Origin of the sequence: Myxococcus sp. AB056, from assembly GCF_006547365.1 — a bacterium.
GTDB classification, from domain to species: Bacteria; Myxococcota; Myxococcia; order Myxococcales; family Myxococcaceae; genus Myxococcus; species Myxococcus virescens.
In genome coordinates this window covers 1-41,732 of sequence record NZ_VHLB01000076.1, presented here as the reverse complement: position 1 = coordinate 41,732, position 41,732 = coordinate 1, and the positions used below count along the sequence as shown (strand labels likewise).

The 41,732-nt window shown below is 69.8% G+C and carries 30 protein-coding genes and 1 pseudogene; 7 read left to right on the top strand and 24 right to left on the bottom strand.

Annotation, left to right across the window (positions count from 1 at the left end; all coding sequences use genetic code 11):
• The 4 genes from FMP39_RS27450 to FMP39_RS27435 all read left to right on the top strand — a co-directional run.
• Positions 1–472: HEAT repeat domain-containing protein (locus FMP39_RS27450; protein WP_228558379.1), on the top strand; the 472-nt coding region annotated here is incomplete at its 5' end.
• A gap of 105 nt (positions 473–577) precedes the next feature.
• Positions 578–1,105 carry a DivIVA domain-containing protein gene (locus tag FMP39_RS27445; RefSeq protein WP_011553162.1) on the top strand — a complete coding sequence of 176 codons (528 nt, stop codon included), beginning with the start codon at positions 578–580 and terminating at the stop codon, positions 1,103–1,105.
• A gap of 77 nt (positions 1,106–1,182) precedes the next feature.
• Positions 1,183–2,382 carry a peptidase MA family metallohydrolase gene (locus FMP39_RS27440; protein ID WP_194858590.1) on the top strand — a complete coding sequence of 400 codons (1,200 nt, stop codon included), beginning with the start codon at positions 1,183–1,185 and terminating at the stop codon, positions 2,380–2,382.
• Between the two features lie 163 nt (positions 2,383–2,545).
• The gene (locus tag FMP39_RS27435) at positions 2,546–3,088 is read left to right on the top strand and encodes a hypothetical protein (RefSeq protein WP_090494907.1); all 543 of its coding nucleotides are present in this window, start codon (positions 2,546–2,548) and stop codon (positions 3,086–3,088) included.
• A 331-nt stretch (positions 3,089–3,419) separates the two neighbouring features.
• On the opposite strand, the gene polA is transcribed toward FMP39_RS27435, so the two are convergent.
• The 11 genes from polA to FMP39_RS27380 all read right to left on the bottom strand — a co-directional run bounded on the left by polA (position 3,420) and on the right by FMP39_RS27380 (position 22,569).
• On the bottom strand, positions 3,420–6,146 hold the full coding sequence (gene polA / locus FMP39_RS27430; protein ID WP_141593099.1) for a DNA polymerase I: 2,727 nt from the start codon (positions 6,144–6,146) through the stop codon (positions 3,420–3,422).
• Positions 6,147–6,191: 45 nt separating this feature from the next.
• Positions 6,192–8,423, bottom strand: coding sequence for an FHA domain-containing protein (locus FMP39_RS27425; RefSeq protein WP_141593098.1), 2,232 nt, complete (start codon positions 8,421–8,423; stop codon positions 6,192–6,194).
• A 7-nt stretch (positions 8,424–8,430) separates the two neighbouring features.
• A complete protein-coding gene (locus tag FMP39_RS27420; RefSeq protein ID WP_090494912.1) occupies positions 8,431–10,218 on the bottom strand; it encodes an ATPase, T2SS/T4P/T4SS family in 1,788 nt (595 codons plus the stop codon).
• A gap of 163 nt (positions 10,219–10,381) precedes the next feature.
• Positions 10,382–11,830, bottom strand: a complete 1,449-nt coding sequence (locus tag FMP39_RS27415) for a type II and III secretion system protein family protein (protein ID WP_090494915.1) — start codon at positions 11,828–11,830, stop codon at positions 10,382–10,384.
• A 35-nt stretch (positions 11,831–11,865) separates the two neighbouring features.
• Positions 11,866–12,405, bottom strand: a complete 540-nt coding sequence (locus FMP39_RS27410; protein ID WP_020478566.1) for a prepilin peptidase — start codon at positions 12,403–12,405, stop codon at positions 11,866–11,868.
• A 107-nt stretch (positions 12,406–12,512) separates the two neighbouring features.
• Positions 12,513–13,379, bottom strand: coding sequence for an FHA domain-containing protein (locus FMP39_RS27405; protein ID WP_141593097.1), 867 nt, complete (start codon positions 13,377–13,379; stop codon positions 12,513–12,515).
• Positions 13,380–13,442: 63 nt separating this feature from the next.
• Positions 13,443–15,509: a hypothetical protein gene (locus tag FMP39_RS27400; protein WP_228558378.1), complete on the bottom strand. Its 2,067-nt coding sequence runs from the start codon at positions 15,507–15,509 to the stop codon at positions 13,443–13,445.
• Positions 15,506–16,984: a YncE family protein gene (locus FMP39_RS27395; RefSeq protein WP_228558377.1), complete on the bottom strand. Its 1,479-nt coding sequence runs from the start codon at positions 16,982–16,984 to the stop codon at positions 15,506–15,508. Before FMP39_RS27395 ends, FMP39_RS27400 begins: the two co-directional genes overlap by 4 nt.
• 137 nt (positions 16,985–17,121) lie before the next feature.
• Positions 17,122–19,233: a glycine--tRNA ligase subunit beta gene (glyS, locus tag FMP39_RS27390; protein ID WP_141593094.1), complete on the bottom strand. Its 2,112-nt coding sequence runs from the start codon at positions 19,231–19,233 to the stop codon at positions 17,122–17,124.
• Entirely contained in the window at positions 19,223–20,215 is a 993-nt protein-coding gene (gene glyQ, locus FMP39_RS27385; protein WP_141593093.1) for a glycine--tRNA ligase subunit alpha, read from the bottom strand. Before glyQ ends, glyS begins: the two co-directional genes overlap by 11 nt.
• 47 nt (positions 20,216–20,262) lie before the next feature.
• Positions 20,263–22,569, bottom strand: coding sequence for a serine/threonine-protein kinase (locus FMP39_RS27380; protein ID WP_141593102.1), 2,307 nt, complete (start codon positions 22,567–22,569; stop codon positions 20,263–20,265).
• Positions 22,570–22,792: 223 nt separating this feature from the next.
• Here FMP39_RS27380 and FMP39_RS27375 point away from each other — a divergent pair, with 223 nt between their 5' ends.
• A complete protein-coding gene (locus FMP39_RS27375; RefSeq protein WP_141593092.1) occupies positions 22,793–23,965 on the top strand; it encodes a PAS domain-containing sensor histidine kinase in 1,173 nt (390 codons plus the stop codon).
• Positions 23,966–23,988: 23 nt separating this feature from the next.
• Here FMP39_RS27375 and FMP39_RS27370 read toward each other — a convergent pair whose 3' ends face one another.
• Positions 23,989–25,188 carry a cyclic nucleotide-binding domain-containing protein gene (locus FMP39_RS27370; protein ID WP_141593091.1) on the bottom strand — a complete coding sequence of 400 codons (1,200 nt, stop codon included), beginning with the start codon at positions 25,186–25,188 and terminating at the stop codon, positions 23,989–23,991.
• A 140-nt stretch (positions 25,189–25,328) separates the two neighbouring features.
• Positions 25,329–25,724 carry an MmcQ/YjbR family DNA-binding protein gene (locus tag FMP39_RS27365; RefSeq protein ID WP_228558376.1) on the bottom strand — a complete coding sequence of 132 codons (396 nt, stop codon included), beginning with the start codon at positions 25,722–25,724 and terminating at the stop codon, positions 25,329–25,331.
• Between the two features lie 379 nt (positions 25,725–26,103).
• On the opposite strand from FMP39_RS27365, the gene FMP39_RS27360 reads away from it, so the two are divergent.
• Positions 26,104–27,522: a sigma 54-interacting transcriptional regulator gene (locus FMP39_RS27360; RefSeq protein ID WP_141593090.1), complete on the top strand. Its 1,419-nt coding sequence runs from the start codon at positions 26,104–26,106 to the stop codon at positions 27,520–27,522.
• A gap of 3 nt (positions 27,523–27,525) precedes the next feature.
• Here FMP39_RS27360 and FMP39_RS27355 read toward each other — a convergent pair whose 3' ends face one another.
• The 5 genes from FMP39_RS27355 to FMP39_RS27335 form a co-directional block, all read right to left on the bottom strand.
• Positions 27,526–28,899 carry a serine/threonine-protein kinase gene (locus FMP39_RS27355; RefSeq protein ID WP_141593089.1) on the bottom strand — a complete coding sequence of 458 codons (1,374 nt, stop codon included), beginning with the start codon at positions 28,897–28,899 and terminating at the stop codon, positions 27,526–27,528.
• 12 nt (positions 28,900–28,911) lie between these two features.
• On the bottom strand, positions 28,912–30,456 hold the full coding sequence (locus FMP39_RS27350) for a hypothetical protein (protein WP_141593088.1): 1,545 nt from the start codon (positions 30,454–30,456) through the stop codon (positions 28,912–28,914).
• Between the two features lie 161 nt (positions 30,457–30,617).
• Positions 30,618–34,442 (bottom strand): serine/threonine-protein kinase, encoded by a 3,825-nt coding sequence (locus FMP39_RS27345; RefSeq protein WP_141593087.1) that lies wholly within the window; start codon positions 34,440–34,442, stop codon positions 30,618–30,620.
• Positions 34,443–34,457: 15 nt separating this feature from the next.
• The gene (locus tag FMP39_RS27340; RefSeq protein ID WP_194858589.1) at positions 34,458–36,314 is read right to left on the bottom strand and encodes an OPT family oligopeptide transporter; all 1,857 of its coding nucleotides are present in this window, start codon (positions 36,312–36,314) and stop codon (positions 34,458–34,460) included.
• A gap of 16 nt (positions 36,315–36,330) precedes the next feature.
• Entirely contained in the window at positions 36,331–37,134 is an 804-nt protein-coding gene (locus FMP39_RS27335; RefSeq protein ID WP_141593085.1) for a MerR family transcriptional regulator, read from the bottom strand.
• A gap of 54 nt (positions 37,135–37,188) precedes the next feature.
• Here FMP39_RS27335 and FMP39_RS27330 point away from each other — a divergent pair, with 54 nt between their 5' ends.
• On the top strand, positions 37,189–37,677 hold the full coding sequence (locus FMP39_RS27330; RefSeq protein WP_141593084.1) for a GyrI-like domain-containing protein: 489 nt from the start codon (positions 37,189–37,191) through the stop codon (positions 37,675–37,677).
• 125 nt (positions 37,678–37,802) lie between these two features.
• Here the strand turns inward: FMP39_RS27330 and FMP39_RS27325 are convergent, their stop codons facing one another.
• From FMP39_RS27325 to FMP39_RS27300, 6 genes and pseudogenes are all read right to left on the bottom strand, one after another.
• Complete coding sequence (locus FMP39_RS27325; RefSeq protein ID WP_141593083.1) at positions 37,803–38,825, bottom strand: carbohydrate kinase; 1,023 nt, start codon at positions 38,823–38,825, stop codon at positions 37,803–37,805.
• Complete coding sequence (gene recO / locus FMP39_RS27320) at positions 38,822–39,556, bottom strand: DNA repair protein RecO (RefSeq protein WP_141593082.1); 735 nt, start codon at positions 39,554–39,556, stop codon at positions 38,822–38,824. Before recO ends, FMP39_RS27325 begins: the two co-directional genes overlap by 4 nt.
• Positions 39,557–39,565: 9 nt before the next feature.
• Positions 39,566–39,952: a RodZ family helix-turn-helix domain-containing protein gene (locus tag FMP39_RS27315; protein ID WP_011553135.1), complete on the bottom strand. Its 387-nt coding sequence runs from the start codon at positions 39,950–39,952 to the stop codon at positions 39,566–39,568.
• A 22-nt stretch (positions 39,953–39,974) separates the two neighbouring features.
• Complete coding sequence (tgl, locus tag FMP39_RS27310) at positions 39,975–40,736, bottom strand: social motility TPR repeat lipoprotein Tgl (protein ID WP_141593081.1); 762 nt, start codon at positions 40,734–40,736, stop codon at positions 39,975–39,977.
• A 37-nt stretch (positions 40,737–40,773) separates the two neighbouring features.
• On the bottom strand, positions 40,774–41,241 hold the full coding sequence (locus FMP39_RS27305; RefSeq protein WP_141593080.1) for a social motility and stimulation tgl protein: 468 nt from the start codon (positions 41,239–41,241) through the stop codon (positions 40,774–40,776).
• A gap of 32 nt (positions 41,242–41,273) precedes the next feature.
• Positions 41,274–41,732 (bottom strand): annotated as a pseudogene (locus tag FMP39_RS27300) (hypothetical protein); the annotation flags it as partial.

The window sequence follows — 41,732 nt, the reverse complement described above, 5'->3', positions numbered from 1 at the left end:
TGCCCAAGCCTCGCCCCCTCCGGGTCCAGCGCCCACGCCCCCGGTGGAGGCCGCCCCGGCGCCCGCGACGGACGACGCCGCCCTCCTGCGGGGCCTTCTGGAGGCGGTGCGGCCCGCGCCAGAGGAGATTCGGGCCATCGCCATCGAAGACCTGGCGCTGCTGGGAGATGCCCGCGCCCTGGACGCGCTGGCCACGCTCCTGTGGGACCCCAACCCCCGCATCCAGCAGGCGGCGTTGAGGGCCGTCACGCTGTTCCAGCACGCCCGCGCGGAGGAGATTCTCGCCAATGTGGTGCGCCACCCCCGGCTGCCGGACGCGCTGAAAATCCAGGCGCTCAACGGGCTCGTCTTCCAGCGAACGCCCACCGCGCGCCGGGCCGTCCAGGACGCCGCGGTCGACTCGCGGCTCACCGCAGGGGTGCAGAACGCCGCGCGCGCCGTCGTGTCCCAGTGGGACGCGACGCGACGCTGACGCCCGCCCGCCGGGCAACCCTGCAAGCACCACCCGCCAGCGCCGGCGCCCAGGTCAAGGGCCGATTCCTGGAGATGTGACGCCCCTGCGCTACACTGCGGCGTCATGAAAATCACTCCGCTCGACATCCGGCAGAAGCGGTTCGAAACGGCCCTGCGCGGCTTCTCTCGCCGTGAGGTGGAGGCCTACCTCGAACTCATCGCCGGTGAATTCGAGGAGGTGGTGAAGGAGAACATCGCGCTCAAGGAGGAAGTGAAGCGCACCCAGTTCAAGGTGGAGCAGCACCAGGAACGGGAGCGCACCCTCCAGGAGACCATGGTCACCGCCCAGCGCATCAGCGAGGACCTGAAGGACGCCGCGAAGAAGGAAGCGGAAATCATCATCGCGGACGCCGAGCATCAGGCGGAGAAGATTGTCCACGGCGCCCACCAGCGGCTGGTGCAGGTGGTGGAGGACATCAACGAGCTGAAGCGCCAGCGCACCCAGTTCGAGTCGCAGGTCCGCTCCGTGTTGGATGCCCACCAGAAGCTGCTGGAAACCTTCAAGAGCCCCACGTTCGCGGACCGCGACTATGCGCGCGTCGAGGACAACGTGGCGTATCTGTCCCAGAAGAAAGCCAACGGCGACTCCTGACGCACCGCGCCGCGCGGTGAGGTTGCTGCAACCTGGGGCGAGGCTGTTATGTCAGTGGGAACGTGAGGCCGCCGCACATGCGCCACCTGCTTGTCCTGCTCCTGCTGCTCGCCGCCCCCGGGGCCTGGGCCCAGGAACCGGGCGGCCCTCATGGCACCCACGCCCATGACGTCGTGACGGACGCCGCCCTGGTGCCCCTGACCCGTCCGCCCCAGGTCAGCGGGGACGTGACGACGAAGCGCTTCCGCATCCTCCACACCGCCGCCGCCACCGCGGCCGCGCACGAGCTGTCCCGGCAGATTGAAGATGTCCGAGACAGGTTCGGCACCATCCTGGGCAAGGACTGGCCGGGCGTCACCGAGATTCGCCTGGGCGTGGGCCGCAAGGAGTTCGAGGCCCTGGCGCTGCCCGGCGGAAAGCCCCCGGGGTGGGCCGTGGCGCTGGCCTACCCCGCCCATCAAATCATCCTGCTGGACGCGCTCAGCCTCCATGAACCGGAGGGCCAGCAGACGCTCCGGCACGAGCTGGCGCACGTGGCCCTGGGGCAGCTGGCCCCGTCGTGGCCCCGCTGGTTCCAGGAAGGCGTCGCGCAGTACGTCACCGGGGAGCGCTACTCCCTGACGCACTACTCCGCCCTCTTCCGAGCCGTCACCCAGGAGCGCGTGTTCCACTTCGAGCACCTCGACCGGGCCTGGCCGGACGTGCCGTCGGACGTGGAAATCGCCTACGCGCAGAGCGCCGCCTTCGTCGCGCACCTGTCGGCGAAGTTCGGCCCCCAGGCCATGGCCGCGCTCGTGGACGGCGTGGCGCGCGGCGAGCCCTTCGAGACGGCCTTCGGCAAGGCCTTCCGCACCTCGCTGCTGGTGGAGGAGACCGACTGGCGTGAAGGCCTGGCCGCGCGCTACGGCTGGCTCCCACTCACCACCAGCTCCGCGCTCGTCTGGCTGAGCGCGTCCTTCCTCTGCGTGGCCGCCTATGCCCGCCGCCGTCAGCAGCGCGCCGCGAAGCTGGCGGAGATGGCCGCCCAGGATGCCGCGGAGGACGCCGCGCTGCGGCTGCTGGCCGCCCAGGCCGCGCAGGCCCAGGCGCAGGGCACCGCCGTGAGTGCCGGGGACTCCACCTGGCCGGACTGGCCCGCGGGCTCGCAGGGCACGGAAGCACACCTGGAGGCTCAGGATGGCGAGGCGCCCGCGGACAGCGCCATCGGCGACCTCCCGGGTGAACTGGACGACGAAGACGGCCTGAATGGCCGGCCGCCGAAGCCCACCCTCCACTGAACGCCGCCCTTCCCGTCCTGCCATGACTACAGGGCGGGGCCTGTAGTTTCTACGGGCGCGCTGCTCCTCTGCCTGCCCATCCCTTCAAGGCAAATGGCTGATTTCACTGGGAAGACTCATCCCAGGGGTGTTGGCCGATGGATTGCTTTGGCTTCCGTACGCGATGCGGAAGGCACTGGACATGAGCGAGCGTGGACGTAAGGCAGCCGTGCTGGCGCGGTTCTTCCGTCAGCAGCCGGATCGAATCTCCGCGCTGTGGCGACGGATGGTGCTGGCGGCGCCCGATTCGGACGCGTCGCGGGGCGCACCCACCCAGTTGGACAACCTGGTGGAGCCCTTCATCCGCGAGCTGGGCCGGACGCTCGCGGGCGAGGAGTCCAGCCCTTGGAGCCGCACGCGCGCGGTGCTGCGCTTGTCGGCGCACCGGGGTGCCCGCTCGCTCTATGACGAATTCGCGGCGCTGCGGCGCTGCCTGGTGGATGCCTCCGAGGTGCTCGGTGGCGGGGATTGGGAGCGCGAGCGCATCAACCGCGCCGTGGACGAAGCCGTGGACTCCGCGGTGGCGCTCCTCCAACGGATGAAGGACCCGCGTGCGGATGGCCCGCGGGTGCCCTTCGGTGGGCTGGTCGTCGAGTACTTCGAGCGTCCTTCCCGGACGCGGCGCGTGTCCCCGGACACGGGAGATGGACGTACGGCAATGCACTGAGGGCGTGTTGGGGTTGGCCGGCCCGTTCGACTTGACGTGCCCGGAAACGGGCGCGTCCGAGACCGGCGGGAGGGAGTGTGCCTGGGTGGGGGCCCATGGCGCGCTTTGTGGGAAGGCGTGCTCCCGCTGGGGAGTGGTGAGCGCGCACCGCGAGCCGCTGGCAAGACGCGTGGATGGGGGTCCACGCGACTCGCCGGTCGGACGGGTCGGCGCATTTGTCGCAGTGTGCAGCAGCGGCTGTGGGGGCCGCGGGTGGAGCATGCGGGAGGGGCGCCTACGGGGGTGGGCGCTCCTCCCGTATTTTTTCGCGCCGCCCCGCCCTGCCCGCGCGTCAGTGCGCGTCCGCCCAACTGCGCCCCGCGCCCACCTCTACCTTGAGCGGCACCTTCAGGTCGGCCACCGAGGACATGGCCTTCACCGCCAGCGCCTTCACCTGCTCCACTTCCGCGTCGGGCGCCTCGAAGAGGAGTTCGTCGTGGACCTGCAGCAGCATCCGCGTGCGCAGCTTCTGGGCCGTCAACGCCTCGTCCACCGCCAGCATGGCCTTCTTGATGAGGTCCGCGGCGGTGCCTTGAATCGGCATGTTGATGGCGGCGCGCTCGGCGGCCTGGGCCACGCCGCGGTTCTTAGAGTTCAGGTCCGCCATGTAGCGGCGGCGGCCGTAGAGCGTCTCCACGTAGCCCGTCTTGCGCGCCCTATCGACAGTCTCCTCCAGGTAGCGCCGGATGCCGGCGTAGCGCGTGAAGTACCGCTCGATGATGTCGCGGGCCACGTCCTGGGCAATGCCCAGCCGCGCCCCCAGGCCGTGCGGTGACAGGCCGTAGGCGATGCCGAAGTTCACCATCTTCGCGACGCGGCGCTGCTCGCGGTCCACCTGCTCCTTGGCCACGCCGAACACCTCGGCCGCGGTGCGGGTGTGGATGTCCTCGTCATGGAGGAAGGCCTCGATGAGCACGGGGTCGTCCGCGATGTGCGCCAGCAGCCGCAGCTCCACCTGGCTGTAGTCCGCGCTCACCAGCTGGTGCCCTTCCGCGGCCACGAAGGCGCGGCGAATCTCCCGGCCCAGGTCGGTGCGGACGGGGATGTTCTGGAGGTTCGGGTCGGTGGAGGACAGGCGCCCGGTGGCGGTGGCCGCCTGGTGGTAGGTGGTGTGAATGCGCCCGTCGGCGGCCACCAGTGTGGGCAGCGTGTCCAGGTAGGTGCTCTTCAGCTTGGACAGGCTGCGGTACTCGATGATGGCGCCCGGCAGCGGGTGCTCCTCGGACAGTTTCTCCAGCACCTCCTGGTCCGCGGACGGGCCCGTCTTGCCCCGCTTGATGATGGGCAGCTTCAGCTCCGTGAAGAGCACCTCCACCAGCTGCGGATTGGAGCCGATGTTGAACTCGCGGCCCGCGTGCCGGTAGACCTCCTTCACCTGCGCCTCGACGGCGGCGTCCACCTTCACGGAGGTGCGCGACAGCTCGGCGGTGTCCAGCAGCACGCCCCTGCGCTCCATCTGCGCCAGCAGCGGCAACAGCGGCAGCTCCATGTCGCGAGCCAGCGTCGCCAGCTTCGCCGCCTCCAGCTCCTTCCACAGCTCGGGCGCCAGCCGGCGCGCGGCCTCGGCGCGGATGGCGAAGCCGGTGGCCACCTCCTCCACCGTGTGGTCCGCCAGCGCGCGGTCCTTCTTGCCGCGCTTGCCCTCCGCGGCGGGCGGCAGCGGCGGCAGCTCCGTGTTCAGCCGCTCGCGCGACAGGTCCACCAGCGCGTGCTCGCGGCGGGACGGGTTGAGCAGGTAGCTGAGCAGCTCCACGTCGTCGTGCGCGCCGTGCAGGGTGATGCCGTCGTTGGCCAGCACCAGGCTGAGCGCCTTGAGGTCATGCCCGCCCTTCTTCACCGCCGCGTCCTCCAGCACCTCGCGGAAGGCCGCGGTGAAGGCCTCCGGCCGCACCTGGGTGACGCCGAGCTGCGCGTGCCGCAGCGGCACATACGCCGTCTGCCCGTCCGGCAGCGCCACGCCCAGGCCCACCAGCTTCGCGCCGAAAGGTGAGCCCTCGTAGGCGGGAATCAGGGTGACGGCGCCCGCCTCGCGCACGGCGCCAGCCAACTGGGCGAGCTCCGCGTCCGCGCCCACCAGCCGCGGCGTCACCGCCAGCGGCGCGGGCTTCTCCTTCACCTCCTCGGGCGCCCCGGCGACACCGTCCTGCTGGGGCAGCTCCTTGAGGAGGGCGAAGAACTCCAGCTCGGTGAACAGCTCGCGCGAGCGCTGCGCGTCCACCGGCCGGCGGGCCAGGTCCGCCATGCGCACGTCCAGCGGCAGGTCCGTCTTGAAGGTGACGAGCACCTTGGCGCGCAGGAGGCTCTCGCGGTGCGAGGCGATGTTCTCCCGGATCTTCGGCTTCTTCACCTCATCCAGGCGCGAGAGCAGCGTCTCCACGTCGCCAAACTGCTGGATGAGCTCGGTGGCCGTCTTCGGGCCAATGCCCGGCACCTTGGGGACGTTGTCCACCGCGTCGCCGATGAGGGCCAGGTAGTCCCGCATCTGCCCCGGCTCGATGCCCAGCCGCGCCTTCACGTCCGCGGGCAGCGTGTGCACGTCCTTCATCGGGTCGTACAGGCGCACGTCGTCGTCGACAATCTGCACGAAGTCCTTGTCGCCGGTGACGACCTGGACACAGAAGCCCTCCTGCTTCGCCTTCACGGCCAGCGTGCCGATGACGTCGTCGGCTTCCCAGCCAGCCACCTCCAGCACGGGCACGTTGATGGCTTCCACCACGCGGCGGATGAGGGCGAACTGGGGAACCAGGTCCTCCGGGGGGCCCTCGCGGTTCGCCTTGTACGTCGGATCAATCTTCTGGCGCTCGGTGCGGCTCTCCTTGTCGAAGGCGAGCGCCACGTGTGTGGGCTTCAGCTCACGCAGGGCCTTGAGCACCATGCGCGTGAAGCCCAGCACGGCGTTGGTCTGCACCCCCTTGCTCGTCGTGAGCGGAGGGATGGCGTGGTAGGCGCGGAAGATGAAGCCGGACGCGTCGATGAGGACCAGGGTGGGCGCTGAGCGCGAAGGGCTGGTGTCGTCCATGCCCCCGTGCCTAGCGCGCCCGCCCGGCCCTGTCCACGACGCGTGCTACTTGCAGCCCAGCTCCGCCTGCTTCGCGACGACCATCTCCTCCACACCGTCGCCCTTGACGGCGTAGTCCAGCGCCACCGCCATGTCGCCGCAGCCAGACGCCGCACGGAAGGCCTCCAAGGCCCTCGAGGAGCAGAAGGCCGCCGCCTTGTTCAGGTTCGGATTGCCCGCGTAGAAGCTGAACCCCAGCTTCCACACGCGGCAGGCGCGGCGGCGGTCCTCGCGGTCGGCCCAGTGCTTGCCGCGCTGGTACGACTTCTCCGCGATGTCCTGGAGGATGTTGCGCCGGTAGAAGGACGGCTTGGACTCCGCCAGCTCCAGCATCACCGCCTTGTCCGTGGCCAGCGCCTCGCGGAAGGGCTCCGCGGCCTTCTCCGGATCCTCTGCGGCCAAGTAGCTCTGGCCCACCTTGAAGAGCTGATCCACGGTGGACATGATCTTCATCAGCTCGTCCGCCTCGGCGTGGTACTGCGCGGCCTCGTAGTTGGCGCGCAGCTTCTGCATGGTGGCCAGCGCCTCGCTGCCACGGCCACCCCAGTAGTCCAGGAGCGCGGCCTGCATCAGCTTGTTGGGGAAGCGCTTCTTCGCCGCCTCCATGACGAAGGTGCGCGGGTCCACGACCCGCTCGTCACCGGCCAGCACCTCCGCCACCGGGCACTCCCACGGCGCCGCGTTGGCGTCCATCTTCTGCCGCGCGATGAGGAACTTCACGAACATCGGATCCTTCGGCCGCCACTCGTCGCGGCGCAGGCGGCCCTCCAGCTTCAGCGTGAAGCCCAGGGGCGGCTGCAGGTCCTCGCGCGGCTTCGACTGGCACCACACCGCCATGTACACCTCGCAGCGTGACACGGCGGCGCTCCACTGCGAGTCACGCAGGTACAGCTTGCAGTCCTCCTGTGCGCGCTTCGTCACCGCCTCGGCGGCCTCGCGCGCCTTGGCACGGGCGCGGCGGAAGTACTCGCTCTCCTTCTGGATCTTCCGGAACGACTCCAGGGCCTCTTCCGGCTTGAGGCGCTGCAGGAGCCGCTCGCCCTGCGAGTAGTACTCGAAGGACTCCTTCTCCAGCTTGATGCGCCGGATGAGCGTGTTCGCCTCCGGGTGGATGGGGTCCAGGTCCAACGCCTGGGTGCAGACCTCGTGGGCCTTCTCCCAGTTGGGGGCGCCCAGCTCGCTGGAGGCGTAGGAGCGGCACTCGCTCAGCAGCTCCTGGATCTTCTGCGTCGGATCCATCTGCGCGGCCCCACCCGGGCCCTGAACGTCCACCGGCTTGGGGTTCAGGATGGAGGACACCATCCCCACCATCAGCAGCACGCCCACCAGCCCGGCCGCCACCATGATGAGCTTCTTGCGCTTGGCGGCGGGATCCTCGTCCGAGCCCCCACGCGCCGCGCCCGCCGCGCCCCGGCGCACGGGCACCGCGGACGGCTCGGGCTCGAAGGTCATCTCCACCACGCCGAACTGGAGCTGATCCCCCGGCTCGAGCGGGACCGGCGTCTGGTCCAACGGCTCGCCGTTGAGCAGCGTCCCGTTGGCGCTGCCTAGGTCCCGCACCGTCACGCCCGCGCTGGTCGCTTCCAACTCCGCGTGGCGGCGGCTCACGGAGTCGTCATCCAGCATGATGCCGGCGGGCGGCTGCCGCCCCACGAGCACCTTGCCCTTGAGCGGATACGTCTGGCCGGCCCAGGGACCGACCATGCCGCGAAGCACCGGGCCACCCGCCGGCGCCGGACGTGCGCCGCCACCGGGGGCGGGACGTGCCGGACGCGCGGGCCGCTTCGCCAGCGCCGCGCCGGGCTCGCCCTTCGCCGCGCCGGAGCCCTTCTTGATGCTCGGCATGGCCCGGGTGGCGCGTACACCGCCGCCCTCGTCGCCCACCGGCATGGGCTCATCGCCCCCCGCCGGGGGCCTGGCCGCCGCGCGCCGGGCCCCAGAACCCCGCACCGCGGCCGCCTTGAGACGCAGCACGTAGTCCCCGAGGAGGACCTCCGACTGCGGCGTCAGGGCCGTGGGCTCCATGATGCGCTGGCCGTCGACGAACGTGCCGTTGGCGCTGCCCACGTCCTCGATGAAGACGGTGCCGCCTTCGTCGAAGACGCGCGCGTGCGTCCGCGACACGCCCCCTTCGGTGATGAGGATGTCACTGCCTTGCTGGCGGCCAATCTTCAGCTCGCCCGTGATGGCGAATTCGTTCTCAGTGCCGTCAGGGTGACGGACGACCAGGGTGGCCATGGGCGCGTCAGTCCTCGCGGAAGATGCTCATGTTGACGGGGATGCCCTTACGCTGCAGCTCGTCGTAGAACTTCGGCACGAAGCCGGAGGCGACGTAGCGGCCACGGACCTTGTGGTCCTCCGTGAAGCCATCCTGCTTGAAATAGAAGATGTCCTGGAGGGTCACGATGTCGACCTCCATGCCGGACACCTCGGTGATGTAGCAGATCTTCCGCGTGCCGTCGGAGAAGCGCGTCTGCTGCACGATCATGTGCACCGCGCTGGCGATCTGCTCACGGATGGCCTTCACCGGCAGGTCCATGCCGGACATGAGCACCATCGTCTCCAAGCGGGCAATGGCGTCTCGCGGCGTATTCGCATGGAGCGTGGTGAGCGAACCGTCGTGGCCGGTGTTCATGGCCTGGAGCATGTCCAGCGTCTCACCGGAGCGGCACTCACCCACGACGATGCGGTCGGGCCGCATGCGCAGGCAGTTCTTCACCAGCTCGCGGATGGTGATGGCGCCCTTGCCTTCCAGGTTGGGCGGCCGGCTCTCCAGCTGCACCCAGTGGTCCTGCGGCAGCTGCAGCTCGGCGGCGTCCTCCACGGTGATGATGCGCTCACCCTCCGGGATGAAGGAGCTGATGATGTTCAGCGTCGTCGTCTTCCCGGAGCCGGTGCCGCCGGAGATGACGATGTTGCGCCGGGCCTTGACGCACATCTCCAGGAACTCGGCCATCTGCGCCGTGACGGTCTTGTACTTGATGAGGTCCGCGATCTTCAGCGAGTCCTTCTTGAACTTGCGGATGGTGATGCAGGGACCCTTCAGCGCCAGCGGAGGGATGATGGCGTTGACGCGGCTGCCGTCCTTGAGGCGCGCGTCCACCAGCGGGCTGGACTCGTCGATGCGGCGGCCGATGGGCGCCACGATGCGCTCGATGACGCCGAGCACCGCCTGGTTGGAGGAGAACGTCTTCTCCGACAGGGTCAGCTTGCCCTTGCGCTCGATGTAGATCTGGTTGGCGTGGTTCACCATGATCTCGCTGATGTCATCCGACGCGAGGAACGCCTCGAGGGGCCCGAGCCCCAGCGCCTCGTTGATGACGTCAGTGAGCAGCTCCTCGCGGTCCACGTCCTCCGGAAGCTCTCCGTCCGCTTCCATCTGGTCGATGATGTCGCGGATGGCCTTCTCGGTGCGGCGCCACAGCTCGTCGTCGCCGAGCCGGTCCATGTCCATGCGGCGCAGATCGAGGTACTCGATGAGCCGGTCATGGATTTCCTTCTGGAGCCGGGTGTAGCGCTCCTGACGCGGATCCACCTTGCGCTTGTTCTTCGCCAGGGCGGACGCCAGCGACGCCGGCATGCCTTTGGGAGCGGGCGCGGGAGGCGGCGCTTCTTCTTCCTCCTCCTCGTAGGGCTCTTCGTCTTCGTAAGCCCCTTCCTCGTCCTCGTAGGGCTCCTCGCCCTGCTCGTCGTAGTACTCCTCTTCGGCCTGACCCGCGCGGGTCATCACCGGGCCCTCGTCCTCGAGCGCCTCGACGTTGAGGATGTAGTCGCCGATGTAGACCTGGTCGGTCGGCTTGAGAACCTGGGGCGCGGCAATCTTCTTGCCGTTCACGAACGTGCCATTCGTGGACTTCATGTCCACGATGATGAACTTCCCGTCCTTGGCAACGATTCGCGAGTGGTACTTGGAGACGTTGCCCTTCGCGAGGATGATGTCATTGCCCGGCAGACGGCCGATGGTGACTTCATTCTTGTGATACTCGCGCTGCTCGGTCCCGCCGCCCTTTTCCGCGAGGGTGATGAGAAACATGGGGACGGATGCTAGCAAGCCCCCCTTCGTCCTCAAAGCGTGAGAACCGGGTTGAATGCTTGCCCGCAAGGCGACGGGCCGGCAACCGCCCCCGGAAGGGAAGAAGCCGGCCCGTGCCGTGGGCCCGGAAGGCCCGTCTGAAACAGCGCCCGGGGCGCCCGCCTCAGTCGAAGATGTTGAAGTTCACCTCGGACCGGGCCTGCTTGTAGCGGCTCTTCACGTCCTCGATGATGGTGCGGACCTTGTCGGAGTCCGGGTTGACGATGCGCGGGGTGACGAAGATGACCAGCTCGCGCTTGGTGGAGTCGAAACCGCGGCTCTTGAAGAGCTCACCGATGATCGGGATGTGACCGAGGCCGGGGAGCTTCGACACGGACTTCTGCTCGTCGTGGCTGAACACGCCGGACAGGACGATGGTCTCACCATGGCGCACGGTGACGTTCGTCTTCACCTTGCGGGTCCGGAAGCCGGGGATGGAGGACGAACCACCGAAGGACACCGCCACGGAGGTGTCGATTTCGGAGGCCTCCGCCTCGATCTCCGTCTGGATGTTGCCGTTGCGGTCCGCGGTGGGGCGCAGGTTCAGGATGACGCCGTACTTCTTGAACTCCACCGTGAACTGGTTGTTCGTGATGAGCGGGATGGGAACCTCGCCACCGGCGAGGAACTCCGCCTTCTCACCGCTGGCGCACACCAGCTTGGGCTGCGCGAGCAGACGGCCGTAACCGTCGTTGCCCTGGAAGCCGAAGGAGAAGTCCGAGTTCGCGTTGAGCGTGAGCGTGGACACGCCCGAGCCGAAGGTGCCCGGGAAGAGCTCCTGGGAGATGCTGGCGATGGCCGTCGCCGTACCCGTGATGTCCGTCGGGTAGCGGATGCCGTAGCGGTCGCGGCTGTTGCGGCGGATTTCGACGAACTGGACCTCGGAGAGGATCATCCGCTTGATGCCGACGACGAGGAGGTTCTCCACCTTCTCACCGATGGCCTTGGTGATGAGCTCCGCCTTCTGGAGGTCCTGCTGGCTCTCCACGGAGCCCTCCAGGAAGATGGTGGCGCCCACCACGTTGGCCTGGACGTTCTTCAGGCCCGCCTTCTGGAAGGCCGCGTTGAGGTTCTGGGCCACCAGCTTCTTGGCGTTGGGGGCAATCTTCACGAACGACTTCACGTTCGGGTAGAGGCCCACCACCTGCTCGATGCGGTCGGCGTCCTGCGTGGTGTAGGCCTGACCGTCCAGGTAGATGCGATCACCCACCATGCGGACGGAGACGCCTTCAATCTCACCCAGCAGGCGCTTGATTTCGGAGATGACCTCGTTGGGGTCCTGCTTGCGAACCGCCACCAGGTAGCTGACGCGCTGGCCCGAGGACTTCCAGACGAGCAGCGTCGTCTTGCCTTCAGCCTGACCGGTGATGAGCAGCTGGCCGGAGCCGAGCGTCTTCACCTCGGCGACGCTCGGATCACCGAGCGCCACGCGGCTGAGACCAGGGATGGTGATCACCTTCTGGGAACCCACGCCGAGGCTGACGGTGGTGCCATCCTGCGCCAGGGCGCTGCCGCCCGCCACCAGTGCGATGAGGGCGCCTAGCGCCGCGGCATGCGTGATGCGTGTGAACATCGTCCGTGTCCCCTCTTCTCTTCCAGAAGTCCGAGCTAACCCAACGTTCCGTGCTGCCACCACAGCGCCCAGACGGTGCCGAGCGCGATGGCCACTCCATAGGGAATGTGGCGCTGGGGCGCCGGCTGCGCGTCCGCGCTGGCCAAACGCACCCACACCGCCCACCGGCGCACCACTGCCGCCAGCGTGTCCCAAACCGCGCCCTGCCAGAGCAGTGTCACCACCGCTTGAAGCGCGCCCACCAGTGAGATGAAGGCCGCGGCCGCGAGCACCGCCGGGAAGCCCAGCACGGCTCCGACCCCGCCCATCAACTTCACGTCGCCCCACCCCATCCGCCCGCGAAGCGCCGCTGGCAGCAGCATCAACGCGAGCCCTACCCCCGATACCACACCACTGATGAGCCCATGCTCCAGGTCCCCCACCCCTTCGGTGGCCAGGCGCACGCCCAGGCCCACCGCCATCAGCGGGTAGGTGACCGCGTCGAGGATCTCGCGGCGAAGCACATCCGTCACCACGGAGATCACGAGGGCCACTCCAAGAACCGTCCACAACGCGATTTGAACAGGCGTCATCATCGCCTGTCCTCTTCGCGGCAGGCGTCCGTTATCAAACCAGGGACGCCTGGAGCCCGTCAATTGGCGAACAACCAGAAGCCCCGCGGGACGGGGCCTGGGTCACCTCATTATCGGACCAGGAGACGGATTTTCTCGCTGCAGATGAAATACTCGTCCCCGTCCTCGACCTTGCGGCGCTTGATGCGCTGCTTGTTGAACCAGGTGCCGTTGGACGAGCCCAGGTCTTCGATGATCCAGTCATCGCCCTCGTGGACGATGACCGCGTGCTCACGGGAGACCTTGCCGGAGTTGATGACGAAGTCGCAGTGCTTGCCGCGGCCGATGACGAAGCGGTCCTTGACGATCTGCTCCTGATCACCGGACTCGGTCACCAGGTACAGCGCGCCGACCTCCTCCTCCTCGGCGAGGTCGTCGGCGGGCTCTTCCTCGGCCTCATCGGGGGGCGGCTCCTCGTTCATGAGGCCCGGATCCTCGGCCTCGGGCAGCGGCTCCTCGTCCTCCTCCACCATGTCGTCGGCGGGAGGGGGCGGCTCGCTGTTCTTGCCCTTGATGAGGCGCTCCAGCTCCGCGGCGGTCTCCAGGACGCGCTCGGCCACCTCGCGGCGCACCGGGTCATTGTCCAGGCCATTGGCGGAGGCCCGATCTTCCGGCGTGGCGCGCACGGGAGGACGGGCGGGCGCGGGCGTGGTCTCTGGCCGAGGCGCGGGCGCCAACACCGGCGGCGCGGACGGACGCGGCGGCGCGGCGGCAGCGGCCTGCACGGGCTTCACCGGCGCGGCGGCCACGGGTGCCACGGCGGCCTCGGAGCGGGACTTCACCTCGAGGAAGCCGTTCAGGCGCGCGAACATGAAGAGCGCCTGGTTGATCAGGGCATCGCGATCCGAGCCCATCTGCTGGGCCATGTCTTCGAACGCCTCCCACAGGTGGTCGGCGATGCCTACCTTGCGGGCAGGACGGGAGTTCTGATCGATCATCGGTCTTGACTCGCGTGAACCAGGAAGCCCCGGACGATAGCAGAGGCCTCCACTCCCGCCCAGTTACTCGAAGGGAACCAGTGCCAATGACTGCGCCCGGTTGTCGGTGAGCCCCTTAAAGCCGACCTGGAGAATGCCATCCGCCGACGGGTAGGCGATGTAGGCGAACATCGCGCTGCGGTCCTGGGCGGCCACCACGGGCCCAGGCAGCGTGTAGAAGGCCAGCTCCGTCCCCGCCCTGACGTCCGGCGTGAAGATGTAGTTGCGGATGCCGGAAATCACCGTCACCGCGTAGCGGTCTCCCCGACGCACCTCGCGGCCCACGGCCGCCACGCGGATGCGCAGCGGCGGCGGCGGCTGCGGGAACTTGGACAGGTTCGGCACCGGCGGCGTCTGAGGGTTGGAGTCGTCGTCGAAGTAGAAGGTGTCGGGGTGGAAGAAGTACTCCGTGGGGATGCTGTAGCTCGAGCCCCCCGTCACATCGCGGGACAGGAAGGTGCCCGCCTCGTCGAAGAGGACGAAGGGCTGGTCTCCACCCGCACGGACGGTGAAGCGCGTCAGGCTGGCGCAGTCCGCCGGAATCTCCTGCGAGTCCGCGATGGCGAACCGCACCCGGGTGGTCCCCGCCACAGGCTCCACCGACGCGATGGGCAGGTCAACGGCGCACACGACATCCGTGCCCTCCAGGACGATGATGTCCCCGGCCCGCGCCGAAGCGGCCGCGGTGGCCTCGGCCTCGAAGAGCCGCGGGGTGGAGGGCTCCCGAGGCAGGCCGCTCAGCCCTGGCAACGCGCCCTGGTAGATGATCCGGTAGAAGCCGTTCGGAACGGAGCCCTCGTAGAGCACCGTCGACTGGAGCGTCTGGTCCTGGGTCACCGTCACCAGGTCCGTCGTCTCGATGACGAGCGGCAACTCGTTGCTATCCAGCAGCGCCACCGTGGAGCGTGCGCTCGCCCCCGACAGGTCGAACTGGCGGAGGTCGCTCGCGGAGAACAACGAGATGTAGCCGTTGGAGGACGGCATGATGCCCAGGAGCGGCACCGTGAGAGGGGGCGTCGAGCCATCGTCGAGCACGATGCGAAGCGGCGCGTCCGGAATCAGGGCCAGTCCCGTCGGCAAGCCGCCCGCGGGGAAGATGGGCAGCATCGGCGCACCGCTGAGGTCCCGCGCCGTCTGGCCGGGGGGGGATGACTCGGTGTCCACCGCGAGCACTCCGGAGCACTCGCGCGCGGCGGAGCAAGAGGCCTCGTCACGGACGCCGAAGATGTAGCGCCCCGCGTTGATGGCCTCGACGTTGGGGATGGAGATCCGGGGGTGACTCACCAGGAGCCGCACCGGCACGTTGCCGAAGCCCTCGGACAAATCCACGGTGGGCGCGGAAGGCTGAAGGCAGTCCGCGACCGGCCCTGAATCGGTGACGAGCAGCGTGCGGCCCGACCGGCCCGACGCCTGCCGTGTGGCCACCGCGAACTGGCCCTGGCCCGCCAGCATCGTCATGGACAGGATGGACTCACCGGGCTGGAGGCAGAACACCGTCACCGGTTCGGGAATCGGCGCGGGCTCCGCGGCCTGCAGTGCGTCTGGCCCCGGAATCTCCTGCCGCATCACCCGGGCGCCACCGGTGTCCGCGCCGAAGATGCCGTCGGGGTCCTGGATGGCGTAGTACAGCGTGCTGGGTCCGCCGCTGCCCTCGGCGGGCGAGCGCGCCGCGAAGGCCGTGACGATGCTCGGCGCCTGGAGCCGGGCGACCTGCCGGAGCTGGTCGCGCGCGGACGCCACCACCGAAACCTCCGACGAGCCCGAGCTGCGCGCGTAGATGTACGGCCCCGGGACGTCGTTGCCTTCCGCGTTGTACGCCACGTCGCGCGTGAGCGCGTCCGGCCGGTCCAGCACGGGGATGGACAGCGCCTCCAGCGGGTTGGGCGCGGGGACGAAAGTGCGGGGGTTCGATTCCAGGTCGAGCACGCGCAGTTCGTCCCGGTCCGACGACGTGACGAAGACGAGGTTGTTGGCCAGCGTCACGTCGAAGGTGCCGGACAGGCCAGCGAAGCCCGTCGTCACGTTGGTGGAGGAGCAACTGCCGGACAGGCCGGCGCTCGCGAGGAGCAGAGCAAGGGTACCGCGCTTCACGGTGAGGTCTCCTGGCACAGGCTGGTGCCCTGGCGCGGGTCTCTTCCCTGCCGGGCGCCGAGCCGCGCCACCAACCGGGCGTTCTGCGGCCGGTCGAGGTCGGGAATGTCGATGATGGCCACGCGGCCGTCGCCAAAGGTGCTGGTGAAGATGCGAGCGCTGTTGCCGCGGACGTCCGCGGCCAGGCCAAAGGGCTGGCTGGGCTGGTTCGGGTCGTTGTCGCCCACCTGCACCTGGGCGACGAGCTGCCCCACTTCTTCGTCGAAGATGGCCACGGCTTCGTCGCCGCTGCCCGTCACCGCCACCAGATTGCCGCGACCCGGGCCGCGAGGAATGACCTCCAACTCGCTGGCGCCCGCGGGCACCGGCAGCGCCGACACGATGCGCACGCTGGGGGCCGTCCCCGCGTCAGGCGCCGTGCCCGCCGCGTTCAGGACGTCCAGGATGAGCAACGTGTCCGGACCGCGCGCCAGCAGGTAGACGCGCTCGTCCACGATGGTGAGCTCGGGCGACGCCGGGTCGGGCACGCGCGTGGCCGAGGGAACCACCGCCACGCCGCGCGCCTCACGCACCGAGTACGACAGCTCCAGGTCGGTCTCCAGCACGCGGCCCGCGACGGTCCGGTCCACCAGCCGCAGGATGAAGCGCGCCGGCAGCGCCCCCAACTGCGCGGAGGAAGAGTTGCGCCCCGAGACATACACATACCGGCTGCCAATGGCCGTCGCGTGCGCGACGCCGGAGAGCCGGTCATTGGTCCCCAGCGCCACGAATTCGCTGGTGTTCAGCGCGTCGCGCGTGGGGTTCGCCGCGGGGAGGTGGAGCACGTAGCCCCCCAGGTCCGCTTCGGTAAAGGTCGTCGGCGGCCCGGCCAGCTCCGTGTGCGTCACCCAGACGCGAGCGTCCTCACCGTTGCCGGCGACGCTGACACCCAGCGGCCCCGGAGCCGAAGGCAATCCGTTGGAGGCGCCTGGGACATCCAGCAGCGACAGCGCATTGACGCGGCAGTCGCGCTCGCCGCCCTGCACGCAGCTCAGGCTGAGGCCGTCATCGCCCACGTCGATGGCGTGAAGCAGGCTGCCCTCGGCCCGCGCCGGGACGAACAGCCGCGGTGGCCGCCCCGGAGGGCTCCACATGGCCATCTCCCCGGCGAAGCTCTGAATCTGCACGTAGGACTGGGCGCCGATGCCCAGCGACGTGACGTCGTTGGGCAGCGACTCCCCGGGGTCGAAGTCCGTGCCGAAGGGCCGCACCCCCACGGCGTCCAGATCCAGCGCGACGACCGAACCCGAGTCGTAGCACTTGTCGAAGTTGGCGCTCGCCACGTAGAGGTATCCGTTGGTGGACGGACCCGCTTCGGGGCGCCAGAAGGCAAGACCGCTCGGGTACACGAGCCGGGTGGACGGAGGGGGCTTGCTCTCGGTGCCGACGTTGCAGGACACGAGGAGCAGCGCGGAGGTAAGAAGGTAGGCGCGCATCGGAGGGGGGCGGAGTCTAGGAAGGGGTCTCCCCCCGGGCAACCGGAAACGCGGCGGGCCATTCCCATGCGCCTTGCTCCCGACGCAGCCGTGCCCCCCGGGGTGCTTCATTCCCCGGAGGGCAGGCAGGCCACGCATCAGGCCGCGGCGGCCGTTTCAGCCTGAATCTTCGAGAAGTCGGCCACCTGGTTGAACAGGGCGCCAATCTCCACGAGCAGGCGGATGCGGTTTTCCCTCAGGGCCTTGTCCTCGGCCATGACCATCACCTTGTCGAAGAAGGTGTCCACGGCGGGCTTCAGACCCGTGATTTCCCGGAGAGCACCGGAGAAGTCATCCGCGCGCACCAACCCCGACACCGTGCTCCGGGCCTGGGTGAAGGCGGTGTGGAGGTTCCGCTCCGGCTCGTCCACCAGCTTCTGGGGGTTGGTCTCCCCTCCCTGCACGTCGCGGCCCTGCTTCTCCACGATGTTGACCACGCGCTTGAAGGCCACGGCCAGGGGCTGGAAGTCCGCCCGGCCCACGATGAGGCTCAGGGCCTCCAGGCGCTTCTGCGCGGCCACCAGGTCGTCGAAGCCGGCGGACAGCACCGCCTCCACGACGTCCGTGCGGTGCTGCTCACCCCACAGCGCCTTGAGGCGGCCGCGGAAGAACTCCAGCACCTGCTCACGCGGCGCGGGCTCGCCGGCCTTGCGCTTGGCGTTGGCAATCTTCGGAGCCAGCAACCGGAGCGACTCGTCCACCGCGGCCGACAGGCTGAAGCGGTAGCCCCGCCCCAGCACCAGCCGGATGATGGCGATGCACGCGCGCCGCAGGGCGAACGGGTCCGCCGCCCCCGTAGGCGCCTTGCCGATGGCGAAGATGCCGCACAGCGAGTCCAGCCTGTCCGCGATGCCGATGAGCGCGCCCGGGTCCTGCGTGGGCAGCGCGTCCTCGGCGCCACGCGGCAGGTAGTGCTCCGCGATGGCCAGGGCCACGGCGTCCGGCTCACCGCCCGCGCGGGCGTACTCCCGGCCCATGATGCCCTGGAGCTCGGGGAACTCGCCCACCATGCCGGTGACGAGGTCGGCCTTGGCCAGGGTGGCGGCGCGCTCAATGGTGGCCGCCTCCCCTACCCGCCCCGCCTGCTGGCCCAGCCACACCGCCAGCGTGCGGAAGCGCTCCACCTTCTCCAGGTAGCTCCCCAGCTGCCCCTGCCACACCACGCGGCCCAGCTTCTCCACGCGGTCGATGAGCGGCGTCTTCCGGTCCTCGTCGAAGAAGAAGCGGCCGTCCGCCAGTCGCGCGCGCAGCACGCGCTGGTAGCCGCGCAGGCTGAGCTGCTCGTCGCGCACCGGCGTGTTGGACACGGCGATGAACTTCGGCTGCAGCTTGCCCTCGCTGTCCACCAGCGAGAAGTAGCGCTGGTGGCTCTTCATCTCCTGCACCAGCACCTCTGGGGGCAGGTCCAGGTGGCGCTCCTCGAAGGTGCCCACCACCGGGCTGGGCAGCTCGACCAGGTTCGTCACCTGGTCCACCAGCGACTCGTCCTCCAGCAGTTGGGCGCCGGCCTTGCTCGCGGCCGCCCTCACCTTCTCCACCAGCTGCGCGCGGCGCTTCGTGATGTCCGCCACCACGTGCGCCTTCTCCAGCGCCACCTCATACTCCGCCGGGGCCTTCAGCTCGATGGCGGCGGGCGACAGGAAGCGGTGCCCCCGCGTGGTCCGGCCGCTCGTCACGTCACCGAACACCACGGGCAACACATCGCTCCCCAGCAGCGCCACCAGCCACTGCACCGGGCGCGCGAAGGACGTGTCCACGTCACCCCAGCGCATGGACTTGCGGAAGTTGATGCCGTGCACCGCCGCGTGCAGCGTGTCCTTCAGGATGTCCGCCGCCGGGCGGCCCTTCTCCTCCACGCGCGCGGACAGGTACTCGCCCTTGGCGGTGGTGGCGCGGCCCAGTTGGTCCACCGCGAGCTTGAGGCTCTCGGCGAACTTCTCCGCCGCCTTGGTGGGCTTGCCCTGCGCGTCGAAGGCCGCCTTGGCGCTGGGGCCAAGCACCTCCTTGATGATGTCCTCGCCCGCGTCCGCCACGTCCTTCACCCACACCGCGAGCCGCCGCGGCGTGCCGAAGGTCCGCACCTCGCCGTGCTTCAGGCGAGCGTCCGCCATGCGCTCGGTGATGACGCGCTTCAGGTCGTCCAGCGCGGGGCCGATGAAGGACGCCGGAATCTCTTCCGCGCCCACTTCCAGGAGCAGGTCACGCGCCATGGGCCACCTCCGCCTTCTGCTTCTTCTCCACGGGCTTGTTGAGGACGACCGTCTTCCAGTAGTCGCTGGCCGGCTTGCCCTCCAGCACCGGGGGCTGCTCACCCACCGTCCACGGCGACTTGAGCAGCGGGTAGCCCAGCCGCTCACGCATCTGGAGGTAGCCCTCCGCGCACAGCCTGGCGTTGTCGCGCACGCGCTTGATGAAGTTGGCGCGCTCCGTGACGGAGATGGCGCCGCGCGCGTCCAGCAGGTTGAACGCGTGCGAGCACTTCAGCGCGAAGTCGTACGCGGGCAGCGGCAACTGGCGCTCGATGAGGCGCTTGCACTCCTTCTCGTACGCGTCGAAGAGCGCGAAGAGCATCTGCGCGTCCGACTCCTGGAGCGCGTACTTGCTCATCTCCACCTCGTTGGGGTGGAACACCTCGCGGTACTTCACGCCCTTGACCCACTCGATGTCGAAGACGTTCTCCACGTTCTGCAGGAACATGCAGATGCGCTCCAACCCGTAGGTGAGCTCCGCGGAGACGGGCTTGCAGTCGAAGCCGCCGCACTGCTGGAAGTAGGTGAACTGCGTCACCTCCATTCCGTCACACCACACTTCCCAGCCCAGGCCCCAGGCGCCGAGCGTGGGCGACTCCCAGTCGTCCTCGACGAACCGGATGTCGTGCTCCAACGGGTCGATGCCAATCTTCCGCAGCGACTCCAGGTACAGCTCCTGGACGTTCTTCGGCGCCGGCTTGAGGACGACCTGGAGCTGGTGGTGCTGGAACAGGCGGTTGGGATTCTCTCCGAACCGGCCGTCCGCGGGACGCCGCGAGGGCTGCACATACGCCACGTTCCAGGGTTCCGGGCCCAGGGCACGCAGGAAGGTATACGGGGCCATCGTGCCCGCGCCGACCTCGACATCGTAGGGCTGCGTGTTGATGCACCCCTGGTCGGCCCAGTGCTTCTGGAGCGTGAAGATAAGGTCCTGAAAATACATAGCGCGCGGACCCTAGTGACGGGGGTCCGGAGCGTCAAGGACGGCGCTCACTCCTTGTACGGTGGGAGATCCGCCAGCCGGATTTGAATCTTCGTCTCCTCGCCCGGCTTGATGGGGGCCGACAGGAGCCGGCTCACCGACTCCACCCCCGTCGGGTCCACCACGCGCAGGCGGTAGACCCCCACGGGCAGCGGGAATTTCTTCAGGGGCGTGGTGCCCAGCTCCGTGGCGCCGTCGAACACGGCCGCCCGCGGCACCGTGTAGAGGGTCATCCACCCCAGGCCCGCCTTCGCGGCCCCCTTCGCAGTGCTGGTATCCAGCACCTCCGCCATTCCCTCGGGGTCCTGCGTCACCGTGGTGACGGGCTCGGCGGCCGGCGGGGCAGCCGCCACGCTGGGCGCTGGCTCACGCGGAGGTGGGCTGGTCTGCGCGGGCGACGCGGCCTTGGCACTGGCAGGTTCGGCCTCGGCCTTCGGGGCGGCCGCCCGGCGTGCCGGCGAAGAGGCGCCTTCCTTTGCCTTCCGCCCGGGCGGGGCCTTCGTCGGAGCCTTGGCTTCCGGCGCGCCTTCCACCGCCTCTTCGTCCGAGCCTTCGTCACCAGCGGCCTGCTCGGCCTCGGCGACAGCCTGGGAAGGCTCGGCCCGACGGAAGCCCGGCGGCGGGCCCGCCTGCTGTGGTGGCCAGGGCTGGTTCGCGGGGTCCTCCGCCGGCGGCGGATTCAACTCCGCGCTCACCCACGCCTTGGCGGCTTCGAAGCCCGGCAGGAGCTGCGCACGCACGGCAGGCAGCGTCGCAGCCCAACCGAGGCCCCCCAGCAGAAGGAGCAGGAACAGCCGGCTGGCCCAGCGCGACGGCGGACGGGCGGCGGGCGTCTCCACCGGCGTGTCCGAGGCCCGGGACGTATCGGGGCGCGCCGACCGTCCGGAGGCCCGAGCACCGTCCGCGCCGGGCCGCTGGGGCCGGGAACGGAAGCGCTGCGTCTGGAGGTCGCTCGGCTCGTCGAGGGCTTCGGGCTCGGCCGGGGCCTCCTGCCGGGCAGTGGGCCGCGGCCGAGGTGTACGCGCGGCCGGCGCGCTGTCCTGACCTCCGCGCGGTGTACGCGAAACCGGAGGAGCCACCTCACTGGTCCGGCGCTGAGGGGCGGGCTTGGGCGCGCTCCCGTTGCCGGCGCCTGAGGGGCCACGCGAAGCCACGCCGCCCTCCGCCGGACGGCGTTGGGGCACGGGCTTGGGCGCGCTCGAATGTGGGGCCGAGGGCGAACCAGGCCGGGCGCGCGGGGCCGGCATCTGCGACGTGGGGGCGGAGTCCGCGCTGTCCTCCTGCTGGAGGGCACCCGCCGCCTCGCTGACGCGGGCATCCTCCGCGCGACTGGCCAGCTCCAACAGCGTGCGCGTCTTCTGGCGCTTGTCGGCGAAGAGGTCGCCCATGACGGCGGTCATGCCGTCCTCGTCGAAGATCTCCGAGCCGAGCGCCGCTTCAATGGCGCGCGCCATCTCCCGGCAGTTGGTGAAGCGCTGGGACACGTCCCGGGACAGCGCTCGCGTCACCACGGCTTCCAAGGCTTCGGGGACATCCGGGTTGATGCCGCGCAGCGGAGGCACGTCGGCCTCCACAATCTGCATCATCACCGCCGCTTCGTGCGGCCCGCTGAACAACCGCTGGCCACTCAGCAGCTCGTGCAGCATGACGCCCACGGAGAACAAGTCACTGCGGCCATCCAGGGTGGCCACGCCTCGGACCTGCTCCGGGGACATGTAGCCACTGGTCCCCTTCACCGTCCCCACCTGGGTGCGCCCCAACCGCCCGCGCGCCTTGGCGATGCCGAAGTCGATCACCTTCACGACGCCGTCGTAGGTGAGCATCACGTTCTTCGGAGACACGTCGCGGTGCACCACCACCGCGGGCCGGCCCGACGGGTCCGTGAAGTGGTGCGCGTAGTGCAGGCCCAGGCAGGTATCGCGAATCACCCGCCCGACGAAGCCGAGCGGCAACGGGTAGCCCTGGCGCGTGGAGGCCTTCACCACCTGCTCCAGGTTCTGCCCGGGCAGGAACTCCATGGCGAGGTACAGCTCGCCGCCCTCCTCGCCCAGGTCGAACACCTGACCGATGTTCGCGTGCGAGAAGGCCGCGGTGATACGTGCCTCGTCCAGGAACATCTGGACGAATTGCTCGTCCTTCTTGATGTCCGGGAGAATCTGCTTCACCGCGACGAACTTGCGAAATCCCCCAGGCCCCGAGGTGTAGGCCAGGAACAGCTCCGCCATCCCTCCCATGGAGAGGCGCGTGAGGATTTCGTATTTCCCGATGCGCCGCCCCCGATCGGGATCGTCACCGGCGCCACCCTGCATGGACATTCGGCGCGGCATGTTAGCTCCCGCATGGGTCCGCGTCGACCTTCGTGACGACCCCTTCCTCGACAAGTTGGAGGGGCTCCTGCACACCGCGTCGGGGACTGGCACCGGCTGGCCGCCCGCCTGTGCGCCGGCCGGAGTGTCCGATGGCTGATGGCCACATCGCGCGATTCCCCGTGACGGAGGGGGGCGTGTTCTCATACCAGCAAGTCAGAGTAGGAGGCTCATGGAAGACACCAACGGCTGCCCCGGAAGTACCAGGCGCATCACATATTCCGGGCAAGGCGAATCCAAGCAAGACACCGCGGACCAGCTCCGGCTGTTGATTGAGAGCGTCACCGACCATGCCATCCTGACGCTCGACCTGGACGGGTACGTAGCAAGCTGGAACCCGGGCGCCGAACGCATCAAGGGCTACCGCGCGGACGAGATTCTGGGGCAGCACTTCAGCCGCTTCTATCCGCCCGAAGCCGTGGCGCGGAACCGGCCGAGGTACGGGCTCGACGTGGCGACGCGTGAGGGCCGCTTCGAGGAGGACGGCTGGCGCGTCCGCAAGGACGGCAGCCGCTTCTGGGCCAACGTCGTCATCACCGCGCTGTATGACGAGACCGGGCAACTGCGTGGCTTCGGCAAGGTGACGCGCGACTTCACCGCCCGCTACCAGGCCCAGGAGCAGCGGGAGATGGAGCGCCTACGGGAGGCCCTTCGCATCCGTGACGACTTCCTGTCCGTGGCGTCCCACGAGCTGCGCACCCCGCTCACCCCGCTGCAACTGAAGCTGACGGCCATGCGCCGCGCCGTCGACAGCGCCCCGGGAGGCATGCTGCCGAGCGAGCGCGTGGGGCGCGACCTCGACGTCGCCGTCCGCCAGGTGCGCAAGCTGGTGGAGCTGGTGGACGACCTGCTTGACGTGTCACGCATCAGCGTGGGCCAGCTGACCCTGGAGCGCGTGCCCGCGGACCTCACGGCGCTGCTTCGAGAGGTCGTCGCCCGCTACCTGCCACAAGCCAGCCAGCTCGGAAGCACCGTGGAACTGGACGCGCCGGCGCCCGTGCAGGGCGAATGGGACACACGCCGGGTGGAACAGGTAATGACCAACCTCCTCTCCAACGCGCTCAAGTACGGAGGGGGCAAGCCGATTCACGTCAGCCTGCGCGCGGAAGGCGGCATGGCGCTGCTGAGCGTTCGCGACGAGGGCATCGGCATCGCGCCGGAAGCACTGCCCCACGTCTTCGACCGGTTCATGCGGGCCGTGTCCGGCCGTAACTTCAGTGGGCTGGGGCTCGGCCTCTTCATCGCCCACCAGGTCGTTTCGGCGCACGGGGGCGACATCCAGGTGTCCAGCATGCCGGACAAAGGGAGCACGTTCAGCGTCCGGCTCCCGCTCGGCCCCACGTAGACACACGCCATGGGACGTCCCTGTCAGGTGCTCAGCGCACGCACCCGGCCCGCGAGGTTCTGGGTGAAGAGGCGGAAGATGCGCAGCGCCGCCGCCTCGTGCGTGTCCACGAAGCGTTCGAAGTCGACACGGCTGATGCGCAGCGCCCGCACGGAGGTCCGCGCACGGACATGGGCCGACACGGGCCCATCCTGCACCAGGGAGATTTCCCCCAGGTACGCCCCGGGCCCCAGCGTGTTGAGGTGCCGGGCGTCCTCCTCGGGGCCACTGAAGACGTCCACGGAGCCGTCCATCAGGACGAAGAGGCCCAGGCCGGGCGCGCCCTTCTCCAGCAACACGGCGCCGGGCGCGATGACGACCTGACGCGCCAGCCGGTAGAGGTCCTTCATGTCCTCCAGGGACAGCTCGCCGAAGATGGGGATGGCCTTGAGGAACCGGTACCCGTTCGCCGCGGGCGCCGACGCACCTCCGGAACGGCGGATGAGCATGGCCTCCGCTTCCGCCTCCATCCCCATACGGCGCAGCAGCCGGGCCTTCTCCGTCACCAACGCCGGGTCCCCTCGCGCGTCCTCCGAGCTGCTCACCGCGTCCGCGAGCACTGCCAGCGCCCGGTGCGTGAAGCCCTCCGCGTCCAGCAACTGGCAGATGCGCAGCACCGCCTCCACGAAGCGCGAGTCCTCCGCGCGGACGCCTCCGAGCGCCTCTACCTCCGCGTGCGCCTGCCCCAGGTCCCGGTAGAGCGTGGCCGCCTCGAAGGGACGGTCCAGGCGCACCAGGCACTGCGCCATGGCTTCGCGCGAGCCCAGCTCCCCGTAGATGGCCAGCGCGCGTTCCAGCGCACCACCTCGCTCGAAGGCGGCGGCGGCGCGCTCGGCATCACCCGCTCGGAGGTAGCTCTCCGCGGCGGCCATGTACTTGCCGCTCTGGAAGTAGAGGTCCCCGGCGGTGGCGTCCTCGCCCTGGCCGTCCATCAGCCGGGCCGCGCCCAGGAAGTCCCGCGCGCGCCGCAGCACCTCGACGAAGCCACGGCGCTCCTTCGCCGGCCCCTGTTCCGCTTCGTGACGGATGCGCTCGCGCTGCGCATCGCCCAGCTCCTCGTAGAGCTGTGCCGCCCGGTCCGTGTCCTCCAACTCGACCAGAGAGCGCACCGCGCGGAGGGCACCCTCCACGGGCGTGCGCAGCCGCCCGCTCCCCTCGCCCTGGCCACCTGCTGACTCTGTCATGTCGGGTCTCCCGTTCCGGTGAGACCGGCCAGCCCAGGCGCTGCCAAAGCGTTGCGCCCCGTCCCGGCCTGCCCCCCTCTTCTCCCATAGCCTCGCATTGAATGCCGGGCCTGCCAACGCCTGCCGCTAAAACGCGGGCGTCAGTCCGCGTCCCGCGCCCGCTCCGCCAGCTGCCGCTGGGAGGCAGTCCTCCGCCACGCGTCCTCCAACAACTGGCGGACCAGCGCCGGACGCGCCGCGGCAACGCGCACGAGCAGGTACTCGGGGTACCCCGCGTAATGTTCGGTGATGTAGCAACTGTCTGGCTCGGCCTGCGTGAGGACGTCCCGCACGCCGGGCTCCACCTTCACCACCAGCGACTCGCCGTCCTCATGGAAGCGGGCGATGAACTTCTTGCGCACGCGGAACGCGGGCGTTCCGAAGGATGTGCCCTCCTCCATCCCCGGTAGGGACAGCGCCAGCGCGCGCACCGCGTCGAACGTCAGCCCCTGCGTATCCCCACCGCGCATCGCGCGGCGCCTGCCCCGTGCCGCCATGGCGCATTCCTACCAGAGGCCCAGGCAAGGACGGCAGGTAGCGCGCCATGTCGAAACTCCGTCCCGTGGAATGACAGACATGATTTCATCCCCGGGCGGATGTGGCGATGTGATGACCCGCGGTGTCATGTCTGTGATTTCATCCGCACGACCGCCCGCGCCGACACGTGGGGTCCGCGACACTCCGAGTCCGCTGTGACACAGCACCTCTCAGCCGAGAAGGTCCAGACAGCCACGACTAGCGGAAACCCCGGAGACGCCGCGCCTCCGCGCGGGGCCTGCCTCGCCCCCAGAGCGGGCGGCCAACAACCACCCCCCAATGAGAATGAGCCTGGGAGAGAACCGTTCGGATGTCGGCTCCCGTGATATCTTGACTTCCATGTCTGCACCGGATCGGGCTCATGCCGCACCCTCCTCGCCGGACGTGAAGGGCGAATCGCAATGGAGGACGGAAGTCGAAGGTGGGGGTGACACGCCGCTGCACGTCACGCTGCCCTACGAGCACGCACGCCGGGGCTATGACGCCTCCACGGTGCGCCGGTTCCGGCTCACCGTGGCGGAAGGTCCGAACACGGGGGCGACGTGGGAGTCCACGGGTGACACCTGCTCGGTGGGCTCGCACCCGCTGAACGACTTCGCCGTGGAGGACTCCACGGTGTCCCGGTTCCACTGCGAGGTGCGCATCGGACCTCGGGGCCCCCAAGTGAAGGACCTGGACAGCCTCAACGGCGTCATCGTCGACGGGGTGCAGGTGGTGGAGGGCGTGCTGCGCAGTGGCAGCCTGCTGCGCCTGGGCCGCGTGGTGCTGCGCTTCGACTTCAGCGCGGAGAACAACCGCCTGCCGCTGTCGGAGAACTCGCGCTTCGGCACGCTGGTGGGTGCATCCGTGGCCATGCGGGGCTGCTTCGCGATGATGGAGCGCGCGGCGGGCCGCGACGTGACAGTGCTGCTCGAAGGCGAGACGGGCACCGGCAAGAGCCAGGCCGCGCTGGCCATCCACCAGGCGAGTCCCCGGCGCGACGCGCCCTTCCTCATCGTGGACTGCGGCGCCATCCCCGCGCACCTGTTGGAGAGCGAGCTGTTCGGCCACGAGAAGGGCGCGTTCACCGGCGCCGTCCAGCGGCGCGCGGGCGTCTTCGAGGAAGCCGACGGCGGCACCGTCTTCCTGGACGAGATTGGTGAGCTGCCCGCGGAGCTGCAGCCCAAGCTGCTGCGCGTGCTGGAGAACCGCGAGATTCGCCGCGTGGGCAGCAACACGTATCAGCCGGTGAACGTGCGCCTCCTCGCCGCCACGCACCGGGACCTCCGCGCGGAGGTCAACGCGGGCCGGTTCCGCTCCGACCTCTTCTTCCGGCTCGCGGTGCTGCGCCTGCTGCTGCCACCGCTGCGTCAGCGTCCGGAGGACCTGCCCATGTTGGTGGAAGGCATCCTCGACCTGCTCGGCGCGGACCGCGAGCGCACGGGCGCGCTGCGCACGCAGGACTTCCTGGCCAGGTTGCGGCACGCGGCGTGGCCCGGCAACGTGCGCGAGCTGCGCAACTACCTGGAGCGCTGCCTCGTCTTCGAGGAAGCAGTAGAGCTCTCCGAGGAAGAAGCCCACCGCTCCGGCCCCCCCGAGGTGGACCCCTCGCAGCCGTACGCCGACCAGCGCCGTCACGTCGTCGACGACTTCGAGCGCCGCTACCTGCGCGCGCTGCTGGAGAAACACCAGGGCAAGGTGGCCCAGGCAGCCGTCACCGCTGGCATGGACCGCGTCCACCTCTACCGCCTGCTGCGACGCCACGGCATCAAGCCGTGAGCCTCACCGCGGGCGGCTGACGCGCCAGCACCCCAGTCCCGCGGCGGACACGGGTGTCGCCAGGAAGGCCGCGTCCAGGCCCTCGAGCGCACGCGCGGTCGCCACCAGGTCCGTTCCTGGTGGCTCCGCGACCCAGCCCGGCAGGTGCAACAACCCGCCGCCGCGGTCCTCGCGAGGCAGCTCCGCGACGTGAACGGTGATGGCCAGGTCCACCGGGCGCGGCGCCTCGCTCGCCGCCACGAACTCCACCAGGGCGAGCGCGGCGTGCAGCACTCGCGCTCGCGCGGCCTGCTCCGCCCCTGCTTCCGGCGGCAGCGGTGCGAAGGCCAGCAGGCAACCGCTCCCCTCCAGCCGCACGTCCAGCCCCGCGGCGCGCGCGGTCCCCCCCACGCGCTCCAACAACGCATCCAGCCGCTCCAAGGACGAAGGTTCCACCGCGCCGTGGAGCCGGGCTTCCGCGTACAGCGCCACGGCGAGCGTGGGCTGGTCCTCCGAGGGACTGCCCTTCACCGCGCGCCGGAGCGCGTCGAGCCAGGCATCGATGTCCGGGTATCGGTCCTCGCGCCGCTTCCCCATGCTGCGCAGCACCACGGCATCCAGTGCGGCAGGCACCGGGGCGCGCTCACTGGGCCGAGGAGGCGGCGCATTCAGGTGCAGGTCCTCCACCTCGTGCCGGGTGGCGCCCTGGAAGGGCGGCTGCCCGGTGACGAGTTGGAAGAGCAGCACGCCCATCGCGTACAGGTCCGTGCGGGCGTCGGGCGGCTCGCCGCGAATCTGCTCGGGTGCCATGGACAACGGCGTGCCCAGGGAGACGCCCGTCAGCGTGAGTGTGGACGCGCCCGGCGCATCCGGCGTCAGCCCCTTCGCGACGCCGAAGTCCACCAGCTTCACGCGCGGCGCTCCCCCGCCCGTGCTCAGGCGCACCACGTTCTGCGCCTTCAAGTCCCGGTGCACGACACCGGCCTGGTGCGCCGTGCGCAGCGCGCCGCCCACCTGCTCCAGCACCTCCAGCGCCTCTCCCGGCGACAGCGGCCCGCGCGAAGCCAGCTCCGCCGCGAGGTCCCTCCCCTCCAACCACTCCATCGCGATGAAGGGGCGCCCGTCCGCGAGCGTGCCGTAGCCAAGCACGTCGACGATGTGCGGATGGCTCAACCGCCGGAGCGTCTCCGCCTCCCGACGGAAGCGCCGCAGGGCGACGTCCGAGGGCTGCGGGAGCAGGACCTTCAGCGCCGCGAGCGCTCCCGTGCGGACATGTCGGGCACGGTAGAGCGTGGAGGCAGGCCCCCGGTAATGGACCTGCTCCACCAGCCAGTCCGATACCAGGGCGCCAACGCCCAGCTCCTCGCCATAGAGGGCCTCTTCGTCACCCGACGCCATGCGGCAGGAGGCCTACTTCTTCCGAGGGAAGGGAAAGGGCAGCTCCTCCCCCGTAGGCAGCGGCTTGACGGTCCCCGAGGTACGCCCGCAGGACTGGGTGCGCATCTCCTTCGCCACCGTGTCGCACGGGGCATGGAGGTAGGTGGTCACCGACTGCTTCCACAGCACGTTGTCATCGTCGTGGCACGCCTCGTAGTCGCCATCCCTCGGCGTGAGGGGCCCATCCAGGATGTCGCACTTACCGGCCACGGGCGGACTGAGGGACGTGAAGCAGGGCCCCGTCACGCGCGCGGCACAGTTGGAGCCCGACGAGGGCAGCGCGCAGACGCGGTTCGCCGCGTACGCCGCCCCGCTCGACCAGGCCGGGTCGTAGCAGGAGAACATCTTCCGGTAGATGGAGCCGCGCACGATGACGTCGGCGCCCACCACCACGTACCGCTTCTTGTCCCCATCCCCGAGTTCCACGACGTCCACCTCCGCCCCCAGCTCGTTCGGCAGGAAGATGTTTCCGTAGAATGCGCCCTCGCGCACGGAGTAGACCTGCTGCTCGGACAGGCCATAGGTGGACGCGGAGTCCGGATACGCCTCGACGTTCGCCAGCCATTCCACGGTCGTGCTCGAAGCCGGCGCGGACATCACGCTGTAGTAGCCCCCGGCAGGGCAGGTGAAGGAGACCACCGGCACGGCGGGCGACCCCGCGCAGCTCCCTGTCGCCTCGCCCAGGTTGCGCGCGTCGAGATGGTCACACCCCGCGATGCCCTCGCACACCCGCAGGACAGTGGGCCCATTCACACTGGAGCCCACGATGGGAGACAGCCCCGCGCAGGACAGCGGCCCACCCGCCCCCACCACGACGGTCGTGGAAGGCGTGCAGCGGCCAATGCCATCCGGCGTCCAACCGCAGTCACGCTGCTCGCCAGATTCGCCCAGGACACAGTCCCCGAAGCTGGCCAGCGCATTGCCCGTGATGGGGGCGTGCGCGGCCGGGCGCGTCTTCGCATCCAGCGTGTAGATGTTGGGTCCCGACGAGTAGAACTGGTGCTCGCCGCGCATGGACAGCTCCACGCGCCGTCCCTCCGCGTTGTTGCGCGCCAGCACACAGGCGGAGACACGCTCCAGGCAGCTCCGGGTCGGCGGGGAGTCGGCCCAATCCGGGCAGAGCCCCGCCTGTCCAATCCATTTCCGGACGCCGGGGCTGGGATCCCTCGGGTCGTAATAGGCAATCTCCTGTTCGACCGTCAGCGCGCAGCCCACCAGGTACTCCATGAACCGCTGCGCATTGGGGTCATGCAACCGTCGGCGCGTGTTCTCGTCGCCCAGCGTGGGGTGGAACAGCTGCCCAAGCGCCGAGGTCCCCAGCAACAGGTTGGAGTCGGCGTTGGTGGAGATGGCGTTGAGCACCAGCGCCTGCGTCGTGAGCGAGTTGGCAATGCGAATCTCCGACGCCTGCGCCCCTACCGTGGGCGTCTCCTCTTCATGGGGCCCGGTTCCGCAGCCCGACAGGGCGAAAAACACGAGCGAGGAAACCGCCAACAGGCGAGGCGAACCAAGGGCCATGAGACGTCCTCCAAGAACGACGGAAGGAAGGAGAGCTGCCTCCCAGCAAGCATGTGCCGAGCCAGCCTGGGAGGTTGTATGCGGTGCCATGAGAGCAGATCTCCACGCGGCATTCGCGTAGCGCTTCACGTCACACCGCCACCGGACAGTGACATTTCTCGCTACACGTCGAAAAGGGCAACCCGCAGGGACTCCAGGCGGGCCCGCCACAGGGGAGCGCCCTCCTCCACCGCGCGCTCGGCCCGGACCACCCAGGTGCGCGCCTCGTCGGCGCGTCCCGCCTGGAGCGCGCCCCGGGCGGCCTGGAGGAGAATCTCCGCCTTCTCATCCGCCGAAGCCAGGGTGTCAGCGTCGTCCGCCAGGGCCAGCCACGCCTCCCGCGCCGAGCCGCCGCCCCGTGCGTCCTGGACCTGTAGCTCCACCAGCCTCCGCATGACGGCGGTGGGCGGCAACGATTCGGGCGGACAGTGGGCGTCAATCCACCGGAGCTGCCGCGTCGCCTCCTCCAGGTCGCCCAGCGCGGCGGCCATGCGCGCGAGCAGCAACGCATCCACCGGGACAGGGTGCTCACGGAAGAAACGCACGCCCAGTTCGTGAACACGCCGGGCCAGCGGCAGCGCCTCCTCCAGACGGCCTTGCATGTAGAGCACCTCGGCGAGGTTGAAGGTGGACCAGCGCTCCACTTGCGCATGGCCCAGCTCCCGGCCCAGCGCCATCGCGCGGCGCAGGTCCTCTTCCATCCGAGCCACATTCCCCAGGCGCAACCACAGCAGCACACGGTTGATGAGCGTAGCGGCCCGGTGCAGTGCGTCCCCGGCCTGCTCACAGCGCAGCAGTGCCATGTCGAAGCGGGCCGCGGCATCGTCGGTCCGGTCCAGGAACGTGAGCGCCGAGCCCAGGAGCGCCAGCGACACCACGAGCGTCTCGTGGTCATGCGCCCGCTCCGCCCCGTCCACCACGCCGGTCAGAACGCGCACGGCGGCGCCCCACTCCCCCAGCCGGACGTGGAGCCGGCCCCGGGCCAGCGAGCAGCGCAGGGACAGGCGAGGCTCATCCAGCCGCTCGATGCGTTCCAGCGCCTCACGTGTACAGGCCGACGAACCCTCCACGTCCTCCATCCAATCGCGGGCGGTGGCCTCCTCCAGGAGCAACTCCACTTGCTGGGCCTCGTCACCGCGGGCCACGGCCAGTGCCCGCGCGGCGCCCAGGTCCGCCAGCCCCTCCCGGAAGCGCTGAAGCCGGTGACGGACGCGCCCACGCCCCGACAACGCCAGGGCCCGGCGCTCCACATCTCCCTCCGGCAACAACGCGAGCGCGCGCGTGTAGTGCTGCTCCGCCTCGACGGACAGGTGCGCACGGCGCGCGGACTCCGCGAGCGAGAGGAACGCGGTGATGGCCTCCGCATGAGCACCACAGGCCGCGGCATGGTGGGCCCAGCGACGGCGCTCGGCCATCCCGTCCCGGGGCGTGGCACGCAGCGCCGCGGCGTGGAGGACGCGACGTGAGGAAGCCGGCAGCAACGCCTCCAGCGCCTCGCGCAGCAAGGGGTGGCGGAAGGCGAAGTGGCCCGGAGCCGTGGGCCGCAACAGCCCCGAGCGCGCCAGCCGCTGGAGTCCGGCCCCCGCGTCGAGCGACGTCACGCGCGCCAGCTCCTCGCTCGGCTCCAGGTGTCGCAGGGCGGCATCCACGCGGGACACCTCCACTTCCGTGCCCAGCACCGCGCAAAGCCGCGCCAGGACTCGGTGTGCCGCGGGGAGCCCGGCCAACGCCCGCGCGGCGAGTCGCTCGAAGAGCGGCGTCACGGAGACGTCCAGCAACGCGTCCGGCGCGATGTACCACCCGCCTCCTGGAGACGCCCGCAGGGCCCCCGCGGCCCGCAGCGCGCCCGCGAGTTCCACCAACGACAAGGGGACGCCCTGCGCCAGTTGTTCCAACCGCGCCAGCACCGGCTCGGGGACGTGCTCGGCGGGGCGCAGCAGATGCAGCAACAGGGAACGGCTCGCCTCGGGTGTCAGCGGCGGCAGTGCGATTCGCGCGACGCGGGCGCTGCGCTCGCCCAGGTGCGGTCGCAACCCGAGCAACGCGGGCCTCGCGGCGACGCAGACCCAGAGCGGTGCACGCACACCCGCCAAGGTGGCGACCTCCAGTGCATCCAGGCTGGTGGGGTCCGCCAGGTGCGCGTCGTCGACGAGCACCACGCGAGGGGCCGCCTGGGCCTGTCGCTGGAGTCCCTCGGCGAGGCAGCGCGCGGCTGCGTGTCGCTCATCCGCGAGTGGACGCGTTGGTGCCTGGACAACACGGGCCGGCTCGGCGGTGGCTCGCAGCGCGTCCAGCAGCGACTCCGAGGACGCGGCGTCCGGAGCGGGCGCGCGGAGCCGCACCACGAGGCACCGCCCCGCGGCCTCCAGCCGGGTAGAGAGTGCTTCCAGGACGCGGGACGTGCCGTGCCCCACGTCCCCCGTGAGGACGCACAACCCTGGGACACCCTCCTCGATGCAGCGTGATGCCTCGGCCTCCAGCGCCGCCAGGACGGCATCGCGGCCCGACAGAGGCGGTGCATCCGCGGAGGACGTGGCGGCGCCCCCGTCGTGCAATCGCAGGCGCGCGCCATCGGGCGAGTGCTCCGTGGCGCCCGGCCCCAACCTGGCCGCGGCGGAGGCAGTGACGCGGGCTTCTCCCAGGGCGAGGTCTTCCGGCCACCACTCTCCTGCGGACTCCAAGGCAGGCCCCGCGACCCGCGTGGTCGTGGCGCCCGGAAGAACGTGCAGCCGCGACAGGTGCAGGACGGTGGCGGCCTTGCCCTCCTCCATCAGCTTGCGCGCCACCAGTGCGCCTGCGCGAAGGTTGGCCTCGGCGGACAGGGACTCGGAGAACGCGACCAGATAGCCCCGTGCGCTGGCACGCGCGAGTGTGCCTCCCTGAGGCTCGAAGGTCAGCCGAAGCACATCGACCGGTATGTCCGCGCGGACGCCCAGCAGCGCGACCCACCGCTCGCCGGCCCCCGGCACGGACGACGTGGGCACCGCCGCGGGCACGCCCTCCGGCGGAGCCATGGACAGGGCCTGGGTACACGCGGCATCGAAAGCGGCGAGCACATCCGAAGCCCGCGAGAAACGTTCGGAGGGCGCCTTCGCCAGACACCGCGACAGCACCGCGTCGAGCGCCGTCGGCACGGGCGCGCGCTCCGACACCCGGGCTGGGCGAAGGCTGACGTGCCCGTGGCGAATCTCCTCGGCGCCGCCGACGAAAGGCGGCGCGCCCGTGAGCAACTCGTACAGGAGGACGCCCAGCGCGTAGACATCCGCGGCGGCCCCGGCCTCGCGCGCGTCCAGACACTGCTCAGGTGCCATGTAGTACGGCGTGCCCAGCCGCTGCCCCACGAGCGTCAAGCCCTCGGGCTCCGGGCGCTCTCCATCGTCAGGTGCGTCCAGGAACCGCGCGAGCCCGAGGTCCAGCAGGCTGAGCGCCCCACCCTCGCGCAGGAAGATGTTCTCCGGCTTGAGGTCGCGGTGGGCCACGCCCACGGCATGGACGCGCTCCAATGCGGCGCAGAGGCCCCTGAGCAACTCGCGCACGCGGGGCACGGACGCCGCGCCCGAGCCCGGCAGCGCCGCCATCCACGCGGCGAGCGTCTGGCCATGCAGCCGCTCCATGACGAGGAACGGCCGCCCTCGGACAACCCCCGAGTGGTGGAGCGTGGGCGTCGTCGGCGCGCCGATGCGGCGGAGCGCGGCGGCCTCCCGGGCGAAGCGGTCGCGGTGAGGCGGCCGTCCCACCTTGAGCGCGACCTCACGGCCATCCTCCTCGCGGTAGGCGGTGAAGACGTGTGAGAAGCCGCCCGAGCCCAGCAAGGCCGCGGGGCTCAAACCTGGCACGTCCGGGAGTGGAAAGGGCTCGGCGTCAGGGCCAGGCGACGAAGCGCGCTGGCCATGCACAGGACACACCGCGCCGGTGGCGAGACGGCGGTGGCAGACCGGACAGCGCATGGGGTGAAACGAACGTTACCAGAGCGCCTGGCTCAGGACGATGACAACCCCCATCAACCCTTCGCCCGCAATGAGGCCGGCGGCCAGCGTCACCACCCGCCCCTCCTGCGCCCCTGGATTCGCCCTGCGGGCCAAGGCCGCCGCCACGCCGCCCAGGAAGAACCCCAGCGCGGTGGACGCCGGCAACAGACAGGCCAGGCCCATGCCCAGGGGCGAGGGCACCCAGTGTCGCACCCGTTCGGGAAGCAGTCGCTCCGTCAGCGTGAGGACAGCGGCGGCGAGCGCGGCCCAACCGAGCGCCGCCCGCGTACCCGGCTCCAACCCCGAAAGGCCGGAAGCCAGCACCTGGGCGATGCTGGCGGTGACCGTGGCGGCGGGTGCAGGGAAGCGCTCGCCCCCCAGCGCCGAACGGTCCGGCACCAACAGGAAGAACAGCGGCACCACCGCGGCGGCCCCCACCGCGCAACCCACGAGCTGCGCCAGGAACACGCGGCGGGGATGGGCCCCCAGCAGGTGTCCCGTCTTCACGTCACTGAGGAGGTCCGCCGCGGATGACGCTGCGTTGACGGTGATGCCCGCGGTGGCGAGGTTCGCCTCCACGTTGCGCGGCAGCAGCACGCCATACGTCATCTGCGTCACCTGCCCCAGCGGGCCCACGGGCGTGACATCCGTCTCCCCCGTGACGCGGCAGGCGATGAGACACAGCACGAATGACAACGCCACCGCGAGCGCGGCGTGTGGCAGCGGAACGCCAAAGCCCACCTTGGCCACGGCGAGCGTGGCGGGCGTCAACACGAGCAGGCCCGCCAGCAGCCAGCGTCCCGGCACCTGAAGCGCGTCCACCGGATGGGGCGCCACGGAGGGACGTTTGAAGAGTCCCTTCAATGCGCGCCCCAGGACGCGGCCCTCCAGCGCGAAGTGCAACAACGACGCGGTGGTGAGCGCCGCCGTCCCGGGCCAGAGACTCCAGGCGAGGAAGTCTCCATCTGGCAGCAGCAGCCCCGAAGCGAACACGCGCGGTGCCACGACTCCGTGGATGAGCAGCGCGCCCAGGAACCAGGACGCCGTGAGCCGCAGGCCCAGCAGCGCGCCCGCGCCCAGCGGAAGCAGACTCATCTCGAAGCCGAAACCCAGGCGCTCCAGCGACATCCCGCTCAGCGTTCCGGGGAAGGGAAACACATAGGGAAGGCGGCCCAGCCCATCCCGCACCAGGGTGACGAGCGCGGCGATACCTCCGCCCAGGCCCAGCATCGACAGCCGCGGACGGGACGACGCGCCCGTGGTGTGAAGAGCACGGATGGTCGCTGCCGCGGCCGTGCCCGTGGCGAACGGAAGCTGCTCATGGTCCACCAGCTTGCGCTTGAGGGGCACCGCGAAGAGCACGCCCAGCGCGGACAGGAGGAAGGTCCACGCGAGCAACGCCCACCCGGGGGGATGACTGCCCGTTGTGAGCAACCACGCGCCCTGAACGGACACCAGGGCGCCGCCCGTCGCATAGCCCGCGGACGACGCCACGGCCTGCGCGGAGCACGTCTCCAGCGGCGAAAGCGGAGCACCCGCGACGCCCGGTGCCACGCGCCGCATCGCTCCGTGTGCCGTGTGTGCGAGCAACGCGGCGGTGATGGCCACGGGAAAGGCCACGGCCATCTTCAGGCCCGCGTAGAGGTTCGTCGCGCAGGTGATGGCACCAATGCCACTTCCGAGCAGCACCGCCCGCAGGGTGAGCTGCGGCACCCGGTCCCCCTGGAAGACCTCGCGCAGCCAGAAGGTGTCCAGGGCCTCGGGGGAATCCCCTGGGATTCGCAGCAGCGTCAGCGGTGCCTGCGCCGGTGTCACTTCCTCGGAGGCAGCTTGGGGGACGGGCTGAGACATGGGCCGTTCCATCTTTTCATTCCGAGGCCATCGAGGACGAGCCCCCTTCCCCGCTCGCCACCCCGGAACGCAGGCGCTGCACGCCCAGCATCAGGAGGTACCGGTCGGCGACACCGGGCAGGTAGCGCTCCAGGTGGAGCCCATCGGGACGGAATCCCAATTCGGCCAGGAAGCGGAACACGCGATGCGCGGCCTGGTCATCACGGACGGCGCACTCCAGCGTCGCGAACAGGGTCGGCGCCATCTCCTGCCGCCGACTCCCGGGAGGCAGCCGCCTGCGGGGTTTGATGCGGAAGCCCACCTCGCCCAGGAGTTGCCCGTCCACCACGTCGAGCGTGCGGACGTACCCACTCGTCAGCACGGGGATGCCGCGGCGCTCGAGTTCCTTCTTCCACCCCGGCACCGCGGAGCGGAACGCCAGGGGCCCGGGCGGAGCAGTGACGGGGAACCACACGAGCACGGACGGCTCGACCCAGTGCTCCAGATGGACCCGCGGCCCCGACGACGCGCCGAGCCCCCGGAGGTACTGGTCGGCCAGTTGGAGCGAGAGCAGCCGCGCGGACAGGTCCTGCCGCCACGACGTGAGCATGGTCTCGCGCGTCCGAACGTCCTTTCGGAGGAACTCACGGATGGCGGAGAGGGAGATGCCCGCGGCGCGCAGGCTACTGATGAAGCGTGCTTCACCGACCTGTCCGGGAGAATAGGCGCGGTAGCCATTCGCGCGCCGTGCGGAGGGCAGCAGCAGGCCCTTGCGCTCATAGAATCGCAGCGCGCTCGGTGCCAGGCCACATCGGTCCGCGAACTGGGAAATCGTCAGCATCCGGCGGCTTTCCCTTGAGGTTGAACCTGCTTCAAAGTGGAGGGTTCGGAAACCATGAACGTTTCCATCGTCTCCCGAGGTGAAATCAAGCTGGTGGGCATCAAGGTGGTCGGCCGACGCAGCGAGCTGAGCCACCGCGTCCCGCTGGCGTGGCTGGAACTCCTCTCTCGCCTGGATGGACTGTCCGGAGTGGTGGACCGCGACGTGTTCCATGGCTGCGTGCCGGGCAGCGACCACGAGCAACCGGGCGATGACCCCGTCTACCAGTACTGGGTCACCACCGAGGTCCAAAGACTCGACGCGGTCCCAGAAGCCCTGAAGGCCCTGACGATTCCCGCGCGCGACTACGCCATGACGCCGGTGCAGGGCACGGCGGACGCCATCAACGCGGCCTACGGCCGGCTGGCGAATTGGATCCAATCGGCAGGAAGGCGCTCAGACCCTGCCGCCTACGTGCTGGAGCGATACGACCAGCGTCGACAGCCCGTGACCCCGCCGTACGAGCGCTTCGATTACGAACTGCTCACACCCCTGGCGCCCTGAGCGACGTCTCCCAGGCACCGGCAACGAGGAGCACGGGCACGGACACCGAGCACGTGCCTGCGTCAAACCATGCGCACGACAATAGACGCTTGTTCGTCGGACGCGACGACACCACCGTCACAGCGCTATGCGCGAGACCTGTCCGGACGCGACGGCATGACCTGAGCCAGGGCTTCCGCCCGGGGAAGCCCATCCACCGCGCCGAGCTTCTCCACGACACGGGCCCCGACCTCACACGCGAACGTGGCCAGCGCCACCAACTCCTCACCGGTTGCATCGCGCAGCGCCTCAGCGCCGCCGAACCAGCGCACCAGCCCCTGCAGCAGGCCCGCGACGAAACCATCGCCAGCGCCGGTGGTGTCGACGACGCGCGTCTGCGGCGCCGCGACGTGGATGCGCTCCCCCTTCCACTGCAGCAGCGCGCCACGCTCGCCCAGCGTCACCACGGGCAGCGGCACGCCCATCGCTGCCAGTCGCGTCAGCGCTTCGTGGGGCACCTCCGTCCCCGTGACGAAGCCAATCTCCTCCTCGGAGAGCTTCACCACGGTGCACAGCGGCAGCATCCGCGCCAGCAGGCCCTTCAGGAGAGACGTGTCCTCCCACGCGTGCAGCCGCAAGTTGGGGTCACAGCTCACGATGAGCCCCGCGTCGCGCGCCAACCCCAGCATCCGCACCGCGGCCTCCTGCGCCTCCGGCCACTGGAGCGAGTTGGAGCCACAGTGCACCGCCTTCGCCCCCGCCAGGAACGCCGCGTCGACATCCGCCTGTCCCAGCAGGAACTCCGCGGAGCGTGTCCGGAAGAAGGTGAAGCTGCGCTCGCCCTTCCCATCCAGGGAGATGAACACCAGCCCGGTGCGAGCCTCCGCCGTCTGGCGCAGGTGACTCACGTCCACGCCTTCCGCCGCCAATCGCTCGCGAAGGAAGTGCCCGAACTCATCCGCGCCCACCACGCCCAGCATGGCCGGACGCAGCCCCAACCGGGCCAGCCCCACCGCGACATTCGCCGGCGAGCCACCGGGGCACGGATGCCACGCGGGGACGTCGCGCACGCGGTGCCCTGAAGCCGCCGGGAGGAAGTCCACCAACGTCTCGCCAAAGCACACGACATCCAGCGGCGGCATGAGCCCCTCGCTTCCGAACTTCGTCAATCCAGGCCCACCTGGGCCATGAAATCCACGCTCTTGAGGCGGCGACCCAGGTGGTGGGCAATGAAGACGTTGAGCAGGCCGCGAGCACGCGCGCGCAGTTCCGGCGGCAGCGGCGTGCGCGCCCCTTCCTGGAGCGCGCGCAGGCCCGACAGCAGCGCCACCGGCACCGCCACGGACTCGCGAGCCCGGGCTCCACACGGCTCACATACCGCGCCGCCATGGGCCTGGTCGAAACGAGGCCGCTCGCCCGGAGCGCCGCCACACAGCGAGCACGAATCAAACCGAGGCATCAACCCCGCGTGCGCCAGCGCGGACAGCTCGAAAGCCAAGAGCGACGTGGGCCCGGCCTCCTTCGCATCCAGTCGCGTCAGGTACGACTCCAGCAGGGCGAACAGCTCCGGCTGCGGCTCATGGTCCCGCGTCAGCTCGCGGCACAGCTCCACCGCGTACAAGGCCCGGGCAATCAGGGACAGGTCCTCGCGCGCCGCATAGAAGCCCGCGACGATGTCCGTGCCGTCCAGCCGCACCGTGCTGCCGCGCGTCTCCACGATGTGCACGCGAAGCCGCATGAACGGCTCCAGCGCGCCGGCGAAGCGCCGCTTGCTCTTGCGTGCGCCCGCGGCGAAGGCCGTCAGCTTCCCATGCTCGCGCGTCAGCAAGGTGACGAGCCGGTCGGACTCGCCATAGTCCACCGAGGACAGCACGAGCGCGTCGTCGTCGTATCGCTCCATGGAGATGCTTCAACGCGCGAGCGGATTGGGAAGCTTTCCGCTCAGCACCAGGAACAGGTACACGCCCAGGAGCAGGGCCGCCAGCAGCACGGACAGCCCCACGTAGGCCCGCTTGCGCCGCTCCTGCTCCAACTGCACGGGAGATGGCGCCGGGACGGACTTGTCCACCTCCTCGTAGCGCAGCACGGCCTCTTCCGGAGACATGCCGATGACCTGCGCGTACGCGCGGATGTAGTTCACCACGAAGATGCGCGAGGGCAGCCGTTCCACCTGACCGGCCTCGAGCGCGGTGATGAGCGTGGGAGGAATCTTGGTCTCCCGCGCGACGTCGTCACGCGAGAGCCCTCGGAGCTCTCGCTGCTGGCTCAGGTATTTGCCGAAATCGACGTGGTCCACGGGTCCCCAGATACCCAACGCGCTAGAGCTTTTCCAGCAGCCTCCGGCAGTCGTCCTTCAGCACCTGTTCACCAGCTTTCGCCTTGGTCTCACAGGTGGCGAAGGCTGCCTTCGCCGCATCGACCTGCCCCAGCTTCGCCTGGCAGACGCCCTCACGCATGTACGCTTCCGCCACGTCCGGGCAATTCTCGCGGTAGTGCGTGAACTGGCGGCACGCCTCGGAGGTGCGCCCCGTCTCGTCGTAGATGAGACCCAGGTTCTTGTAGCCCAAACAGAAGTTGGGGTTGGTCGTCACCGCGGCCTTGATGCTCTCCACCGCGCGGTCCGGCTCGCCCTTCTTGTAGTACGCCCACCCCAGGTTTCCCTGGGCGATGAAGGGCGTCGGGTAGAGCATGTCGTTGAGGACCAGCTCATAGAGCTTGATGGCGTCGTCGTAGCGGCCCTGGTCCAGGTGCACGTTGGCCAGGTTGGTGCGCGCCTCGGAGAAGTCGGGGCGAACCTCCAGCGCCTTCGTGTAGTGCTTGATGGCCTCGTCGGGACGGCGAAACGCCAGGTGCAGCAGGATGCCCATGGCGTTGTTCGCGTCGGGGTAGTCCGGGTCGTTCTTCAGCGACACCTGCAGCTCGCGCAGCGCATCCTGGAGCTCGCCGGCCTGCTGGGCCTGCAACGCCAGGTCGTAGTGAATCTCGGCGCTCCGCTTCTCCTTCTCCGTGGGCGTGTGAGAGCAACCGGAGGACACCAGCAGCAGCGCGAGCGAACAGGACGCGGAGGAAAGGCGGAACATGGGGAGCGGCTCTCGACGAGGGTGAGGGGGCGGTGACTCAGAAGGCGGCCAGGAAGCGGCCCAGGGTGGTGGTGACGTTCTTCTTCTCCTCTGCGCGCGCCACCACGGCTGGCACGAGCGTTGGGTCCTTGAAGAACACCGGCAACGTCTTGAGCTGCTCGTCCTGCTGCTCGGGGGCCATCGCGCGCCAGTTGGCGTCGTCCATCATGAACCCGAGCGACTCCACGAAGGCCAGCGCATCCCCCTCGTCGTCGCGGTACTCCTCCGCTGACACGTTGCGCCGGCCGGACAGGTACACCGCGCAGTCCGCGGCCTCCGCCAGGTACAGGTACACGAAGACAGCCGCAGTCCCCTGCCCTCCCCGGAGGCCCACGACAAAGGCCTGCGCCGGGCCGGCCTGCTTGCCCGGAATGGCCACGTGCGGCGCGTTGAGGGAGGTATGCAGCGCCAGGATTTGTTCCCGCGTGGCGGGCAGCCCGCGGTAGCGCTCGTCGAGGTTGAACACGGTTGTCTCCGTTACCCGAAGCCCCGCACCCGTCAGCGCGTGGTGAGGGTGAACTCCTGCGTCGCATCCTGCGTGTCCGCCGCCGTCTTCTGGAAGCGGAGGATGGGATTGTCGATCATCACGTTCCCGCCGCCCTCGTTGCCCTCGCCAATAATGACCCGAAACACGTGGGCAGGCGAACTGCTGCGCGCGTCCCCGGCGTTTCCCTTCCGGGCGATGAACGTCACCTTGTTCGCCCCCGGCCGCAGGTTGCGGGTGATGTCCACCACCACCTGGTCCTCGTTGCCTCGCAGCTTGCGCAGCCACGTGGAGTTGATGAACACGTCGATGTCGTACCCCGTCATCCCCGGCACCGTCTGCTCCGTCACCAGCCAGTAGCGCTGGGTGAGGCGCCCGGGGGCCGTGGGCGCGCCAGGCGCCTGCTGCGCCGCGGGAGGCGCCTTCGCGGCGGGGGCAGCCGGCCCCGGGGTGGCGGGCGCCGGTGCCTGGGG

Excerpts from the sequence above, each read along its gene's own strand:
- FMP39_RS27445 (WP_011553162.1), top strand. The coding sequence starts at position 578 with ATGAAAATCACTCCGCTCGACATCCGGCAGAAGCGGTTCGAAACGGCC.
- FMP39_RS27440 (WP_194858590.1), top strand. The coding sequence starts at position 1,183 with ATGCGCCACCTGCTTGTCCTGCTCCTGCTGCTCGCCGCCCCCGGGGCC.
- FMP39_RS27435 (WP_090494907.1), top strand. The coding sequence starts at position 2,546 with ATGCGGAAGGCACTGGACATGAGCGAGCGTGGACGTAAGGCAGCCGTG.
- polA (WP_141593099.1), bottom strand. The coding sequence starts at position 6,146 with ATGGACGACACCAGCCCTTCGCGCTCAGCGCCCACCCTGGTCCTCATC.
- FMP39_RS27425 (WP_141593098.1), bottom strand. The coding sequence starts at position 8,423 with ATGGCCACCCTGGTCGTCCGTCACCCTGACGGCACTGAGAACGAATTC.
- FMP39_RS27420 (WP_090494912.1), bottom strand. The coding sequence starts at position 10,218 with ATGTTTCTCATCACCCTCGCGGAAAAGGGCGGCGGGACCGAGCAGCGC.
- FMP39_RS27415 (WP_090494915.1), bottom strand. The coding sequence starts at position 11,830 with ATGTTCACACGCATCACGCATGCCGCGGCGCTAGGCGCCCTCATCGCA.
- FMP39_RS27410 (WP_020478566.1), bottom strand. The coding sequence starts at position 12,405 with ATGATGACGCCTGTTCAAATCGCGTTGTGGACGGTTCTTGGAGTGGCC.
- FMP39_RS27405 (WP_141593097.1), bottom strand. The coding sequence starts at position 13,379 with ATGATCGATCAGAACTCCCGTCCTGCCCGCAAGGTAGGCATCGCCGAC.
- FMP39_RS27395 (WP_228558377.1), bottom strand. The coding sequence starts at position 16,984 with ATGCGCGCCTACCTTCTTACCTCCGCGCTGCTCCTCGTGTCCTGCAAC.
- glyS (WP_141593094.1), bottom strand. The coding sequence starts at position 19,233 with ATGGCGCGTGACCTGCTCCTGGAAGTGGGCGCGGAAGAGATTCCGGCG.
- glyQ (WP_141593093.1), bottom strand. The coding sequence starts at position 20,215 with ATGTATTTTCAGGACCTTATCTTCACGCTCCAGAAGCACTGGGCCGAC.
- FMP39_RS27380 (WP_141593102.1), bottom strand. The coding sequence starts at position 22,569 with ATGTCCATGCAGGGTGGCGCCGGTGACGATCCCGATCGGGGGCGGCGC.
- FMP39_RS27375 (WP_141593092.1), top strand. The coding sequence starts at position 22,793 with ATGGAAGACACCAACGGCTGCCCCGGAAGTACCAGGCGCATCACATAT.
- FMP39_RS27370 (WP_141593091.1), bottom strand. The coding sequence starts at position 25,188 with ATGACAGAGTCAGCAGGTGGCCAGGGCGAGGGGAGCGGGCGGCTGCGC.
- FMP39_RS27365 (WP_228558376.1), bottom strand. The coding sequence starts at position 25,724 with ATGGCGGCACGGGGCAGGCGCCGCGCGATGCGCGGTGGGGATACGCAG.
- FMP39_RS27360 (WP_141593090.1), top strand. The coding sequence starts at position 26,104 with ATGTCTGCACCGGATCGGGCTCATGCCGCACCCTCCTCGCCGGACGTG.
- FMP39_RS27355 (WP_141593089.1), bottom strand. The coding sequence starts at position 28,899 with ATGGCGTCGGGTGACGAAGAGGCCCTCTATGGCGAGGAGCTGGGCGTT.
- FMP39_RS27350 (WP_141593088.1), bottom strand. The coding sequence starts at position 30,456 with ATGGCCCTTGGTTCGCCTCGCCTGTTGGCGGTTTCCTCGCTCGTGTTT.
- FMP39_RS27345 (WP_141593087.1), bottom strand. The coding sequence starts at position 34,442 with ATGCGCTGTCCGGTCTGCCACCGCCGTCTCGCCACCGGCGCGGTGTGT.
- FMP39_RS27340 (WP_194858589.1), bottom strand. The coding sequence starts at position 36,314 with ATGTCTCAGCCCGTCCCCCAAGCTGCCTCCGAGGAAGTGACACCGGCG.
- FMP39_RS27335 (WP_141593085.1), bottom strand. The coding sequence starts at position 37,134 with ATGCTGACGATTTCCCAGTTCGCGGACCGATGTGGCCTGGCACCGAGC.
- FMP39_RS27330 (WP_141593084.1), top strand. The coding sequence starts at position 37,189 with ATGAACGTTTCCATCGTCTCCCGAGGTGAAATCAAGCTGGTGGGCATC.
- recO (WP_141593082.1), bottom strand. The coding sequence starts at position 39,556 with ATGGAGCGATACGACGACGACGCGCTCGTGCTGTCCTCGGTGGACTAT.
- tgl (WP_141593081.1), bottom strand. The coding sequence starts at position 40,736 with ATGTTCCGCCTTTCCTCCGCGTCCTGTTCGCTCGCGCTGCTGCTGGTG.